At 58.6% G+C, this 57,017-nt stretch carries 55 protein-coding genes (2 of these 55 running past the window's edge); 16 read left to right on the top strand and 39 right to left on the bottom strand.

Going from position 1 to position 57,017, the window contains the following annotated elements; translation table 11 throughout:
* The 19 genes from I6L38_RS20205 to I6L38_RS20115 all read right to left on the bottom strand — a co-directional run.
* On the bottom strand, nt 1-1,488 hold the 5' portion of the coding sequence (locus tag I6L38_RS20205) for a nucleoside-diphosphate sugar epimerase/dehydratase (RefSeq protein WP_226009259.1). It extends 381 nt beyond the left edge of the window; 1,488 of the gene's 1,869 nt are visible here — the first part of the coding sequence; it begins with the start codon at nt 1,486-1,488; its stop codon lies off the left edge, out of view.
* Between the two features lie 146 nt (nt 1,489-1,634).
* Nucleotides 1,635-2,714: a class I SAM-dependent methyltransferase gene (locus tag I6L38_RS20200; RefSeq protein ID WP_043172350.1), complete on the bottom strand. Its 1,080-nt coding sequence runs from the start codon at nt 2,712-2,714 to the stop codon at nt 1,635-1,637.
* Between the two features lie 112 nt (nt 2,715-2,826).
* Complete coding sequence (locus tag I6L38_RS20195; RefSeq protein WP_052248702.1) at nt 2,827-3,606, bottom strand: cephalosporin hydroxylase family protein; 780 nt, start codon at nt 3,604-3,606, stop codon at nt 2,827-2,829.
* 19 nt (nt 3,607-3,625) lie between these two features.
* The gene (locus I6L38_RS20190) at nt 3,626-4,732 is read right to left on the bottom strand and encodes a DegT/DnrJ/EryC1/StrS aminotransferase family protein (protein ID WP_216988880.1); all 1,107 of its coding nucleotides are present in this window, start codon (nt 4,730-4,732) and stop codon (nt 3,626-3,628) included.
* Entirely contained in the window at nt 4,729-5,952 is a 1,224-nt protein-coding gene (locus I6L38_RS20185) for a methyltransferase C-terminal domain-containing protein (protein WP_043170569.1), read from the bottom strand. Before I6L38_RS20185 ends, I6L38_RS20190 begins: the two co-directional genes overlap by 4 nt.
* Complete coding sequence (locus I6L38_RS20180) at nt 5,949-6,512, bottom strand: dTDP-4-dehydrorhamnose 3,5-epimerase family protein (RefSeq protein WP_080760857.1); 564 nt, start codon at nt 6,510-6,512, stop codon at nt 5,949-5,951. The genes I6L38_RS20185 and I6L38_RS20180 overlap by 4 nt, the downstream gene beginning before the upstream one ends.
* Complete coding sequence (gene rfbG, locus I6L38_RS20175; RefSeq protein WP_174704169.1) at nt 6,509-7,612, bottom strand: CDP-glucose 4,6-dehydratase; 1,104 nt, start codon at nt 7,610-7,612, stop codon at nt 6,509-6,511. Before rfbG ends, I6L38_RS20180 begins: the two co-directional genes overlap by 4 nt.
* A complete protein-coding gene (gene rfbF / locus I6L38_RS20170; RefSeq protein WP_005306697.1) occupies nt 7,573-8,346 on the bottom strand; it encodes a glucose-1-phosphate cytidylyltransferase in 774 nt (257 codons plus the stop codon). The genes rfbG and rfbF overlap by 40 nt, the downstream gene beginning before the upstream one ends.
* Nucleotides 8,347-8,387: 41 nt before the next feature.
* Nucleotides 8,388-9,221 carry a glycosyltransferase family 2 protein gene (locus I6L38_RS20165; protein ID WP_005306700.1) on the bottom strand — a complete coding sequence of 278 codons (834 nt, stop codon included), beginning with the start codon at nt 9,219-9,221 and terminating at the stop codon, nt 8,388-8,390.
* 23 nt (nt 9,222-9,244) lie between these two features.
* Entirely contained in the window at nt 9,245-10,549 is a 1,305-nt protein-coding gene (locus I6L38_RS20160) for a nucleotide sugar dehydrogenase (RefSeq protein WP_043170568.1), read from the bottom strand.
* Nucleotides 10,550-10,582: 33 nt separating this feature from the next.
* A complete protein-coding gene (locus tag I6L38_RS20155; protein ID WP_226009258.1) occupies nt 10,583-11,629 on the bottom strand; it encodes a glycosyltransferase in 1,047 nt (348 codons plus the stop codon).
* A gap of 1,303 nt (nt 11,630-12,932) precedes the next feature.
* Nucleotides 12,933-14,033 carry a glycosyltransferase family 8 protein gene (locus I6L38_RS20150; protein WP_043170567.1) on the bottom strand — a complete coding sequence of 367 codons (1,101 nt, stop codon included), beginning with the start codon at nt 14,031-14,033 and terminating at the stop codon, nt 12,933-12,935.
* Between the two features lie 36 nt (nt 14,034-14,069).
* Nucleotides 14,070-15,014 (bottom strand): glycosyltransferase family A protein, encoded by a 945-nt coding sequence (locus I6L38_RS20145; RefSeq protein ID WP_005306711.1) that lies wholly within the window; start codon nt 15,012-15,014, stop codon nt 14,070-14,072.
* 170 nt (nt 15,015-15,184) lie between these two features.
* Nucleotides 15,185-16,372 carry an acyl-CoA reductase gene (locus I6L38_RS20140; protein ID WP_201889686.1) on the bottom strand — a complete coding sequence of 396 codons (1,188 nt, stop codon included), beginning with the start codon at nt 16,370-16,372 and terminating at the stop codon, nt 15,185-15,187.
* On the bottom strand, nt 16,369-17,427 hold the full coding sequence (locus I6L38_RS20135) for an acyl-protein synthetase (protein WP_201881095.1): 1,059 nt from the start codon (nt 17,425-17,427) through the stop codon (nt 16,369-16,371). Before I6L38_RS20135 ends, I6L38_RS20140 begins: the two co-directional genes overlap by 4 nt.
* On the bottom strand, nt 17,427-18,797 hold the full coding sequence (locus I6L38_RS20130; protein ID WP_201881097.1) for an AMP-binding protein: 1,371 nt from the start codon (nt 18,795-18,797) through the stop codon (nt 17,427-17,429). The genes I6L38_RS20135 and I6L38_RS20130 overlap by 1 nt, the downstream gene beginning before the upstream one ends.
* The gene (locus I6L38_RS20125) at nt 18,797-19,546 is read right to left on the bottom strand and encodes an SDR family NAD(P)-dependent oxidoreductase (protein ID WP_017784221.1); all 750 of its coding nucleotides are present in this window, start codon (nt 19,544-19,546) and stop codon (nt 18,797-18,799) included. The genes I6L38_RS20130 and I6L38_RS20125 overlap by 1 nt, the downstream gene beginning before the upstream one ends.
* Nucleotides 19,546-19,779, bottom strand: a complete 234-nt coding sequence (locus I6L38_RS20120) for an acyl carrier protein (RefSeq protein ID WP_216988879.1) — start codon at nt 19,777-19,779, stop codon at nt 19,546-19,548. Before I6L38_RS20120 ends, I6L38_RS20125 begins: the two co-directional genes overlap by 1 nt.
* Nucleotides 19,776-20,312: a GNAT family N-acetyltransferase gene (locus tag I6L38_RS20115; RefSeq protein WP_201881099.1), complete on the bottom strand. Its 537-nt coding sequence runs from the start codon at nt 20,310-20,312 to the stop codon at nt 19,776-19,778. The genes I6L38_RS20120 and I6L38_RS20115 overlap by 4 nt, the downstream gene beginning before the upstream one ends.
* A 164-nt stretch (nt 20,313-20,476) precedes the next feature.
* Here I6L38_RS20115 and pseF point away from each other — a divergent pair, with 164 nt between their 5' ends.
* From pseF to I6L38_RS20085, 6 genes are read left to right on the top strand one after another with little or no spacing between them, the layout of a single operon-like run.
* Entirely contained in the window at nt 20,477-21,172 is a 696-nt protein-coding gene (pseF, locus tag I6L38_RS20110; RefSeq protein WP_201881101.1) for a pseudaminic acid cytidylyltransferase, read from the top strand.
* Complete coding sequence (gene pseG / locus I6L38_RS20105) at nt 21,162-22,418, top strand: UDP-2,4-diacetamido-2,4,6-trideoxy-beta-L-altropyranose hydrolase (protein ID WP_201881109.1); 1,257 nt, start codon at nt 21,162-21,164, stop codon at nt 22,416-22,418. Before pseF ends, pseG begins: the two co-directional genes overlap by 11 nt.
* Before the next feature lie 6 nt (nt 22,419-22,424).
* Complete coding sequence (pseI, locus tag I6L38_RS20100) at nt 22,425-23,471, top strand: pseudaminic acid synthase (RefSeq protein WP_017784226.1); 1,047 nt, start codon at nt 22,425-22,427, stop codon at nt 23,469-23,471.
* Nucleotides 23,464-24,759, top strand: coding sequence for a motility associated factor glycosyltransferase family protein (locus tag I6L38_RS20095; protein ID WP_043170560.1), 1,296 nt, complete (start codon nt 23,464-23,466; stop codon nt 24,757-24,759). Before pseI ends, I6L38_RS20095 begins: the two co-directional genes overlap by 8 nt.
* Nucleotides 24,756-25,016: a hypothetical protein gene (locus tag I6L38_RS20090; RefSeq protein WP_042005608.1), complete on the top strand. Its 261-nt coding sequence runs from the start codon at nt 24,756-24,758 to the stop codon at nt 25,014-25,016. The genes I6L38_RS20095 and I6L38_RS20090 overlap by 4 nt, the downstream gene beginning before the upstream one ends.
* Nucleotides 25,016-25,762: a crotonobetainyl-CoA--carnitine CoA-transferase gene (locus I6L38_RS20085; protein WP_043170559.1), complete on the top strand. Its 747-nt coding sequence runs from the start codon at nt 25,016-25,018 to the stop codon at nt 25,760-25,762. Before I6L38_RS20090 ends, I6L38_RS20085 begins: the two co-directional genes overlap by 1 nt.
* 5 nt (nt 25,763-25,767) lie before the next feature.
* Here the strand turns inward: I6L38_RS20085 and I6L38_RS20080 are convergent, their stop codons facing one another.
* The 7 genes from I6L38_RS20080 to I6L38_RS20050 form a co-directional block, all read right to left on the bottom strand.
* Entirely contained in the window at nt 25,768-27,105 is a 1,338-nt protein-coding gene (locus I6L38_RS20080) for a DUF4910 domain-containing protein (RefSeq protein ID WP_043170558.1), read from the bottom strand.
* On the bottom strand, nt 27,102-27,506 hold the full coding sequence (locus I6L38_RS20075; RefSeq protein WP_042050048.1) for a VOC family protein: 405 nt from the start codon (nt 27,504-27,506) through the stop codon (nt 27,102-27,104). The genes I6L38_RS20080 and I6L38_RS20075 overlap by 4 nt, the downstream gene beginning before the upstream one ends.
* Entirely contained in the window at nt 27,496-28,260 is a 765-nt protein-coding gene (locus I6L38_RS20070; RefSeq protein WP_043170556.1) for an AAC(3) family N-acetyltransferase, read from the bottom strand. Before I6L38_RS20070 ends, I6L38_RS20075 begins: the two co-directional genes overlap by 11 nt.
* Nucleotides 28,257-28,481 carry an acyl carrier protein gene (locus tag I6L38_RS20065; RefSeq protein WP_005306755.1) on the bottom strand — a complete coding sequence of 75 codons (225 nt, stop codon included), beginning with the start codon at nt 28,479-28,481 and terminating at the stop codon, nt 28,257-28,259. Before I6L38_RS20065 ends, I6L38_RS20070 begins: the two co-directional genes overlap by 4 nt.
* On the bottom strand, nt 28,474-30,156 hold the full coding sequence (locus I6L38_RS20060; protein ID WP_043170555.1) for an HAD family hydrolase: 1,683 nt from the start codon (nt 30,154-30,156) through the stop codon (nt 28,474-28,476). Before I6L38_RS20060 ends, I6L38_RS20065 begins: the two co-directional genes overlap by 8 nt.
* A gap of 96 nt (nt 30,157-30,252) precedes the next feature.
* Complete coding sequence (locus I6L38_RS20055; protein WP_043170554.1) at nt 30,253-30,786, bottom strand: ATP--cob(I)alamin adenosyltransferase; 534 nt, start codon at nt 30,784-30,786, stop codon at nt 30,253-30,255.
* Between the two features lie 90 nt (nt 30,787-30,876).
* Nucleotides 30,877-32,019 (bottom strand): DUF5610 domain-containing protein, encoded by a 1,143-nt coding sequence (locus I6L38_RS20050; protein WP_019840335.1) that lies wholly within the window; start codon nt 32,017-32,019, stop codon nt 30,877-30,879.
* Nucleotides 32,020-32,189: 170 nt separating this feature from the next.
* Between I6L38_RS20050 and trmA the strand changes: the two genes are divergently transcribed.
* The 4 genes from trmA (at nt 32,190) to I6L38_RS20030 (ending at nt 35,953) form a co-directional block, all read left to right on the top strand.
* Nucleotides 32,190-33,323 (top strand): tRNA (uridine(54)-C5)-methyltransferase TrmA, encoded by a 1,134-nt coding sequence (gene trmA, locus I6L38_RS20045; protein WP_043170553.1) that lies wholly within the window; start codon nt 32,190-32,192, stop codon nt 33,321-33,323.
* A 239-nt stretch (nt 33,324-33,562) separates the two neighbouring features.
* Complete coding sequence (gene rstA, locus I6L38_RS20040; protein WP_216988878.1) at nt 33,563-34,273, top strand: two-component system response regulator RstA; 711 nt, start codon at nt 33,563-33,565, stop codon at nt 34,271-34,273.
* 117 nt (nt 34,274-34,390) lie between these two features.
* Nucleotides 34,391-35,716, top strand: a complete 1,326-nt coding sequence (rstB, locus tag I6L38_RS20035) for a two-component system sensor histidine kinase RstB (RefSeq protein ID WP_043170552.1) — start codon at nt 34,391-34,393, stop codon at nt 35,714-35,716.
* Nucleotides 35,717-35,770: 54 nt separating this feature from the next.
* Nucleotides 35,771-35,953, top strand: coding sequence for a hypothetical protein (locus I6L38_RS20030; protein ID WP_010635722.1), 183 nt, complete (start codon nt 35,771-35,773; stop codon nt 35,951-35,953).
* Nucleotides 35,954-36,029: 76 nt separating this feature from the next.
* On the opposite strand, the gene I6L38_RS20025 is transcribed toward I6L38_RS20030, so the two are convergent.
* The 3 genes from I6L38_RS20025 to rpmE form a co-directional block, all read right to left on the bottom strand.
* The gene (locus tag I6L38_RS20025; RefSeq protein WP_043170551.1) at nt 36,030-37,286 is read right to left on the bottom strand and encodes a malic enzyme-like NAD(P)-binding protein; all 1,257 of its coding nucleotides are present in this window, start codon (nt 37,284-37,286) and stop codon (nt 36,030-36,032) included.
* A gap of 180 nt (nt 37,287-37,466) precedes the next feature.
* On the bottom strand, nt 37,467-38,900 hold the full coding sequence (locus tag I6L38_RS20020; protein ID WP_043170550.1) for a DUF2867 domain-containing protein: 1,434 nt from the start codon (nt 38,898-38,900) through the stop codon (nt 37,467-37,469).
* 127 nt (nt 38,901-39,027) lie between these two features.
* Nucleotides 39,028-39,243 (bottom strand): 50S ribosomal protein L31, encoded by a 216-nt coding sequence (gene rpmE, locus I6L38_RS20015; protein ID WP_005306787.1) that lies wholly within the window; start codon nt 39,241-39,243, stop codon nt 39,028-39,030.
* 148 nt (nt 39,244-39,391) lie between these two features.
* Here rpmE and priA point away from each other — a divergent pair, with 148 nt between their 5' ends.
* A complete protein-coding gene (priA, locus tag I6L38_RS20010) occupies nt 39,392-41,599 on the top strand; it encodes a primosomal protein N' (protein WP_080760852.1) in 2,208 nt (735 codons plus the stop codon).
* A 79-nt stretch (nt 41,600-41,678) separates the two neighbouring features.
* On the opposite strand, the gene I6L38_RS20005 is transcribed toward priA, so the two are convergent.
* Nucleotides 41,679-42,806: a hypothetical protein gene (locus tag I6L38_RS20005; RefSeq protein WP_043170549.1), complete on the bottom strand. Its 1,128-nt coding sequence runs from the start codon at nt 42,804-42,806 to the stop codon at nt 41,679-41,681.
* A gap of 52 nt (nt 42,807-42,858) precedes the next feature.
* Nucleotides 42,859-43,413, bottom strand: coding sequence for a TetR/AcrR family transcriptional regulator (locus I6L38_RS20000; RefSeq protein ID WP_043170548.1), 555 nt, complete (start codon nt 43,411-43,413; stop codon nt 42,859-42,861).
* 137 nt (nt 43,414-43,550) lie between these two features.
* Here I6L38_RS20000 and I6L38_RS19995 point away from each other — a divergent pair, with 137 nt between their 5' ends.
* A complete protein-coding gene (locus tag I6L38_RS19995; protein ID WP_196249017.1) occupies nt 43,551-43,949 on the top strand; it encodes an HPP family protein in 399 nt (132 codons plus the stop codon).
* Nucleotides 43,950-43,999: 50 nt separating this feature from the next.
* On the opposite strand, the gene ompA is transcribed toward I6L38_RS19995, so the two are convergent.
* The 6 genes from ompA to ilvG form a co-directional block, all read right to left on the bottom strand.
* On the bottom strand, nt 44,000-45,139 hold the full coding sequence (gene ompA / locus I6L38_RS19990) for a porin OmpA (RefSeq protein ID WP_201881115.1): 1,140 nt from the start codon (nt 45,137-45,139) through the stop codon (nt 44,000-44,002).
* A gap of 245 nt (nt 45,140-45,384) precedes the next feature.
* On the bottom strand, nt 45,385-46,905 hold the full coding sequence (gene ilvA / locus I6L38_RS19985) for a threonine ammonia-lyase, biosynthetic (protein ID WP_201881117.1): 1,521 nt from the start codon (nt 46,903-46,905) through the stop codon (nt 45,385-45,387).
* A gap of 3 nt (nt 46,906-46,908) precedes the next feature.
* Entirely contained in the window at nt 46,909-48,750 is a 1,842-nt protein-coding gene (gene ilvD, locus I6L38_RS19980; RefSeq protein ID WP_201881119.1) for a dihydroxy-acid dehydratase, read from the bottom strand.
* A 145-nt stretch (nt 48,751-48,895) separates the two neighbouring features.
* Nucleotides 48,896-49,840: a branched-chain amino acid transaminase gene (locus tag I6L38_RS19975; protein WP_216988877.1), complete on the bottom strand. Its 945-nt coding sequence runs from the start codon at nt 49,838-49,840 to the stop codon at nt 48,896-48,898.
* 12 nt (nt 49,841-49,852) lie between these two features.
* Nucleotides 49,853-50,104: an acetolactate synthase 2 small subunit gene (ilvM, locus tag I6L38_RS19970; RefSeq protein ID WP_005306810.1), complete on the bottom strand. Its 252-nt coding sequence runs from the start codon at nt 50,102-50,104 to the stop codon at nt 49,853-49,855.
* Nucleotides 50,101-51,747: an acetolactate synthase 2 catalytic subunit gene (ilvG, locus tag I6L38_RS19965; RefSeq protein WP_043170542.1), complete on the bottom strand. Its 1,647-nt coding sequence runs from the start codon at nt 51,745-51,747 to the stop codon at nt 50,101-50,103. The genes ilvM and ilvG overlap by 4 nt, the downstream gene beginning before the upstream one ends.
* 384 nt (nt 51,748-52,131) lie before the next feature.
* Here ilvG and I6L38_RS19960 point away from each other — a divergent pair, with 384 nt between their 5' ends.
* The 3 genes from I6L38_RS19960 (at nt 52,132) to I6L38_RS19950 (ending at nt 55,623) form a co-directional block, all read left to right on the top strand.
* Nucleotides 52,132-53,646: a YifB family Mg chelatase-like AAA ATPase gene (locus I6L38_RS19960; protein ID WP_216988876.1), complete on the top strand. Its 1,515-nt coding sequence runs from the start codon at nt 52,132-52,134 to the stop codon at nt 53,644-53,646.
* A gap of 115 nt (nt 53,647-53,761) precedes the next feature.
* Nucleotides 53,762-54,676 (top strand): acyltransferase, encoded by a 915-nt coding sequence (locus tag I6L38_RS19955; RefSeq protein ID WP_017787026.1) that lies wholly within the window; start codon nt 53,762-53,764, stop codon nt 54,674-54,676.
* Nucleotides 54,670-55,623, top strand: coding sequence for an acyltransferase (locus I6L38_RS19950; RefSeq protein ID WP_043170540.1), 954 nt, complete (start codon nt 54,670-54,672; stop codon nt 55,621-55,623). Before I6L38_RS19955 ends, I6L38_RS19950 begins: the two co-directional genes overlap by 7 nt.
* Here the strand turns inward: I6L38_RS19950 and I6L38_RS19945 are convergent.
* Entirely contained in the window at nt 55,569-56,054 is a 486-nt protein-coding gene (locus I6L38_RS19945) for a DUF523 domain-containing protein (protein WP_017781285.1), read from the bottom strand. The genes I6L38_RS19950 and I6L38_RS19945 overlap by 55 nt on opposite strands.
* A 100-nt stretch (nt 56,055-56,154) precedes the next feature.
* The gene (locus tag I6L38_RS19940; protein ID WP_043170539.1) at nt 56,155-56,805 is read right to left on the bottom strand and encodes a DNA mismatch repair protein MutT; all 651 of its coding nucleotides are present in this window, start codon (nt 56,803-56,805) and stop codon (nt 56,155-56,157) included.
* Nucleotides 56,806-56,880: 75 nt separating this feature from the next.
* Between I6L38_RS19940 and I6L38_RS19935 the strand changes: the two genes are divergently transcribed.
* On the top strand, nt 56,881-57,017 hold the 5' portion of the coding sequence (locus tag I6L38_RS19935; RefSeq protein ID WP_043170538.1) for a nicotinamidase. The gene runs 499 nt beyond the window's last position; only the first 137 of its 636 coding nucleotides appear in the window; the start codon lies at nt 56,881-56,883; its stop codon lies off the right edge, out of view.

Here is a 57,017-nt window from a genome sequence, read left to right as displayed (position 1 = left end):
AAGATTTTTGTCATAGGTATTTTTTAGCCATGATTCACTATCATTGAGTGAATCATGATTATCTATCATTTCATTTTGAATAAACTCTAAAATATTCCGACCTTTGCTCAACCACCAATCGATAGCTTTATCTGAAAGCTCAAGACTCAAACATTCATCTATAACAAACTGATAAAAAAACTTTAGCGCATGCCTATAATAATAAAACTTTAGCTGAGTGACCCGAGAATATGAATCAGCTGCGAACAAAAGTGCCTGTTTATAATTCATTCCACAAGACGATAGAGCTATAAAAAATATATTCGCTGGCCTACACGATAAAACATGCAAACCAATGAATACCCTCATGTCAATTTTTTCTGAAAACGTTATGTCATAATAATTCCAGTCAGGATGTGGTTTTCCAGTGAGTATATACTCAATATTTTCGACAAAATAACCTACTGAGTTTCCAGCGTTATGTACTCCAACTGATTGACATACTCCAGCTCTTTTTTCTACAGACTGAACTTCATTAGTTGATATCAATTTATTAATGGTGGCAATTAAATTATTTTCATGACATACGTAGTATCGCTCTCTATCATTTATGTCACTACACTCAGATTCAGGCAAATGCAAAAGCGTAGGTCTTCCAGTTGCTAACTCGAATAAATGGATTGAATATTCCCTATGAGTTAGCATTAGGACACCCCTAGAGTAGTCACTAATATAATTATCTGAATCACTATATAAGAAATTATCAAATCCAGAACCTAATTCAATACATCTGAGAATAACCTCATGCCCACGATCTAGATGATAAGGTCTGAATATGATTTCATAATTAGGAAAGTTGTTAAGTAATTTTTTTAATGTTGGGAAAATAGAGTCAACCACCCACGATTTTTCTATCGCTAGGTATGAAAGGTGATAAATTATCGCATCTTGTTTTTTGCAGTATGTAACCGCATTGAAAAAAGCATCCAGCTTTGGAAGACCAAAAGGGATTTCACACACAAACGGATGCTTGTGAAATCGCATGCATTCTGGAAACTTGTTCATATAAGAGTTGCTCGGTGACTCTACATGATGTCGTATTCCAAGAATATAATCGAAGCAGAAACCACCACCATATACGTCAATGGTTTTCTTTATATCAATGTCGATCCCATGTTGGCACCCAACTTTTACAACTGAACTGGGAAATCGAGAGAAGAGATCATAATTTGATTCACCAAGAATGATAACATCTAACAGTGATAGCCTTTCAAACTCGGAGTCTTTATATATAACAAGAGTAATCTCGCAACACTCTTTCATATACCAAACATAGTTTTTTTTAAAATCCAGCTCATGAACGATAGCAACACAATCAATATTTTTGTAGGTATTTAGCTCGCGCAAAAATTGTATCGATTGATTCGCGATAGCATTGAAGAATAAATTAAAACCAACAATGTATTTACCCCCATTAAAATGATTCCAAATATCAATCTGTTCTGTCACCGAGCGAACTACTGGCTGTCCAATCATATAGTTACCGCATAAAGTTTAAACATATAGATTGCTATCCTCCTGCTATATTACACAGCGTTCTTGACGTTCTTAACATAAAAATCAGAACGTTTAGCCAAATCATCTGACAATTAAAATTATTTAACATGCAACTGACCATCAAACGTTACGAAATGAACATTCGAGTCAAAATTTGACATTATCTCATCTAAATAATTATAATTGGATATGATAACTAATTCTGGCGATAATAAAACCGCATCAGCTGGAGATATTATCCTTTGCCCAGTCCCTGGAATATACCTACCCTGTTTATTTATATTAACATCGACACCGAATTTTACTATATCCTTATTCAAACATAAATGATTCATCAAGGTCACCGCTCTACCAGATACCCCCCAGATCAATATATTTTTATATTCACTTATTATTTTTAATATTTCCGAGAAATCAAGAACCCCAGCATTTAGTTTGCTGCAGATAACTCCAGAATATTGACCATTGAAGAGGTTAAATACACTATCTATTTTTAAATGAAATTTTTTTAACAATCCTGTAATAGACAGAAGAGAATAATAACTATGATACTCATGGTATAGCATGCTGAAATCACCAGCATCCATTATGTATTCAAGTGCTGTATATTCAATATAAATGACGCCATCGTCAGCTATTGAGTCCCTTATGGAGTCAATCAGATTCGGACAATTTATAAATGAGTCGAAACAATGTCTTAAAATAACAAGATTGTATTTCGTCTCACTTTTGGAAAAGTATTCCTTGTGGATTATATTAGACAACCCGTACTGTCCATCATAAGCAGGATCAAAACCACAAACTTTTGTAACCTTTACCTTATCTATTAATAACTTTAAAAAATATCCACTCCCACATCCTATCTCTAGAACGCTAGATGATTCACCCAGAGAACATTCAGAAATCAACTTATCAGCCAGCCCAGATAAATACTCTCTATAATACGGAGAAGACATTTGGTCGTTATTGTATCGAGCATCATAAGCAATATCATCTGCACGAAATGATGGATTAAATAAATAACAACAAGAATTACAGTAGTAAAAATCCACTGCAATTCTATTGCATGTTATTGCTTCACTTTCTGAATCATATAAAACATTTTGAAGAATAGGAGAGTTATCCAAATGAAAATACAACTCAACATTAGAGCTGCAATGCGGGCATATATATTCCATAAAACACCTACGATTGAATATTTCGGCGATTAGACTTCATGTTTAGAGTCATACCATTTATTAGAAATGTCATCGTATAATTATGGTAGCCAGAGACATTTGTAACCCCACATTATTTTATTCGTTTCAAGTACCCATCGGGCGCAACCGTTATCATTAGTTTATTTTCGATGAACTCGTCCACTACAAATCTAGTATCTTTAGCTAAAAATGAGTGAACAGCTGTTTTAGGATTATTCCCAGGCCCCCAAGGACGATCACTGGATAATGATTCTGGTAGGTCTTCGACTATAGTATCAAACACAACACAATAACTACCTACGCTGACAAGGCCTGCATATGCCTCTAATTCAGCTAACACATGATCATGTGTATGGTTACTATCTAAACAGAGTAGGACTTTTTCATATCCAGCCGCTATTTCATAAACCTTTTTAATGACTTCAGCGTCGACACTAGAACCTTGTAGCATTTGTATTCTTGATGATAGAGGATGACTATCTATCTGTACTCTATTATGCTCGCGTATATCAATATCAATACCAATCACTTTCCTTTTACTATGGCGAGGATCAATCGTAGAGCCAGACTCTATTGCTTCAAACAAGTCCAACTGGGCAAGCATGGCTGCGCTAAAGATAATAGACCCGCCATGAGCAATACCAGTTTCAATTATTAAATCTGGTTTAACATCAAAAATAATTTCTTGCATGGCGACTATATCTTGTGGATATTGAATAATTGGTCGGCCAGCCCAACGAAAATGATATGAATATTTTTTTTCACAAGATAAAGACATCCATCGTGATGTTAGCTCACAAAGAGATTTAGATTCTGCCATTTGGCGAATTTCATCTACACATTGCTCTTGGAATATTTTGTCTTGTCTCATATATTATTGCTCCACAATCTCAACTCATAATTTTTTTTACTATACCAACTACTGTATCAATGCTTTGCTCACTCATATCATGATATGACGGCAAATTAATTGCGCGTGTCGAAATGCAATATGATCTGGGTGTGGAATTTTTTGATGAAAATGGTGGCGTTGAACTCAACGGCCAAAAAAATGGTCTGGCATCTACGCCTTTCGATTGAAATAAATGTTCAATATCAACTCTCGTAATATTTGTACATAAGCCAAATACCAACGTTGGCATCCAAGCTCCATTAACTCCATTATCTGGCTCTGGATTCATGCTTAGACCAGAATAAGACAACAAAGCATCCCGATAATAATTCAATATCTGTCGCTTGCGAGCAACTAACTCTTCAATCCGTTCCATCTGACCGCAACCGATCGCTGCTTGAATGTTCGACATTTTGTATTTATAACCCACAGTCTCAGGCCAGAACTGACGAGTCTGTCCACGAACCCGGCCATGATTACTCAGAGTCAGTACACGTTCGTAAAGTTCAGCATCGTTTGTGACGAACATTCCGCCCTCACCCGTTGTCAGGGTTTTTGTCCCATGAAACGAGAAAGCACCGAAACGTCCCATGGAGCCTGCGCGTTGTCCGTGGAACACAGAACCTATCGCCTCCGCGGCGTCTTCAATCACCGGAATGCCATAGCGCTCACCAATGGCTAACAATTGCCTCATGTGGCAGAGATTGCCATATAGATGTACAGCAAGAATGGCTTTGGTACGTGGAGTGATCGCCGCCTCTACTAACTCAGGATCCAGACACCAAGAATCAGGTAATATGTCTACGAAAACAGGTATCGCCCCCAGATGAACCACTGGTGTGACACTGGCAATCCAGTTACTATCCGCTAATATCACCTCATCGCCAGCACCGATACCCAACGCGGCCATCCCCATATGTAAGGCCCCGGTACAACTTGAGGTAGCGATAGCATATTTAACCCCCAAATATTCACGGAACAGTCGCTCAAAACGATCAATATACTCGTAACAGCGCTCCCCCCAGCCATTGGCAGCCGCATCTGTGGCGTAACTAATTTCCAACGAGGTGATAGAAGGCTTGGTATATAAAATTCGCTCACTCATAAAATCTCCAAACTCGGGACAGCGACGACAAAACGAGTACCTGCAGAACGCAGTGGCGCCAGCTGGCGGCAGATTTCATCCGCCAAATTCCAAGGCAAAATCAGGACACAATCTGGTGGATTAGCCATCAGCACATCCGGAGACATAATTGGAATATGACTGCCAGGTAAGAAGCGCCCTTGTTTCGATCTAGCGGCATCGCAAACATAGGGCATGAGATCAGGACGAACACCCGCATAGTTCAACAAGGTATTACCTTTAGCCGCAGCACCGTAGGCAGCCACAGTTTTTCCAGACTTTTGCTGCGCCAATAAGAAAGAAAGCAGAGCGTTTTTGATACAGTCCGCCCGAGCTTGAAATGTCTGATAAATCTCCAACTGATACAATCCAGCCACGGCTTCCTGCCGCAAACACTCAGAAACAGCCGTAGTAATGGCTCGTTGTTCATCAGCATGACAGGCGAAAATTCGTAAGCTTCCTCCATGGGTCGCTAAAGACTCGACATGGAACACGAGCAAGCCAACCGAAGCCAAAATCTGCCGCACCGTTCGCAATGACAGATACGAAAAATGCTCGTGATAAATTGTATCGAACTGCACCTGCAACAATAGTTGCAGCAAATGCGGAAACTCCAGCGTCAAGGTTCCACCAGAATTTAGCAATCGCTTCAAACCACGGCAGAAGTCATTGATATTGGGAACATGGGCTAGAACATTGTTGCCGATCAGCAGATCTGCACCTTGACCATGTTTGCACATCTTTTCGGCTAATTCGGCAGAGAAGAACTCCCGGATGATCGGGATACCAAGCGATTCTGCGACGGCAGCAGTGCCAGCGGTAGGCTCAACCCCGAGACAAGGTATACCTGCCACTACAAAGTTCTTAAGCAAATAACCATCGTTGGCCGCAATCTCAACAACATGACTCTTGGGCGTCAGAGATAACTCATCGAGCATACGCGTGCAATACAGAGCGGCATGAGCCAACCAGCTGCTTGAAGTACTTGAAAAATATGCATAATCGGCATGAAAAATTTGATCTGCCGAGGCAAAATCCTCAGTTTGTACCAACCAACACTGGTCACACACTCGCAAACGTAATGGGAACGTCACCTCGGGCCGAGAGAGATCATCAGAAGACAAATATGCATTAGAGGGCGGAGCAAAGCCCAGATCGAGAAAACTATGAACCAACGGTGCATCGCAGTGTCGGCATCTCATTGAATTACTATTCCCTGAAAATTGTCGTTTAATGCAGGATGCTGGTGATCACGTACGGATATTTCCGTTATCGGCAGCGGCCATGAAATCTGAAGTCGTGGATCCAGTGGACAGAGTCCACCTTCCGCGGCAGGAACATGAACCGCCGAATGACAATAGAGAATTTCAACTTCGTCACTCAGTGTCTGAAAGCCGTGAGCAAACCCTTCTGGAATCAACAAAGAACGGTGGTTATCATCAGAGAGCTCCTCAGCGTACCACTGTAGAAAGGTCGGAGAATCCGCTCGAATGTCGACGATCACATCCCAGATACGTCCCTGAATACAAGTCACCAGCTTTTTCTCGGCATACGGCGGATGTTGATAATGCAGTCCTCGAATCGTGCCACAGCGCGACGTGTATGTCAGATTGACCTGAGCAATACATGATTTCCACCCCAACATTGCCAGCTCTTCGGCACAGAACAGTCGGCTCAAAGTACCGCGTGAGTCACCACGCACTTCACGCTGTAACAATCTGGCGCCAGGCAAAGGTTCGGACAATAGGGTAAAACGGCTCATAGCTGAGCCTCATAGGCTCTAATTTGTTGCTCACACAACTCTCGAGCGTCCGCTCCCTGATACCAATCACGATACCAACACATAGTCTGCTCAATAGCTTGCGACAATGACCAGCGAGGCAAAATATTCAGCGCATGACGCGCTTTGGCAGTTTCCAGTGCTAACCAACCAGTCTCATGAGGTCCAGGATCTCCCACCAAGCGCCAAGCCTCTTGGCATAGACCAAAACTGAGCGCAGCCAAATTAACCACCTGCGCCACACTTGCCGCATCCCGGCTGTCTGGACCAAAGTTATAAGCCCCGGCCAACCGTGGCTCGTGATATAGACGTTGTGCCAAGACCATATAGGCCGCAACAGGTTCTAAGACATGCTGCCATGGACGAACCGCCTCGGGTCTTCGGATAGCTAACGTCTGACCGACTTGCCAGGCCCGCACTGCATCTGGTATCAAGCGATCTGCGGACCAATCGCCCCCACCGATGACATTACCAGCCCGAGCAGTTGCAACCGCAACGCCTCGTGCAGCCAGGAACGCATCACGATAGCTGGTGATTACCAGCTCGCTAGCCGCTTTACTCGCACTGTAAGGATCATGCCCCCCCAGACGGTCACTCTCACGATAAGGCCAGTTGGATTCCAAGTTGGAATAGACTTTATCCGTGGTCACCATGACAACACTCTTGACCGAATCTGACGACCGAAGCGCGTCTAACAGATACACGGAGCCCATCAGATTGATTTCGAATGTTCGAGCAGGTTCGGCATATCCTTCGCGTACCAAAGATTGCGCAGCCAAATGGAATACTACTTCGGGCTGTGACTCCAAAATCAGAGGCCCGAAATGTCCCGGGGCACAGACATCACAGATATGGTGCCGACAAATCTTCGCTACCTCGGCAGCTTCAAATAAATTTGGTGTTGAATGGGGCGCGAGGCTAATTCCCGTCACTTCAGCCCCAAGACGATGTAACCATATAGTCAGCCAACTACCTTTGAATCCGGTATGACCGGTAACGAGCACCCGCTTCCCCTTCCAGAAGGATGCATCAACACCCCGTGTCATACCCAAACCTTCCAAGCGGCCTTGTGACTGGCCCATAACTCCTCCAGTTGATTCTTTTCCCGTAACGTATCCATTGGTTGCCAAAAACCTTGATGCTCAAATGCCATCAACTGCCCCATATTGGCCAACGTCACCAGTGGCTGTCCTTCCCAACTGCACTGGTCACCATCCAATAACTGAAATATCTCTGGAGAAAGCACAAAAAAACCACCGTTAATCAACCCCCCATCACCACGCGGTTTTTCAGAAAAACCTGTCACCACGTCACCCGCTCGTGTCAGAGCACCATAACGTCCAGGAGGGGAAACGGCTGTCACGGTCGCCATCTTGCCGTGACGTTGGTGAAAATCGATTAGTTGACCGATATCAACATCACTAAGCCCATCACCATAGGTAAAACAAAAAGCCGATTCGTCTTTTACGTATTCAGCCACACGTCGTAACCTTCCACCGGTAAGAGTCTCTTCACCTGTATCGACTAGAGTAACGCGCCAGGGCTCTACGTGGTTATGGTGCACCTCCATGCGATTATTCTGCATATCAAAGGTGACATCAGACATATGTAAGAAGTAATTGGCAAAATATTCTTTTATAACATAGCCTTTGTAGCCAAGGCATATAATGAAATCATTAACACCATAATGTGAATATATTTTCATAATATGCCAAAGGAGAGGCTTTCCACCAATATCAATCATGGGTTTTGGGCGAAGATGTGACTCCTCACTGATTCGAGTTCCTAACCCACCGGCAAGAATGATTGCTTTCATAAAATGCCACCTATAATGAGATGATTTAAATTAAAACTTGGTTAGATTAAATCATTTGGCATTAAAGCTTGTACACCAAGATTTTTCTGGAGTGCATGTATTATTTCATTCTCAACATAAGATTTCATCCGTTCATCTCCATGGTAAAGCGTGGCGAAATCATCAAGATAATAGCAAATATAATCATATTTGCTTAGATACTCATCATTTCCAGATATTCTTTTTGATTGAGTTTCAGTCCTATGCTCAAAATAACGCCGATAGTAGAATTCATTCTCCATGAAATGGACATTACCAAACCATAGAAGGTGACTAATAATAACATTATCAGCTCCAGTTTTTTTTCTAAATTCGAAATTAACAAGGTTATTACGTCTAAAGACAGAATGAAAAAAAGTACAATTATTGATATACCTTACCGACTCTAGATATCGACCAATTCTTTTGGGGCTGAAACGATAGATAGCCTCACTCATTACATCAACTTCGTCATCATCACGAACAGCACATGGTACACCACAAACCATGCTTAACTCATCATGATCCATCAGCATAAGGACTGCACGCTCAATATACCCATCTGATATATAATCATGCCCACCAAGCCACATAAAAAATTCTGTATTCGCCTCTCTAAAAAGAAACTCAAAGTTAGCTATTGCACCAATGTTTTTTTCCTGCCTATATAATTTAAAACGAGCATCACCAGCAACTAGTTGCTGACATAACTCAAATGTGCCATCATCTGAACAATTATCAGATATCAAAAAGCAAACATCTTTCCATGACTGTCGCTTAAGAGATTGTATAGTTTCCTCAATATACTCATACTCATTGAAAATTGGTAGACCAACACTTACGCTCCCTTTAAACATAAAGCCCCACTTATCTTTTATATTTATGCTCGTATAACCAAATCACCATCTTCAATAAAACGACCTCTGGTGTCAACGATTAATTGAGAGCACATTTTTATCATATCATAATTAAAATCATCATGGTCAGTGGCAACCAAAACACAATCATAGCCTGATATGGATTCAGCCGATAAACTTATACTACTCATAGCCATTTGATACTCACTAACATTCTCAATTTTCGGCACATAAGGATCACTATATGATATTAAAGCCCCCAGACGAGATAGCTTATCCATTAGGTGGATTGACGGACTCTCTCTTATATCATCTACATTTTTTTTGTAAGAAACGCCCAATACTAAAATTTTACTACCCTTAATGGACTTAAATTTTTCATTCAATGCAAATACAATTTTACTAATAACCCAATCGGGCATTGCGGCATTCACTTCCCCAGCTAATTCAATAAATCTTGTATGTATCCCATACTCCTTTGACTTCCATGAAAGATAAAATGGATCTACAGGTATACAGTGCCCTCCCAAACCAGGGCCAGGGTAGTATGCAGCATAGCCAAACGGCTTGGTTGCCGCAGCTTTAACCACCTCAAATATATCAATACCCATTTTATCTGAAACTATTTTCATCTCATTAACCAAACCGATATTGACCGCTCGGTGAATATTTTCTAATAGTTTTGTCATCTCTGCTACACGGGTACTTGATACAGGGACTACTGTTTCTATTATCGACTGATAGAGGGCAACACCAACGTCTAAGCAATGTATTGTTATTCCCCCACACACCTTAGGAATCGTAGAGGTAGTATAAAATGGATTAGCAGGGTCTTCCCGTTCTGGAGAGAACACTAAAAAAATATCCTCCCCTATTGTTAGCCCCTTCGACTCTATTCTTGGCTGTAGCTCTTCCTCCGTAGTACCTGGGTATGTTGTTGACTCCAAAGATATTAACTGGCCGCTGTGCAGATAAGGTTTTACTCCATCAATCGCATTAATGACAAAAGATATATCAGGTTCTCTATGTTTATTTAATGGCGTAGGAACACAAATTATAACGACATCAGCAATACGAGTATCGCTGATGTCGTTAGATATGCTTAGGCCATCAGAAACGGCGGCTACTACCTCTGAGCTTTTTATATGAGAAATATAGCTAAACCCATTTTTAAGCATGTCAGTTTTCTCATGATCAACATCAAATCCGATCACTTTAAAACCTTTATTACAGAAACAAAGCGCCAGTGGCAAACCTACATACCCAAGACCAATAATAGCAACGATAGCATCTCGATCGTAAATTTTTTTCAACAGTGAATATTTCATTTCCAACCACCCAAAAATAATTGGTCAAGATCTCTATTGGTTATTAACAATCCGATCAACTTGATTCTTCATGAAAACCCCCCAGTCGAAGTTGTTTTTTGCAAAATCTCGTAATATATGTTCTGCATCTGATATATAAAAGGATTTACATTGATTAAATATATTAACCAAATCGACGTCAGCATCATCATCACTTACACGATAAACACCTGGGAGATTTGAGAAATCAATGCTATCTTGATAACTTAGAATAAATGGTAGTCCAGCAGCCATAAACTCCCTGACCTTTAGCGGCTCTGTTTTAATATTTCTTCCTTGTCGCCGGTGCAACCCTAAGCATGCAACACCACAATGAGCTTTGTTATAAAGCTCAATTAAATCATCACCATCTACAGAACCGCAAAATTCAACCATGTCCATAACATCATATTTCTCAGCAATTCTGATTAATTCATTTTTTTCTGGTCCTTCACCAACAACATAATAACGACATCGCACATCTGGCACTTTAATTTTAAAATCTTTGAGTGACTTAATTATTCTGTCATAGCCATGCCAGAAAGCTAGAAAGGCTACGCCAATAAGATTAAACTCTTTATCAATTTTTTTTCTTACTGGGCTTTTGTTAAAATCAAGAAATTGGACGCCATTTCCTGTTTTTATTATTTTTCTCCCAAGAAAAACATCTCCATCTTCACATGAAGGAGAAAATACACCCGCAACATAAGGTGTTATCATCTTTTGATTTTCAACATCAACTACTAATTGTTCATCTGTCAGCTCACCATTGTATGGGTATGTTGGGATCTCAAAATAAACAGTAGCTTTTTCGGCTGCAACTTTTGAAAGCAATGCCAATGAGTGATCATTAAGAACACAGTATCGTATATACCATCTGTCAGCGTTTATTTTTCCTTTTCTTATTAAATACACAACCTTCTCGAAAAAAATTTCATCCCCATATGGGGTATGACGATAAAGCGTTTCTCGCCCTGTTTCTCTCCCATCAACAAAATTAGTCAAGATAATATCCGAGCCATCCATACACAATAGAGAAATGCTTACGTTATTCTTTGACATATGAATGCTCTGCGCGTAAATTTTTTTTCTTACACCAATTAGACCTTTTGTCTTTAGATTAACGCAAGCAATTACGCATATATTTAACATAACACCTCTAAAGTTTTCAAACAAAAAATAAAGCTTTATCTAGAATAGATAATCGCTACATCCCTGAATCCTTGGTTGACTGTCTTATAAAATATAATGGAATCCGACATTTATCATGAGAAAACGATAAGCGAAGTGGGATCACAACAACAAGCTTACTGTGCTCTTAAAAACGTCCCATAAACTTGCTTATATATATGATGAACAACGTGGTAAATATTGAGCATGCTTTACTGAGATGGTGTAGATAATAGCTTGATTTTTCTTCTTTTTACAGTAGCATATGGCAGATCTTGGCGTTATTATAACCATCAAATATTCACCTGTTTTATCATGAGTTACAATGATTTGAGAAACCGTTGTCTGCTACTCTCGTCTCCTCCTCATGCTGGTGAATTTTTAATTTTCCTTCATCATGGGCCTTGATAACTATTGGTATTAATAATGAGATGAGCTGTCGGACCTCACCTGGATATGCGTTAATTAATATCGCCGGCCTTGCTGCTTGTGCTGTTACTTCTAGAGCCTGGTATACGCCATCATCGAAGCAATTAATTAATGAAGTTTTTCATTACATGCAACTGAGATTCTAATAGTCCCAGCTGCTCAATAGCAGAGTCTCTATAAGTAGTGCCTTCGGTGACCATGAACGACATGTGGCAGCTATTCATAAAGATTATTGTAGCAATGTAGAGTAGATAATAATATCACCTATCCAAGCCTAACAAATCAGGTATTATCCCATAGTCTTGCAGACTCATTTTTAATATCTATTTCAGATTCCTCAAAGTAACCTCCGGCTATGATGACCAATAATTAAAACCAGATAACTCCAACCATCTCACCGCTCTAGCAGATCTTACCCACTGTTGATATGCCTCTTGCACTGACAGAAGCGGAGCGTAAGAAAAGTAATACACTAATAGAAAGGTGCTGCCTTCATTACTCTCACTCTGATCCACCAAGGCCCACATGAGATGAGTACTGGTAAGTAAAAATAACAACTAATTATAAACGTTCTTCATGCAAAAACTAGTTTATAGCTGAGGGAATCTCTCCCCTAAACTTAGATAACGGATTGAACGATATGTCACTGAAACTCCTTCGAGAATTAATAACTCTTAATAAAACAAAGGTGATGACGACTGTCATATTAGCTCAATCTGACACTCAACGATAAATATTAATTTATTGACCGCCATTGGACAAGCCCTCATATATACATAATTCCAAACTTCGATTTAATTTCTTCTATTATTTCTTCACGATGCGGAAGTGATGCTACTATCACTACATCAATTGAACTTATATCGACAAGACACTCTCTTATTTCTACCCCCATAAAATCGCCAACTACAACCTTGTCGACAAGGCATTCAATAGAATATGATGTCATATTTGTTAATATTTCATGACACAACCTACGCCCTCTTTGCCCAGCTCCCCAAACACCTATACGTGCTCCATCAGGGAATGAAAGCCTTAACCTAGACAATATTTCAATGTCATGATCATCAAGGTATGACTGCAACGGTTCATTAGCATAATCAGTCTCTCTGCGACTCACCAAATAACTACCTTTAAAGGGATGATTAGAATATATATGCCAAGGTTTCTCCTGACCGCAGAAGTGTACCAAAATGGGTAGAGAATTATTCTGCGCAAGATGATTGGGCTGGGCATTCCATTTGTTATCGATATAAACCGTCTTGTTTTCTAAAACAATATTTAATGCATCCTGATCATTATGCTCAAAGCCATTATTCTCAATCAGTAAGCGCAATGCTTGTTCACTGATATTTTTGTCTCTCCATTTATCGAGATTCATTAGCATAAAGCCTGCGTTGAAATACTTTCCTGAGGATATTCCTCGCATCAGTTGTTTTTTCTTATCACATCCCAATATGTGATCAGATACAACGGCAACGATTGCATCCCCCATATCTATCGACCAAAGCGGGCTGATATCTCCCAGAGCAATCATGTCGGAATCGATAAATAAAACTTTATCAATGCTTTTCAAAATATGTGGGATCGCAAATCTATAATAGGTGACTTCATTCAACCTATTATTATAGAGGTTACTGATGGGAATATCTTTATAATCTGGTAGATTATCATAAAACTTAATAACTAAGTTTTCTGACTCTAGCTTTGATAGCTTAAATTTATTTGTCTCACTCAGCCTGGCTAGAACATGACATTGTAGTTGAAGGTCATGACTGAGGTGTTTCCCTAAACTATGTATTAGGGCCGCTAGGTGAACAGCAAAAGAATCATCAATACAGAAAGCAGAATGAATTATTTTTCTCATATCATTACCTAACTCAGCTATTGAAACAATGTCAAATTAGCCAAAAACTTTATTAAACACCCGTTCCGGTTCATTCCTATGCTGCCATGCAAATTCATGACGCTCATCAAAGAACCACTGAGACTGAACAGAGTCCGTGATGAGCGAATCAAACAACGCCCAGTTTCTGGCGCGTAAAAAATACAGTGCAGTGGAAAACAAAAGATGGCTTTTCCCCTTTTTCACCAACAGCTCATCCATTCCTACCTCAAGTGCCAAGTCACACGCGGACAACATATCTTGCAAGGCAAGCTTACGACGTTCATCTGAAGCACGAATAGTTCCACAAATGCTGTCGCTATGGACTCTATAACGCCCATACACCTGTGAAATACGGTCTATTCTTCCTCCCAAATAAAATGAATTGAGAATATGCCAGGAGTAATCGTTCACTACATGGCAATCAAGATTCACTGCATCCAACATTCTTTCATGCCGACGGAAAGCACAGGAACTGGTATTGAAAAAGAGTCCGTACTGGACTAGGTGTTCCGGACCCGCTCGCTCAGGGATATATTTCGCGTTGTAATAATTCCTGCTGAATAGCGAGGTGGTACGATTTGAGTCGCTATCAAATACTTCAGCCTCATGATAAACGAAACCACAATCGGGATGCCTATCCAGATGATTGGTCAGCGCCTGCAGCTTGCCGGGAAGAGCCAAATCATCTCCATCGACATAAACCATGTACATTCCCCGAGCTTGTTCCAGCAAAGCACGTATGGTCAGGCACACCCCTATGTTTTTTTTGTTTTGCAAGATACGCAATCTCGGCCACTGCCTTGCCAGCCGCTGCATGATGGACCAGGAGTCATCACTCGAGCCGTCATCGATGGCGATCACCTCGAACTCGAAATCCGTCTGCTGCTCGAGCAGGCTGAGCAGGCAGGGTTCGATGAAGCGCGCCAGATTGTAGACGGGCACCAATACGCTGACTTTCATAGGGAAATCCAAGGGAAAATGAATAGAAAAGAAGCGGATGGAAGAAAATGGGCAAGGCTACCGCACGGTCCCTGTCAACCCTTCTCCCTCTCTGTCAGGTTTTACTGCAAGAGGTATGCCTGACCAAGCTAATCCATTGAAGCTGCTGGATTTATGTGAGCCACACCCGATTATTCACGTCGGCTGAGGCCACGACTGCACTGTTGCAGCATGTCGATGCCATCCCAGTGCCATTCGAATGCGAGCGCTTGTCCCGGCGCCACCACCCGGTCAATCCGGCAGGTGGAGGCAGTCGGCAGCGCCGCCTCGACCCCGGCCCTGTCACCGCCGACCCAGACGCAGGTCTGCATGTCCCAGGGCTGCGCCAGCAGCTCATTCAGGGTATCGGCCACAAATTCGGCAACTGTACCTCCTCCGACGTGTGCGAGCCGCAGCGTGCTGGTCGGAGTCAATAAGGTGACGCCGGGCAAGCTGGTCACCTGCATTGCCCCCTGCTCGGCGGCATTTTGTTGACTGTGGATGAGCCTCTCCATCGCCAGGGCGGGATCGGCGGCAAAGGGAGCAAACAGGGCTTCCAGCAAGCGGCGGCGCAGCCCCTCGTCGGGCTCACCCAGCCAGCAGAGAGTGGTTGGCGAGGCGCAGGCCTGCTGGTTGAAACGGGTGCAGTCCTGCTGCAGGGCAGCCAGCGTCAGTTGCCACTCTTGCGGATCCAGCCCGGCCAGCCAGCGACTGTCGAGCACCGCCATCGAGCGGCGATCCGGAAACACCACCTCCTGCGCCGTCGGTGCCAGGGGAATGGCCCGTACCTGGCGGATGGTCTCGTCGCCACCCCAGATGATGCGCAGCCGGCAGCGCGCCGACAGCCAGGCGGTGATGCCCTCGTCATGGTCATAGCGAATGAAGCGGGTACGGGCGGCGATCGCTTGCCATTCACCGAGGCTGAACAGTTCGTTGAGGATCGCCAGCATGGCCTCCTGCTGCGGATCGCGGCGTGACGACAGCCGCACCACGCAGGGGTTGCCCATCAACAGACCCATCAACCAGGAGTAGAAAGCCACCATCGGCACGTTGGAGGGCACCAGGTGAAAGGTGACCCCCAGCGGCCCTCGTCCCTGCAAGCGCTGTTGTTCTCTGGCCAGCTGACGGGGGCGCAGCCAGAAACCGAACGCAGCCAGATCGGGGTGACGACGACCCTCTTGTTGCAGGCGGGCCGACAGCGCCGCCACGAAATCGCAGATGACGGGGGCAAAGCAGGGCAAGGGCTGCGGGCAGAAGGTTGGCCAGCCCGTCGTCGGGGTCACGAAGCTGACCGCCGGCCCCTCCTGCCAGAGCTCGGTGGTCGCCCCAGACAAGGTCATTGGAAGGTGTCGCTGCATCCCCTCACCTCGGCGCCGTGCTGGCGTCCCGCTACGTGAAAATAACGGCCATGGCGGCCACAAGGGCAGTCATCCTCTCCCAGCAGCACGCCGAGATCCTCGGTCAGCAGGCTGTGGCCGGGATAACTGCCGGGAATGGCGGAGAGCACCTGCAGCAGGCCGGGTCGGCCGATCCCGAGCGGCTGATGGGTGAGCGGATCGCGCACCTGTACATCGGCAAACACGGGAGCATGCAGGTGTCCCTGCTCGCACTCGACGAAGATGGAGCCTACCTGTTCCACCATGCCGTAGAAGTTGTGCACCCGGCCCAGCCCCAGCTGGTCACGACAGCGGGCCTTGAAGGTGGAATTGTCCACCGCCAGATGCTGCAGCTTCTTCCAGCCGCCGCTGTGAAACAAAATGCCCTGCGTCAGCGGCAGTTGCAGGCCGCGCTCGCGCAGCGGCTCCAGCAGGCATTGCCAGACCATGAAGGTGAAGCCGAACAGCAGCACCGGCTGGCCGGCATATTTGTCACAGAAGGCCTCGATGACAGGCCAGTTGGGCCGCATCTGCTCGTCGAGGGCATAGGTATGGTCACGGCCGAGGAAGGAGAGCCCCAGCGCGCCCGCGCCGCGCGCCGAAAAGCCGCTGCGGTTCTGGATGAGGGCGGGCTGCTCCACCAGCAGCATGGGCAGGCGCTGCTTGCCGACAAACTCCTGCAGGATCTTCACCAGCACCTTGCTCTGCAGGGCGGCGGTTTCCCTGTCCAGCACGATCCGTGATGGCGAGCCCGTGGTGCCCGACGAGGTGAGCACCTTGAACACCTCGCTCTGCGGCATGCTCTGCCATTGGGCCAGTTTGAACAGCCGGGCCGCCAGGTAGGGCAGCGCAGCGTAGTCGGTCGCCGCGGCCGTCCAGCCGAAGGCTTGCAGCACATTGTCATAGGCCGTGCAGTGGGCCTGATGGTGCGCAGTCAAGGCGTTGAGCCGCGCCAGCAGCAGCGCCTGTTTGGCGGCCTGGGGCAGGGCGAAGACCGGCGCGCTCAGCAACTGCTCCATCACGCCTCCCCCGCCAGTCTGGCCAAGGCGGCGTAGTCAATCTTGTGATTGGCGGTGCGCGGCAGTTGTGTCACCTGCACCACCTGCACCGCCCGCGGCGGGGCCTGCAGCCACTGCGCCAGCTCGCGCTGCAAGCCGTCGGTCGTCAAGTCATCGCGGGGCTCGACGGCCACCAGCAGGCAGTCGTCACGCCCACCGCAGGCCCCCGTCCAGCCCCAGCGATGAAGCTGGCTCTCGACCTCCGCCAGGCTGACCCGCTTGCCGAACAGCTTGAGAAAACGGCTGAGCCGGCCGCAGATGTAGTAGCGGCCCGCCTCGTCACAGCGGGCCAGATCGCCGGTGGCCAGCTCCTGCAGCTGGGCGCCCAGCGCCAGATCCTCGGCCGTACTGGCGTAACCCAGCATGACGTTGTCGCCGCGATAGACCAGCTCCCCCTCACCGGGCTTGCCCCCCTCCAGCGCGCGCAAGGCGAACTGGCCGCCGGGAATGGCGCGACCGATGGCATCGGGATGGGCGGCCACCTCGGGCGCCGCCAGCCAGGCCATGCGGGCGGTGGCCTCGGTCTGGCCATACATGACGAAGAAGCGCCGCTCCAGCCGCAGGGCCTGCTCGGCAAATTGCTGCGCCAGCGCAGGTTCGAGACGCCCGCCCGCCTGGGTCAGGGTCTGCAACGAAGGGTAGCGGGCCCAGTCAAAGCGCAGCCGGGCCAGCATCTGATAGGTAAAGGGCACCCCGGCAAAGCTGCTCACCTCGTGCAGATCGACTTGCTGCCAGAAGTCACGCTCCAACACGCTCCCTTCGTGCTGCACCAGGGAGGCGCCCACCAGCAGATGGCTGTTGAGCACCGACAGGCCGTAGGAGTAGTACAGCGGCAGGCTGGTGATGGCCCGCTCGGCCGCCGTCAGCGCCAGATAGTCGGCGATGGAGGCGGCGTTGGCCGCCAGATTGCGCCCCGACAGCCGCACCCACTTGGCGCTGCCGGTACTGCCCGAGGTTGGCAGCATTACCGCCAACGCCGGGTGCAGGATGGGCATCGTCGCGGCGAGCCGCTCCAGCTGGCCGACGTCATTGACCCGCCAGCTCACGCCAAACTGCCGGCAGCTGGCATCGTGCTGACCCGCAGGGAGGGCGGGGTCTGCCAGCATCACGACATGCCCCAGCTTGAGCGCCGCCAGATAGTGCAGCAGGTGGGCGGTGCGGGTGAAAAAGGGCAGATAGACCAGGCTGCGCTCGTCCGGATAGCCGGCCGCCAGCCGCGCCACCCGCCGTGCCAGCTCGCCGTAGGAGAGCCAGCCCTCTTGCGGGTCGCACCAGGCCGGCGCCGGGTTGTCTTCCCGCAGGTGGGCGAGCAGTACGTACGCGTGATCCATCAGACCGTCATGCCTCCATCCACACCGATGACCTGACCGGTCACATAGCTTGCCAGGTCGGAAGCGAGAAACAGCGCCACCTTGGCCACCTCGTCCGGCGTGCCGATGCGCCCCATGGCGATGCTGGCGAGCCGCTCGGCAAACTTGTCGTCCGGGATGGCGTGGGCCATCTCGGTATCGATGAAGCCGGGGGCGATGGCATTGACCCGGATCCGGCTGGCGGCCAGCTCCTTGGCCAGCGACTGGGTGATGCCGATCACCGCCGCCTTGCTGCCGGCATAGCTGCAAAGGCCGGCGGCACCGACCCGCCCCATCAGGGAGGCCAGGTTGATGATGCTGCCGCCACCGCTGCGCTGCATCAGGCGGGCGGCATACTGGCTGCAATAGACCACGCTGAAGGTGTTGTGGCTGAAGGTCTGCTCCAGCTGGGCCTGATTGACCATGCCGAGCAGCCCCTCTTCCAGCATGCCGGCATTGTTGACCAGCACGTCCAGCTGGCGCGTCTGGGCAAACAGCTGCTGAAAGGCCTGCTTGACCGCCTGCGGCTGCGCCACGTCGACACAAAGCGAGTGACAAGGCACGCCGAACTCGGCGCCGAGCTCATCGGCCAGCCGGATCATGGCCGCCTCGTCACGTCCCGCCAGCCACAGCTCGGCCCCCTGCGCGGCAAACAGCCGGGCAATGGCGAGCCCGATGCCGCGCCCGGCACCGGTGATCAACACCCGCTTGCCTTGCAGCAGCCCCTGCATCAGAGGGCGACCCCGTATTTGGCGAGGATCTTCCGCGCCTTGGCGACCGAGCTCATGTCGATGATGTCATCGGTATCGAGCAGCACGCCGTAGCAATCCTCCAGCTGGGCGATCAGGCCCATGTGGGCGACGGAGTCCCACTGGGGAATGCTGTTGTAGGCCAGCTGGTCGCTGACAGTGCCGACGTCGATGCCGAGGGCATCGGCAAAAACCTGTTCCAACGCTGTAGTCATCTGAAAAATCTCCGTAGCCGTTCTCGGGCGGCATAATAGTCGGCTGGCTGCAGTTCGAGGGCGATGAAGTCACCCTGTTGCCCCTGTTGGCGATAGCCGAGCTGTGCATTGAGGCGCAGGGCGGCGTCGTTGCCGGTGCGCACCAGGGTGCGTATGCAGCCGAGCCCGAAGGTATCGAAGCCCTGATCGAGCTGTGACAGGGCGGCGGCGACGGCCAGCATGGGGTGGCGCACGCTGGAGCGGCCCAGATAGAGGCCGGCATCCGCCACCGGCTGCCCCTGCAGCGATTGCCGCGTCTCCCCTTTCAGGTTGACGTAGCCAGCCCGCAGGCCACGGCACCAGAGCACCCAGTGCTGCTGGTCAGACCGTTCCAGGCTGCTGACGAACCACTGCCGTTGCTGGCGGGGGGAGATGAGCGCCTGCTCCACCATCTGCAACCGCACCTCGTCCTGGTTGCGCCAGCGTCGCAGGGTGGGCAGATCCCAGGGCTGGAGCGGGCGCAATTCGACACCATAACTCATGTTCAATACCAACGACGTTCCATCACTTGCCCATGTTATCGACCATCGCCGGGCAATTCCGTAGCAAAGCTCAATAATATAAGATGAAAACTCGGTATAATCTCAAAAATAATCAACGAGTTGTCATCAATTATCCGGCCCGGCGACCACGTCGGGCTCCTCAGGGAGAGAGCATCATGGCCATCGCCATCATCCCGGCACGGGGCGGCAGCAAGCGCATTCCCCGCAAGAACATCCGCCCCTTCTGCGGCTTGCCTATGATTGCCTACGCCATCGGGGCGGCCAGAGACTCGGGCTGTTTCAGTCGGGTGGTGGTCTCCACCGATGACCCGGAGATCGCCGAGGTGGCCCGTCGCCTCGGGGCTGACGTGCCCTTCCTGCGGGGCGCCGCGCTGGCCGATGACCATACCGGCACCACTCCTGTGGTGATCGACACCATCCAGCGACTCGACCAGCTTGGCATCCAGGCAGAGCACTACTGCTGCATCTATGCCACAGTGCCGCTGATCCAGGCCGCCGACTTGCGCACCGCCCACGCTCGCCTGCTCGCCAGCCAGGCCCCCTTTGTCTACACGGTGGCCGAATTCGGTTTCCCGATCCAGCGGGCGGTACGCATGGACGCGCAAGGCAGAGTTACGCCGTTCTGGCCGGAGCAGATGGCGAAACGCTCCCAGGATCTGGAGCCCGCCTATCAGGATGCCGGCCAGTTCTACTGGGGCAGTCGCGCGGCCTGGCTGGGAGGGATCAGCCCGGTGGGGGGAGAAGGGATTGGCCACATACTGCCAAGGCACAGGGTGGTCGACATCGACACACCGGAAGATTGGCACTTGGCCGAACTGCTCTATCAAGTGCTGGCCCAAGATGACGTTTAAGGTTGCCTTCCGGCTCGACGCCGGCGCCGAGATCGGGCTGGGCCACCTGATGCGCTGCCTGGCCATCGCCGATCGGCTGCACGCCGCCGGGGCCGAGTGCCACTTCCTCTGCCACGATCTGCCGGCGCACCTGCTGTCGTTGCTGCGGCCCCATCACCATCATCCCCTGAGCGCGCTGGATGACGCCGGCCCGCTGCCCGGCTTGCAGCCCGATTGGCTGGTGTTCGATCACTACCGGATTGACCAGCGGCTCGAAACCCAGCTGGCCGCCCACTGCGGCCGCATACTGGTAATCGATGATCTGGCCGACCGACCGCACCACTGCCAGCTGCTGCTGGATCAGGGCCCCTTGCGCCGCGCCGCCGATTACCAGCCGCTCACCCCCGCCGATTGCCGGCTGCTGCTCGGCACCGACTATGCCCTGCTGCGCCCCGCCTATCGCCAGCTGGCGCGGCAACACGCCAGTCAGTGGCAACGGGGGCTTGTCTGCTTTGGCGGCGCCGATCCCGCCGGCGCCTGCCTCATAACCCTCAACAGCCTGGCTAGGCTGCCTTGGGCCCGCACCATCCGCTGGACCCTGGTGGCGGGCGGCGCCAATCCCTTCTGGCCCGAGCTGGAACAGAGAGTGGCCAAACTGGCCGACCTCGACCTGGTGCTGCTGCGCCAGAGCGACCAGATGGCCGACCTGATGAGCCGGCACGACTTCGCCATCGGCGCCGCCGGCGGCATGACCTGGGAGCGGGCCTGTCTCGGCCTGCCGACCCTGGCGGTGCCCATCGTCGACAACCAGCAGTTCAACGACCAGGTGATCGCCCGCTTTCAGCTGGCCGAGCGGCTGACCCTGAGCGAGCTGGCCGAGCCTGAGCGGCTGCTGCAGGCTCTGCAACGGCTTGAACAACAGTCAGACGACTACCGCCGCCGCGGCCAGCAGCAGGTGGATGGGCTGGGGCTGGATCGGCTCACCGCCCGGTTGCTGCCACAACCGGATTATCAGCTGTTACCAGATGGCCAGCAGTGGCAACTACGCCATGATGGCAAACTGCTGCTTACCCTGACCCTGAACGGCCAGCGGCTGACATGGCAGGCCACCCGGCCACTTCAGCCCACGGCGTGGCAAGAGCTGGCACATCGCTTGCACACAATTTTCTCCCAATTTCCCCTCTATCTTGCCGAGCCACCGCAGATAGCGCCCCCTGCCCCCTGGCAGCCGGCGCCGCAAGGCTGGCAACTTGGCACAGGAGTCTGAACACAGATGCAGATCGCCCATCAATCCATCGGCCCGGCGCAGGCTCCCTACGTGATCGCCGAGCTGTCGGCCAACCACAACGGCAACCTGGATCGCGCACTGGCCATCATGACCGCCGCCAGGGAAGCCGGGGCCAGTGCGGTCAAGCTGCAGACCTACCGGCCCGACACCATCACCCTCAACAGTGACAGGCCCGAGTTCCAGATCCACGGCGGCCTCTGGGATGGTCACAACCTGTACGACCTCTATGAGTGGGCGCACACCCCCTGGGAGTGGCATCAGGCCCTGTTTGCCAAGGGGCGCGAGCTGGGACTGACGGTCTTCAGCAGTCCGTTCGACTTCAGCGCGGTGGATCTGCTGGAATCCCTCGACTGCCCGGCCTACAAGATCGCCTCCTTCGAGCTGGTGGATCTGCCCCTCATCCGCTACGCCGCCCAGACCGGCAAGCCGCTCATCATGTCCACCGGCATGGCGAACGAGGCCGAGATCGCCGCCGCGGTCGAGATGGCGCTCAAGCACGGCAACGGCCAGCTGGCGCTGCTGCACTGCGTCAGCGGCTATCCGGCGCCGGCAGCTGAGTACAACCTGCGTACCATCCCTATGCTGCGCCAGCGCTTCGGGGTCGAGGTGGGGCTCTCCGATCACACCCTGGGATCGGCCACGGCCATCGCCGCCACTGCGCTCGGGGCGACCCTGATCGAGAAACACTTCACCCTGGCCCGCGCCGACGGCGGGCCGGATTGCGCCTTCTCCATGGAGCCGGCCGAACTCACCGAGCTGGTGGCCTCGGTCAATACCGCCCATGCCGCCCTCGGGGTGGCCGATTACCAGCTCACCGCCAGTGAACAGGGCAACCGCGCGTTTCGCCGCTCCCTCTATCTGGTCAAGGAGATGGCCGCCGGCGAGGTGCTCACCGCAGAGCACATCAAGTCGGTGCGCCCCGCCCTCGGCCTGCCTCCCGCCGATTACGATCGACTCATCGGCAAGCGGGTCAACCGCAGCCTGAGCGCCAATCAACCGCTGAGCTGGGAGTGGATAGACAAAGATGAGTGATGATCTGTTCAACCAGCACGGCAGGCTCATCAGCCAGCGCTGGCCCGCCCTCTGGCCCCGCCTGCTGGCACAGGACGTGGAAAGCCTGCCGGCCGAGCTGACCGAGGGGCTCGGCTCCACCCTCAGCCTCCATGGCATCCAGCTCACCAGCCGGCACGATCGAGTGAAGGAGGCCGAGCTGCAGGCCGCCAGCCTGCCCAAGCAAGCTGTGCTCCACCTCTACGGTACCGGGCTCGGCGATCTGCCGCGCGCCCTGCTGGGGCGCAGCAGCCTCAAGCGGCTGGAAGTGAAGATCATGAATGGCGCCCTGTTTGCCCTGGTGCTGCGGCTGCTGGATCAGCAGGACTGGCTGGCGGACCCCAGGGTCGAGCTGATGATGGCCGGCGACGAAGGGGAGGTGCGGCTGCCCTTCTTCGCCCTGCCGCCCGAGCTGCTGCTGGTGGAAGATGCCGCCGCCCGCATCCGCGACCGGCTGGTGAGTGAAATAGACTTGCCGTTCGCTCGGGCCAGGTTCGACGCCGAACACCCCGACGTCACCCGGCGGCTGGCCGAAAATCGCGAACTGGTGGCCGGCGACGGCGATGTGGCCTCCCTTTTTGGTCTGGCTCAGGGCAAGCAGGCCCTGATCGTGGCGAGCGGCCCGACCCTACAGCACAACCTGGCCACCCTGCAGGCCCAGTTGCAGAGCCGTCGGCAGGACTACCTGCTGATCAGCGTCGATACCGCGCTGGCGTTCTTGCTTGGCCACGGCATCCGGCCCGACATCGTCATCACCATAGATGACGCCATCCACGGCAACCGGCTACCCGCCGCCCAGTCGGCCCAGACCACCCTGGTCTATTACCCCACGGTACCCACGGCGGCCCTGCTGGCCTGGCAGGGGCCGCGCAAGACCGCCTACTCCCGCAGCCCCATGTACCAGCAGTTACGACAGACGCTCCCCAAGGGCGTGCTGCACTCGGGCGGCAGCGTCATTCATCCCGCCGTGGATCTCGCCGTGCAGATGGGTTGCCGCCAGGTCATCCTGCTGGGCACCGACTTCGCTTTTCCCGGCGAGCTCACCCACTCGGGCTGGGCCGACGGTGCCCTCGGTCCGAGCGCCGCGCTGGCGCTCAGCTGGACCCTCGACGGCCATGGCCGGCGGGTCAAGACCAATCCGAACTTTTCCGCCTACCGCACCGAGCTCGAGCGCTACATAGCGCGCCACCCCGAGGTGCAGTTCTGGAACTGCAGCAGGGAGGGGGCGGAGATCGCCGGCTGCCGCTATCACCCGGAGTACGTGCAATGAAAAACGGCCAGATCACCCGCCTCACCGCCCTGGCGCACCAGTTTCGACTGGGGCAATCGGTCGCCGCGAGTCAGGCATTGCCGGAGCTGCTGCAAGAGGTGCTCACCGAACAGGGCAACCTGCCGCCCGGACTGGTAGCCGCCCTGCTGCAGTGCCAGGAGCGCCAGGACTGGCTGGGACTGGCCGACTACCTCGAATATGAAGTGGTGCACTGCCTGTCGACCCCGGCCGGCGACACCCCCACAGGAGACCATTGATGATCAAGGCCATGTCCAACGCCTCCGATGAGGAGCTGTCACGCCGCCAGACCTTCAGCGAGTTGCTGCACGCCAGCCCGCTGCCCGCGGCCGAGCTGCAGAACAACCTGGGCCTCTACCTCAAGCGCCAGTCGCTCTCCCGCATCCTGTTCATGCACGAGCTGTATCAGAAGATCGTGCCGGTCCACGGCGTCATCATGGATTTCGGCACCCGCTGGGGTCAGAACCTGGCGCTCTTCTCCTCGTTTCGCGGCATGTATGAGCCTTACAACTACAACCGCAAACTGGTGGGGTTCGATACCTTCAGCGGCTTCCCTTCCCACGCCCCGCAAGATGGCAGCGACGCCGCCATCCAGCCCGGCGCCTACGGGGTAACGCCGGGCTACGAGCAGCATCTGGCCCAACTGCTCACAGCCCATGAGGCGGAAAGTCCTCTGGACCATATCGTCAAACATGAGCTGGTGAAGGGGGATGTGACCGAGACGCTGCCGGCCTATCTGGCTCGTCAGCCGGAGACCATGGTTGCGCTGGCCTATTTTGACTTTGATCTCTACGAGCCGACCCGCCGCTGCCTCGAGCTCATCAAGCCGCACCTGACCAAGGGATCTGTGCTGGCATTCGATGAGCTCAACTGGCCCGCCTTTCCGGGGGAGACTCTGGCCCTCAAGGAGGTGCTGGGGCTGGATCGCTACGCCATCCGCCGCACCCCGCACAACCCGGGCCCGGCCTATCTGGTGATCGAGTAGTCCGGTTACGGGCTGAGGCGACGCAGCAGCCCGGCATCCAGCAGCATCCGCGCCAGCGGCTCCACCCGCCAGAATGGCGCCCCTATGGTCTCGGCAATCTCGAACAGGGTCAGCTTGCCGTCGCTGTAGGCCAGCAGATTCATCATCTCCCGCACCCGCCAGCCCGAATAGCGGGTCGACAAATCCGGGTAGAGCCCCCGCTTGCCGAGCTGAGGCTCGCCCAGCACGGTGACCTCGCAGCGCTCGTCCAGCTCCAGACACTCGATGGCCCGGCGCAGCGCCATGAAGCCACCGGCCAGACCGGCCGGCGTCACCAGCGAGAGGTCATCGAGCGAGGTGTGGTACTCGGCATAACAGCCGTATCGACTGCGCATCACCGAGGTGACCGGCAGATCGATGCCGGGCGCGCACAGCTGCCGCTCGTTGGAGCCACGCTCCAGAAAGCTGTAAGCCTTGTAGCCCGGCGCCAGATGACCGAGCACATGGCGACCGATGCGATCCGCCAGCGTGTTGCCCTGGCGGGAAGGCAGGAAGGAGTAGCCGCGGTCATCGCCAAGACAGGTCAGGTTGAACCCGGCCAGAGTGTGCTGCTTGAGCTGGTCCAGATGGCGAGAGAGATAGACGATGGCCCCCAGGGTTTCGGGCACCAGCATCAGCCGGTAGCTGTAGCGACGTGTGGGCAGTGACGCCAGCCAGGCCATCAGGAAGACGCCGACGCAGGGGCCGGAGAGCTCGTTGTTGGCCATGGAGGGGTGGCAGGTGTAGCTCGACAGCAGGATCTCCTGCTCGCTCTCCCCCGGCAGCACCCAGTCGCCATAGGTGAGCGAACCCGGGGCCAGGGTGGCATCGATCACCACCTGATATTCTCCCTCCGGCAGCGCCTCTCGCAGCCGATGGGGCAGACAGAAGCCCCAGCGGCGCTTGTAGTAGGAGGTCACATAGGGAATGGCATCCGGCTGCTCGGGCATAGAGTGAAGATGGGGTTGCAGCTCGGCCAGCGAGAGGGTGCAGCGCACCGGCTCCGAGTAGCCGACCAGATGCAGATTGTGATCCTGGAAATCCACCACCCTGCGTCCATCCGGCCCCACTATGTAGGCCTCCCGCACGTTCCACTCGTCAGGCACGGTCCAGTCGAAGCACTCGGTGCCGCTGGCTACTTCATGGATCTGCAGCTCGGGCAGGCAGTGCTCGCGCCACAGGTCCAGCGACTGCCGAACCCCGTCCCCGGTCAGGCTGCGGTTGAGCGGAAACAACAGGGTGAGCAGCCGATGCAGCTGTTCACCGACTTGTGCCTGGTCGTCCCAGTCGGTGGGCAGATAGCCGCTCTTGGGTGAAAAACTCATGGGGTGGGTGCCTCGATCAATTCGACAATGTGGCCAAGGGGGCTCAGGAAAAACTGGACGTGGGCGCCGCCAAACGCGATGGCCGGCTGGCTGGGCCCGAGGGGCAGGTGGCGCTGTGTGCGCAGCCGTTCGGCACTCTCCTGCAGGTTGCTCACCCGATAGGCAAGGTGGTTGATAACGTTGCGCCGGGTCTTGAGCACCTGAGCGACCGGGCTCTCCTCGCCGGCCGGGGCGACCAGCTCGTAGCAGAGACCATGATCGTCGTGCGCGAACTGCACCCAGACCCGTTGCAGCGGATCTTCCACCGCCGCCGAGAAGCGGCTCAGCCCCAGCACGTCGCAGCAATAGGCCACCCCGCTCGCCAGGTCCGGCACCACCAGTCCGATGTGATCAAACTGCATGGGACTCTCCTCCCGCCCGGATCAGGGCGTATGGGGCCGCCGCCAGCAACTCGCCGGCAGCCAGGATGAAGTCGCGGCACGATACCGCCCAGACCGGCACCCGCTGGCACAGCGTCTGGCGCCAGACGCCCCGCTCCTGCAGCAGGGCCACCAGCCGGGAGAGGTCGATTTCGCTGGCCAGCGACAGGTCGCGCACATAGTAATCCGCCTGCCACTCCCGCACCTGGCCGTCGACGCGCACCTGGCCCGCAAACATCTTGTGATAGCGGTAGGAGACGGCCAGCCGCTGCTCCACGTAGTGGGTGAAGGTGATGCGGTCGGGGTGGCAACCCAGCCCCAGCAGCCAGCCATCCTGCTCCGCCAGCCAGCCAAACGGGCTCTCCTGACCGAAACAGTCGTGGCACTCCCGGGCCACCAGCGCAGGCCCCTGCGGGCCGCTGATCGCCATGCTGAAGACGGGATCGAGCGTGCGCACCACCCCTTCGCGCTGGCGGAACAGCTCCGTCATCAAGCCCACCTTGCTCGGGGTCTGCGCAGGGTCGAAGCACTCGTCCGCCATCGGGCTGTAACTGAAGGTCGGCACCAGCAGGTGCCCGCCCAGCCACTGCTCGAGGCATGTCCAGAAGGCCGCGATACCCGCGGCGTTGCCCATGCCGGCAAACTGGGCCACCACCATGGCATCCGAGTGCACCATCAGGGCGCCACCTCTGGGGATCCCCAGCTCGGTCATCGCCTGCTCGAGAGCCTGTTTCACACGGCAACCCCTTTGCTCTGCAAGGCTTGCTGGATGTCGGCCAGGCTCTTCAACTCGGCCAGCTCCTGCGGCTCGAACCGCACGGCATAGTGCTGCTCGACCAGCAACAGCAGGTTGAAGTGACCAAGAGAGTCCCACTCGGGAAAGCTGCCGAGGGCAGACTGTGCATTGATGCTGGCCTGGGGGAACTGCTGGTGTGCCAGCGCGATAAGGTCATTCATTGGCATAGAACTCCAAAAACGGGAGAGAAAGAGAGCAGAGATCAAGCGTGAGGAACAGCTCGTCCGCCAGCGGCAGCAAGCCCGCTGGAGTGGTTATCGGCCGGGTTGGCAGGCTCGCCAGAAAATCCCGCGCCGGCTGGTTGCGGGTGGTGGCAACCAGGCTGATGACCAGCTCGCTCACCCCTTGCGTCCGCAGATGGTTTGCCAGCTGCGCCAGCAGCCAGTATTCGAAGCCGCGCCCCAGCACCCGGCAGCTGATGGCCAGGGTATCCAGCAGCGCCCTGCCCTCATCGAGCGGGCGCACCACCAGCAGGGCCGTCATGCCGTGATCGGCGAACCGGTCTCGCAGGCTGGCCAGCCAGACCTCGCCCCCCTCGGCGGCCAGCCGGGCCAGTTCCGCCGCCTGATAGCGGCGGCCGGAGAGGTTGAACTGATTGGTCTTCTGGCTGAGCTGTTCGGCTCGCAACTGGTTGCCCGGGGAGAGCGGCTGCCAGTCGGCCTGCAACGCCAATTGCCGCAGGAAGGCGTGCTCGTCGCCCAGTTGCCGGCGCACCGCCTCGGCCTCGGCCTGGGCCTGATAGGAGTGATGCCGCAGGCCGTCATCCCGGCTCTGGTGGCGACTGCACAGGGCCGGCAGCGTCAGCAGGGCATCCGGCCAGCTCCAGAGATCGACCGGCGGGGTAACCACCAGCACCTCGGGGCAGTTGGCCCGCACCTCGGCCCGCTCCAGCTCGCTGTCATCCCAGAAGACCAGGCTGTCCAGCCCGACATTGAGGCGGGCGGCCAGCCGCCGCAGCCCCTGGGATTTGGGCTCCCAGCCGATCTCGGCGGCGGCTATCTGCGCCCGTGTCAGCACCATGCCCGGATGCTCGTCAAACAGCCGCCACACATCGTCCGCCAGATTCTTGGAGCAGAGCGCCAGCACTATGCCCTGCCCGTGCCAATGACTGGCCGCCTGCTGGAAGGCCTGGTAGAGCCGGCCCATCCCGTCCTGTCCCAGCAGGACGCCGCCGACACCGTCTTCCCCTACCACACCGCCCCACAGGGTATTATCGCAGTCGAGCACCAGCACCTTGTGAGCGGGTTGCTGCAACCGCTGCAGCAAGGGGAGCATCCACTGCGCCAGGCTGGCCAGACCGGCCATGGAGAAGGGGCAGGACATCAGATAGAGGTTGCGCCGATCGAAGCAGTGCTGGCGGCCATGCTGTTGCAGCCAGAGCGGCAGGTGCAGGTCGTCCAGGCCGGGTTGCTGCAGGCGCAGGCGGGCCATCTGCAGCTCGAACACACTGGCCAGCACGGCGAGCACGGCAGGGGCCGGGCCATAGACACAGAGCGGGGCATGGCTGCAGGCCCCCACCAGCAGATGATCCTGCGGGCGGCGCTGCAGATGCTGCAACAGAGGCTGACAGAGCGCGTCGACGAAGGCGGCGACCGCCAGCTGCTGATCGTCCTGCGCCAGACGGCCCCACTCCTGCAGGGTTCGGGCGGGCACCAGGTCTTCCCACAGCCAGATGATGATGTGGGTCCCGGCCGCGGCATCGGCGCCCTGATTCATCAGGGTCTGCAACCACTGGCCATGGGGGGCCACCTGCACTTCGCCATATTCAGCCAGGGGGCGCCAGGCGAGGTTGCCCGGCATCAAGAACGAACTGCCACTGAGATGAAGCATGGTCATGACCTTCCCCCTGCACTACCGGGACCATCCCGGCGACCGACAAATGGGATGATCGTGTTTGATCTTCATGAAAAACAAAAGCTTTTTTGGCCGTATTCAGTAGTTGATGCTGACGTAGGGCACCTCGTCCACCTGCCACAGCTGCTTGAGGTAGACGGTCAGCACGAAGAAGAAGTTGGCCAGCAGGTTGGCGAACCGATAGAGGATGGGGTCGAAGCGCACCCCGCTCTCCTCCAGCCGCACCAGCAGCCGCACCACCTTCTTGCTGCCGCAGCGGCACAGATGCAGGGTCGGGATCGGCTGCGGCCCTTGCGGCAGCACGAAACCGGTGACCCGGCCACGACTCGCCTCGTTGTAGTGATCGTAACGCCCCTTAAGCCACGCCAGATCCTCCTCGAAGATGCCGAGCCGGCCGCGCACCGAGCCGTTGAGGTTGTAGATAAGCCGCTGCAGCGCCGCGAGATCCGCCTGCATGGGCGCAAGCTCGACATCCGGTGCCAGCTGTGACAACACGGCGCCCACCTGGCAGCAGAGCTCGTCGGTGGCGATCTCGTAGTCACACTGGAACTGGGTTTCGAAGATGAAGGGGTAGCAAAGCTCGCGCTTGTCTCTGGGCTTTTTCGGGTTCATGGGGCGGCCGGATCGGGAAAAAGGCCAGTTTGCCAGCCCCCGCAGGAGCTGGCAAACGGCCGGTCATGGTCCTTCTCAATCCAAAACGGTTCAAACGCTCTTGCTGCTGGCATCCGTCGCCGGCTGGAACTGGCCGATCATCCGCAGCGCATCCAGCATCCGCTGGTTGAAGCTGGTGAAGCTGCCCACCTGGGCCGGATCGCTCTGGCCACGGGCCGCCAGCACCGCCGGCGTCAGCGCCTGCTGCTGAGACGCCGGCAACAGGGCATCCGCCTGCTGCTGCACCTGATCCAGCTTGGGCAGGTAGTCGGCCAGCGGCTTGAGCATCTCCTGCAGGGAGTGCGCCCCCTGATAGGTCTGGCTCAGCTTGAGGCTCTGCTTCAGCTTGAGCGAATAGGAGGCCAGCTGGCTGTCATCCAGCTTCAGCTCGCCCGCCTTCTTCAACAGGTCGTCGAAATTGCCGGAGAAGAAGCTGCCGGCCAGATCGTCGATCCCCTTGACCAGCTTGCCGATGGAGTCCATCTCCTCGCTGCTCAGGTTGCCCTCCAGCGAGAAGCTGAAGCTCTGGCTCGACTTGAGGCTGAACTGGCTGCCGCTGTCATCCTTCTGGGACTTGGTCTGCCAGCTGTCGTTGAAGCGCAGCACCACCTTGTCGCCATCCTTGGTCTGGATCTCCAGCGAGCCCTGCTGGCGGCTGGCCATCTCGGCCTGCCCCATGTCAGTGGTGGAGACCTTGCCGAAGAACTCCTTCTCGAACTGATCGAGCCCCTCCTGGATCAGCTTGTAGCTCTGATCCATGCCGGTCTTGATGTCTTCGTTGTCCGCCCAGTCGCCGAGCTGTTTCCTGGCGTCACCAAAGCCCTTGTCCACCCCCTTGCGAGCCTGCTCCATCATGCCGGTCAGGCTGTCGTCCGACTTGCCGTCGGCCCGGGCAGCCCCCAGCCGGCCGGTAACGAACTGCAGCACGTTGTCGGCCACCGACTGGAAGTCGAACAGGGTATCCGGGGTCACCGCCTCCGGCTGATCCTGCGCCTTGGGCGCCTTGTAGCCCTGGCCATTGATCTCCAGCGCGAACTGCAGCGCCTGCTGCACCAGCACCTGCGCCCATTTCGGCGCCTTGTGCAACGAGACTTCATCCTCGTTGTTGGTCTGCTTTGATTCCGCCTGCTGGGGCGATTTGGGAGCAACACCCACTCCCTTGGGTTGGGCCGCGCCCACTCCGTCGATCTGCATAATGTGTCCTCCCACCATGCCTGTAGATCAGCTATCGGCCTGACTGCACACTTCTTGACCACAAAATACTGGACAATCTGCGGCGGCCTTTTAAAATCGGGCCCCTTTGGGTGGCTGCAGGCTTCCCCCGATTTCGACCCGGCCAGACCGGTGTGCATGTGAGGTAAATCATGACCCAATCCCAGCAGGTTTCCGCCGACCCGGCGCCCCTTCGAACCCCGGCCGACTACCAGGCCCAGCTCGACGAGAAGCGCGAGCGCCTCTGCGGGTTGTTTGCCGACTTCACCCTGCCTGCGCTGGAAGTGCACGCCTCTCCCGCCGAACACTACCGGATGCGCGCCGAGTTTCGCATCTGGCACGACGGTGACGACCTGTACCACTGCATGTATGCGCCGGCCACCAAGGAGATCATCCGGGTCGACCAGTTCCCCACCGCCAGCCGCCTCATCAACCAGCTGATGCCGGTGCTGCTGGAGGGGCTGCGCCCGCACCCCGTGCTGCGCCGCAAGCTGTTCCAGATCGACTACCTCTCCACCCAGTCCGGCCAGATCTGCGTCAGCCTGCTCTACCATCGCAAGCTGGAGAGCGAGTGGCAGCAGGCCGCCGAAGCGCTGCAGGCCGACCTGCGAGCCAAGGGATTCGAGCTGCAGCTGATTGGCCGCGCCCACAAGCAGAAGATCTGCCTGGGGGAGGAGTTCGTCATCGAACGGTTGAATGTGCAGGGCCGCGAGCTGGTCTACAAGCAGGTGGAAAACAGCTTCACCCAGCCCAACGCCGCCATCAACGAACAGATGCTGGGCTGGGCGCTGGACGTGACCAAGGGGAGTGAGGGCGACCTGCTGGAGCTCTACTGCGGTAACGGCAACTTCTCCATCGCCCTGGCGCAGAACTTTAGCAAGGTGCTGGCCACCGAGATCGCCAAGCCGAGCGTGGACTCCGCCCAGTTCAACATCGCCGCCAACGGCGTCGACAACCTGATCATCCTGCGCATGTCGGCCGAGGAGTTCACCATGGCGATGCGCGGTGAGCGGGAGTTCAACCGCCTCAAGGGGGTCGACCTCTCCGCCTACCAGTGCAACACCATCTTCGTCGACCCGCCCCGGGCCGGCCTCGACGACGCCACCGTCAAGCTGGTGCAGGATTACGACAACATCCTCTACATCTCCTGCAACCCCGAGACCCTGCAGGCCAACATGCAGGTGCTCGGCGAAACCCACGAGATCGCCCGCTTCGCCCTGTTCGATCAGTTCCCCTGGACTCACCATATGGAAGCCGGCGTCTATCTCAAGCGCAAAGTGAGCTGATGTCATAGGGGAGGCCGCTTCGCCCTGTCCGAGCCACTTCCCCCTGGGTTCACTACATGGAAGCCGGGGTCTATCTCAAGCGCAAGGCGGGTTGATGCCGCCGGGGCACGTCGCCCCGCTCGACCAGCAAGACAGGGCCCGCGGGCCCTGTTTGATTATTTAACCCTGTGCATGGGGCGGCCGGAGCCGCTATGCTGGCGGCACGCGCATCCGCGCCACAGTCTGGGTGTCATGCCACCATGCAACGCATTCTTTTTGTTGAAGATGATCCCGAGATAGGCCAGCTCATCAGCAGCTGGCTGGCCCGCCATGACATGGAAGTGCTGCAGGAACCGAGGGGCGATCTGGCGCTCGCCAGGGTCGAGGCCGAGCAGCCGGACCTGGTGCTGCTCGACATCATGCTGCCGGGTCAGGATGGTCTCTCCCTGTGCCGGGATCTGCGTCCGCGCTTTGCCGGCCCCATCGTCATGCTCACTTCGCTCGACAGCGACATGAACCAGATCCTGAGCCTGGAGCTGGGCGCCAACGACTACATCCTCAAGACCACGCCGCCCCCCGTGCTGCTGGCCCGACTGCGGGTCCAGTTCCGCCAGCAGGGACAGCAGGCTCCGCAGCCCGTGGTCGCCAGCACACCGCCCCAGCGCCTGCAGTTCGGCCGGCTGCAGATCGACGGGCCGGGCCGGGACGTGCGCCTCGACGGCGACAGCATTCCGCTCTCCACCGCCGATTTCGATCTCCTGTGGGAGCTGGCCTGCCACGCCGGCCAGATCCTGGGGCGGGAGGCGCTGTTTCGCAGCCTGCGCGGTCGCGACTACGACGGCCAGGATCGCAGCATGGACGTGGCCATCTCCCGCCTGCGCCGCAAGCTGGGGGACGACACCAGCAACCCGACCCGCATCAAGACAGTGCGCCAGAAAGGCTATCTGCTGGTGCCCCAGGCCTGGGAATAAGCCCCGCCGAATGACCTTGATGCTCTCTGCTCCCTTATCCCCTTGCGGGAGAAGGGTTGGGGATGAGGGGGCAACAAGGCAATGCCCAGACGCAATCCAGGCAAGAGGAGAGCCCCGATGCGACGCCTGTTTATCCAGTTCTATCTGCTGCTGATCGGCTGTTTCACCCTGGCCATCCTGCTGGTCGGCATGGTCTATCAGGTCACCGCCGAGCGGGCGGGAGATCGCTATCTGGAGCGGATGATGCAGGGCTCTCTCGGCCTGCTCACCGGCGAGCTGGCCCGCTTGCCGGCCGAACACTGGCCTGCCCGCATGGCGGAGCAGAGCCGCCAGCTCACCCTGCCGCTGCAGATCGGCGCCCTCGCCAACCAGCCGCTGGCCAGCGAGGACCAGGCCTTCCTGGAGGCGGGCAACATCGTCATCGTCGAGGAGGATGACACCTTCCTGCAGCGCATTCCGGGCACCGATCAGGTGCTGATCGTCGGCCCCGTCCCCTATCTCTCCTACCTGCACGAGCTGCACTGGGTCGACGTGGGGCTGCTGCTGGCCATCGGCCTCTCGCTGGGGCTGCCGATCCTGCTCTGGCTGCGCCCGCACTGGCGCGGCCTGCAGCAGCTCGAACAGACCGCCCGCCGGGTCGGTGATGGGGATCTCTCCTGCCGCACCCGTTTGCCGCCCGGCAGCAGCCTGGGTCGGGTCGGCCGCACCTTCGACCAGATGACCGAGCAGCTGCAGGCCATGCTGGCCAGCCGCAAGCAGCTGACCGACGCCATCGCCCACGAGCTGCGCACCCCGCTGGTGCGGCTGCGCTACCGGCTCGCCATGCTGGATCCCGCCCCCTCGGCCGAGGAGCAGCAGGGACTGGAGCGGGATCTCGGCGCGCTGGATTCCCTCATCGAGGAGATGCTCACCTACGCCAGGCTCGATCGCCCCGAGCTGCCGCTGCAGTGCAGCGAGCTGGAGCTTGGCAGCTGGGCCGGCAGCCGCCTCGCCGACTGGCAGGCGCTGCGCCCAGACAAGCGGCTCGACTTCGTGCGCCCGGCCATGGCCCTGCCCTGGCGCGGCGACATCCGCCTGCTCGATCGGGCGCTGGAGAACCTTATCGGCAACGCCCTGCGCCACGCCGCCGGCCGGGTCACCCTCAGCATGGCGCGCCAGCAGGATCACTATCTGCTGGAGGTGGCCGACGATGGCGCCGGCATCGATCCCGCATTGGCGCCGCAGATCTTCGAGCCCTTCGTGCGGCTGGATCAGAGCCGCGATCGACGCACCGGCGGTGCCGGGCTGGGGCTGGCCATCGTACGCAGCATCGCCCGCCACCACGGCGGCGAGGTGCAGCTGTTGCCAAGCAGCAGCGGTGCCCGTTTCTGCCTGATGCTGCCTGTACATTTGGATACAAACCGTCACCAGTCACTCACTGAACCGCAGGTCGAACAGCCCTAGGATGAAGTCATGGAGAAACGCTCCATGTCATCAACCCGAATGAGGAACTGGAATATGAACAAGCTGATCCCCCTGAGCCTGGCTGCTGTCTTCGCCCTGACCTCCGGCTTCACCATGGCTGCCACCCCGACCAAGGCTGCCGCTCCCCAGGCTACCCAGACCAAGGTCGTGAAAAAACACCACAAGGCTGCCCACGCCAAGGCGCCGGCCGTCAAGGTCGCTCCCAAGACCAAGTGATCGACCAGCAAGCTTCCCGTAATGAAAAGGGGCCCCGAGATGGGGCCCCTTCTGTTTTCTGCGCGCTTGCCTTGGCTCAGCCCAGCATGTAGTCCGCCGGCAGGGCGATGCGGGCAACGCCGGATTCCACCGCCGCCAGCGCCACGGCGCGGGCGACGCGCGGCAGCAGACGGGCATCCATCGGCTTGGGAATGACGTAATCCTTGCCGAAGGCGAGCTCGCTGACGCCGGCAGCGGTCAGCACCTCGGCCGGTACCGGCTCCTTGGCCAGACCACGGATCGCCTCGACCGCCGCAATCTTCATGGCATCGTTGATGCGGCTGGCACGGGCGTCGAGGGCACCGCGGAAGATGAAGGGGAAGCAGAGCACATTGTTGATCTGGTTCGGGTAGTCGGAGCGACCGGTACCCATGATGAGGTCACAACGTACCCCGTGGGCCAGCGCCGGCTTGATCTCGGGGTCCGGGTTGGAGCAGGCGAAGATCACCGGATTGGCGGCCATCAGCGCTACCGCCTCGGCAGGCAGCACATCCGGGCCGGAGACGCCGACGAACACGTCGGCCCCGTCCATCACCTCCATCAGGGTGCGCAGAGGGGTGTCGTTGGCGAAGCGCTGCTTGTACTGGTTCAGATCGGTACGGCCGCTGTGGATCACACCCTGACGGTCCAGCATGAAGATGTTGTGGGGCTTGGCGCCACACTTGATCAGCAGGTCCATGCAGGCGGTGGCGGCGGCGCCGGCCCCCATGCAGACGATGCGGCTGTCGCCAATCTGCTTGCCCTGCACCTCCAGCGCATTGAGCAGGCCGGCGGCGGTGACGATGGCGGTGCCGTGCTGGTCATCGTGGAACACCGGGATGTCGCAGCGCTCGATCAGCGCCTGTTCGATTTCGAAGCACTCGGGGGCCTTGATGTCTTCCAGGTTGATGCCACCGAAGGTGTCGGCGATGGCGGCGACCGTGTCGATGAACTGGGCGCTGGTGTCGTGCTTCACCTCGATGTCGATGGCATCGATGCCGGCAAAGCGCTTGAACAGCAGGGCCTTGCCCTCCATCACCGGCTTGGAGGCCAGCGGGCCCAGATTACCCAGCCCCAGAATGGCGGTGCCGTTGGAGATGACGGCCACCAGGTTGCCCTTGCCGGTATAACGGTAGGCATCGGCCGGGTTGGCGGCGATCTCGCGCACCGGCTCGGCGACGCCCGGGCTGTAGGCCAGTGCCAGATCGCGGGCGGTCTCGGCGGGCTTGGTGAGGGCGATGGCGATTTTGCCCGGCACGGGCTGGGCGTGGTAGTCGAGTGCCTGTTGGCGGAGATCGTGCTGCTGATCGGACATGGGGGACCCCGATACGGTAGTGAATGAGTGGTGCATTGGCTCGCCCACGGGCGAGGGCTGGGGATCATAAAGAAAACCACCGGGCTTTCACAGAGGAAAGTATCGCCAACTCGCCAATGACAAGCCAGTAATTAGCATGTCACACCACTTACCAATACCTATTTAGTTATAGATATGGTTTCAATCCATGACAGGGATTCCCGCCATGGCCTCCGCCTTCCGGGCGATCGCCTCCGTCATGCCCTGGAAGATGAAGAGGTGGAACGGCAGCATGGCGAGCCAGTAGGCCAACCCCCAGGCCCCCTGTGGATGCCAGTGTGCCGTCACCTTGAGCCGGGTCAGCCCAGACTCCTCCGGCAGTATGTTGAACTCCAGCCGACCGACACCGGGGGCCCGCATGTTGAACAGCAGATCCAGCCTGCGCCCCTCGTCCACCCCGAGGATCTGCCAGGAGTCCAGCATGTCCCCCTTCACGAAGCGATCCGGATTGGTACGGCCGCGGGTCAGCGCCGGCCCGCCGATCAGGTGATCCATCCATTCACGCACCACCCACAGCTGGTTCATGTAGAAGTAGCGCTGCTCGCCCCCCAGCTGCTGCAGCACCTGCCACACCACCTCGGGCGAGGCGAGACTGAGGGCATCGCCGCTGGCGGTGCGGTCATAGAAGCCGTACTCGGGATGGCGCCAGCGCAGACCGAGCGGGGTCTCCTCCCCCTGCTGTTCGGCACCGAGCCGCTGCTCCAGAGCCAGACTCTCCGCCAGCGCCTCGTCGAAGCTGAGCAGGGTTTGCGGCAGCAGGGCCCGCAACGGGCCGTCATCGGCCGGAATGTCGTGCTTGAGGCCGCCCACCAGCGCCTTGGCCACAGGTTGCGGCACCGAGGTGACGAATTGCAGCCACCAGGCGGAGAGGCGCGGGCTCAGGAAGGGGATGGGAATGATGGGGCAGCGCTTGCCGATATGGGCGGCAAACTTCTGCAACTGCTGCTGGTAACTGAGCAGCTCGGGGCCGGCGGCGTTGAAGATCTGGCCGTCCACCCCGTCGGCCTCCACCAGCCCGCCCAGATAGTGCAGCAGGTTGGACAGTGCAATCGGCGGCGTGCGCGAGCGCACCCACTTGGGGGTCACCATCAGCGGCAGGTTGAACACCAGATCCCGCATCACCTCAAACGCCGCCGAGCCGGGGCCAATGATGATGCCGGCGCGCAGTTCCACCGTCGGCACGCCGGTGCCCCGAAACAGCTCGCCACAGTGGCGGCGGGAGTTGAGATGGCGGCTGTTGCACTGCGCCGGCTGGATGGCGCCGAGATAGATGATGCGGCGCACCCCGGCGGCGCGGGCGGCGGCGGCGAAGTTCTTCACCCCCTGCTGCTCCAGCCGGTGAAAGTCGGCCCCCGCCCCCATGGCATGCACCAGATAGAAGACGGTATCGATGCCCGCCAGCGCAGGCAACAGGGTGATGGGCTTGAGGCTGTCGGCGAGGCGAAACTCCACACCGGGCGGCAGCCGGCAGGGGCGCCGCGCCCCGGCAATCACCCGATAACCCAGCTCCTGCAGATGGGGCACCAGGTAAGAACCTATGTAGCCCGCCGCCCCCATCACCAGACAATTCCTCATTCACTCGCTCCTGCTCTGCATCCCTCGTCAACCACACCACCATAGGGCAAAGCGGGCCCTGACAGAACGCCGACCAATAAAAAAGGCGCCCATTGGGCGCCTTTTTCAGAATTCTTCAGAAGTAAAATTACTTCTTGGTGGTCATCGCACCGAAACGCTTGTTGAACTTGTCTACGCGGCCGCCGCTAGAAACTTCTTTCTGCTTGCCGGTGTAGAACGGGTGGCACTCGGAGCACACGTCCAGGTTCAGATCTTTACCAACGGTAGAGAAAGTGTTGATGACGTTACCGCAAGAGCACTTGGCGGTGATGGCTACGTAGTCAGGGTGGATACCAGCTTTCATGGACAACCTCAAAGTAATAGGCCGTGTCGCCATCCGATCTTCTGTCGGACACCACACGATTGTTGAACACAGTTTCAAAGGCTGCGAATAATATAGGAAATGCCTGAGATCAGGCAAGTGGCTTCGCAGAAAAAATAGGCAATCTCTGGTGAATTCTTCCCAAACGCTGGATCTGGTTCGTGTGGCTGTGCCGGTACCGTTACGCCGTCATTTCGACTATCTCTCCCCCCTGCCCTTACCTGCCCCCGGCTGCCGGGTCGAGATCCCGTTCGGCCCGCAAACCCTGGTCGGACTGGTGGTGGATCACCCGACCGAGAGCCAGGTGCCGCGCAACAAGCTCAAACCCATCAAGCGGGTGTTGGATGCGGCGCCGGTGCTGGGGCCGGACATTCTGGCACTGATGAACTGGAGTGCCAGCTATTACCAGCATCCGCTGGGGGAGGTACTGCCCCACGCCCTGCCGGTGCTGGTGCGCAAGGGGGAGCCCGCCGCCTATCGGGAGCTGGAGTTCTGGTTCGCCACCGAGGCCGGCATGGCGGTCGATCTCAACGAGCTCAAGCGGGCGGCCAAGCAGCAGCAGGCCCTCGCCTTGCTGCGCAAGGGGCCGCAGACCCCCTCCGCCCTCAAGCAGGAGGAGATCCAGAGTGCAGCACTCAGCGCACTGGAGAAGAAGGGGCTGCTGGAGAAGCGCTCGCTGGAGCCGAGCAATGAGAGTGACTGGGCCGCCCGCTTCGAGCCGGGCGAGGGGCTGCGCCTCAACGGCGAGCAGGCGCTGGCGGTATCTGCCGTCACCAGCCAGAGCGACAGGTTCGGCGCCTTTTTGCTGGACGGCATCACCGGCTCCGGCAAAACCGAGGTCTACCTGAGCATCCTCGAGCCCCTGCTCAAGGCGGGCAAGCAGGCGCTGGTGATGGTGCCGGAGATAGGCCTCACCCCGCAGACCATCAACCGCTTTCGCCGCCGCTTCAACGTACCCGTGGTGGCGATGAACTCCGCCATGAACGATCGGGAGCGGCTAGATGCCTGGCTGGCCTGCCGCGACGGCGGTGCCGCCATCCTGATCGGCACCCGCTCCGCGGTGTTCACCCCGTTTCACGACCTCGGCATCATCATCATCGACGAGGAGCACGACGGCTCCTTCAAGCAGCAGGACGGCTTTCGCTACCACGCGCGGGATCTGGCGGTGATGCGGGCCCATCGCGCCGGCATTCCCATCCTGCTCGGCTCGGCCACCCCGTCGCTGGAGACGCTGCACAACGCCCGCAGCGGCAAGTATCACCACCTCAGCCTGACCCGGCGCGCAGGCAACGCCCAGACTGCCCGCCAGGTGATCCTGGACATCAAGAACGTGCGGCTGCAGGCCGGCCTCTCACCCCAGCTGGAGCAGCTGATGGCGGAGCATCTGGCGGCCGGCAATCAGGTGATGCTGTTTCTCAACCGCCGCGGCTATGCCCCGGCCCTCATCTGCCACCAGTGCGGCTGGAGCGCCGCCTGCGAGCGCTGCGACGCCTGGTACACCTGGCATCAGGCCGGGCGACGGCTGCACTGCCACCACTGCGACAGCGTGCGCCCGCTACCCCACCACTGCCCGGAGTGTGGCAGCGTTGATCTGATCGGATCCGGGGTCGGCACAGAACAGCTGGAGCAGCTGCTCGGCACCGTTTTCCCGCAATATCCGGTGGTGCGCATCGATCGGGACAACACCCGTCGCAAGGGGGAGCTGGAGACCCACCTCGGTGACATCAAGGCGGGCAAGTACAAGATCCTGATCGGCACCCAGATGCTGGCCAAGGGCCACCACTTCCCGGACGTGACATTGGTAGGACTGCTGGATGTGGATGGTGCCCTGTTCAGTGCCGATTTTCGCGCCGCCGAGAAACTGGCCCAGCTCTACATCCAGGTGGCGGGCCGTGCCGGTCGCGCCAGCAAGCCTGGGCTGGTGGTGTTGCAGAGCCACCATCCCGAGCACGCCCTGCTGCAGGATCTGACCCAGAACGGCTATGGCCATTTCGCCGACACGGCGCTGAAGGAGCGCCGCCTGCTGGGGCTGCCACCGTTCAGCTATCAGGGACTGTTTCGGGCCGAGGCCAACGGCCGCGACGAGGTGCAGCTGTTCCTCGCCCGCCTTGCCGACACCCTGCGCAGCGCTCGCTACCCACATGTGCAGGTGCTTGGGCCCATCAGCGGCTTCATGGAACGCAAGGCGGGCAAGTTTCGCATGCAGTTGCTGGTGCAGGGACCGAGCCGGGCACCGCTGGCCCAGCTGCTGGATTGGGCGTTGAAGGAGCTGGAGGGGTGGCCCGAGACCAAGCGGGTACGCTGGAGCCTCGACATAGACCCCACCGAGCTGAACTGAGTCGGATTCTGGTCGCTGACGGTGAAGCGGTCGCCAACGTGCAGCGTCAGCAACCGGGTTTGTCATGCGGGCGCAGGGCTCAGACCCGCAGGTCGACCTGCTGCACCCAGCCTCCCTTGCCCTGCTCGGTCACATAGAGGCCGGACTGGCGCAGCACCCCCTGATTGCCGCTTTCCCCCAGATGGTTGAAGGGGGTGTCGAGGGGGTGCAGCAGGATGGCACCTATCCCCAGCTCCACCAAGGCGATGGGTGACTGGTCCGGCTGCCAGAACTGCAGCGCCGAGAACTGGCTGTCCCGCTCGTCCAGCACCCCATTGCCATCCTCATCCAGGGTCGCCAGCTCGCCAAACCCATTGCCGGAGCGGGCCCCAAACAGCTCGCCGCCGTCATCTATGGTGCCGTTGCCGTTGCGATCCAGCGCCACGAAGCCGCTCCCCTCGCTCAGGCCGGGCAGGCTGTCCGCCTTGCCATCCTGATCGAGGTCGAACTTGACCCGGGCGTCGGTCAGGCCGGCGATTTTTCCATCCAGACTGAGCACCAGCGGATCCTTTAAGGCATTGAGGGTGGTGCGGCGCTGGCTGATGTCGAGCTGGCGCCAGTCCAGCACAAAACCCAGATCCAGCTGCAGGGTCTGGCCATCCTGGGTCTGCACATTCGCCGCCGCCACCACGTTGAGCTGCTCTTTCTGCAGCAGGCTGTCGGTCACCTCCACCAGCTGATCCGGCTCGGCGGCAGGCTGGGCCCCCTCACCCGTCGGGGCACTCACCCCCTCCGCGCCCTGCTCGGCTGGCTTGATGGGCTCCGGCAGCTCTATCTTGTGGCCCAGCATGGCCTCGATCATCAGCTTGATGAGCCGCTGGCGATTGTCGAGCCCGTCGTTGGGCATGCCATCCTGTTCGCTCTTGCCGGTCTCGGCGGGCTTGGCCGAGGCAGGTTCAGGGGCGCTCTGAGCCGGGCCGGCGGCGCTGCGGCTGGCCATCTGCAGCGTCAGCAGGCTGCTGCGGGTGAAGGTGAGCTGGCTGCCGCCGCCGGCAGCAGCGGGGGCAACGTCCGCCGGCGCCGTGGCAGGGGACTGTACCTGGCTGGCGGCCGGCACGGGGCCGAGCCGGCGCACCTTGCGGGCCTGGGCCTGTTGCTGCTGGTATTGCACCTCCCCCTGGAGGTCGTAGTGATCGATGCGCATATCTTCGCCCTCGGCGCCATACATCTGGTCAGTTATCGACCAGCTGCCGGGGCGGGCTTAACACCGATTGGCTATATCAGCCGGCAGACGCCTCGCCGTCGGCGCATAACAGCGCCAATGCCAGCGACCTTGCCTGCACCAGTGCCAGCGGTTGCTGATAGCTGTGTGCCATCACCACGGCCCCCTCCAGCAACAGGCAGATGCCGGTGGCTTGCGCCTCGTGGCAATCGAGCCTGGTGCTGACCCAGTCCAGCAGCGCCTGCTTGTGCGCCACCACCAGCTTGCGAACCGGGTGACGGGGATCGGCAAACTCGGCGCTGGCGTTGATGAAGTTGCAGCCATAGAAGTCGCTGCGGCCAAACCACTCCCCGAAGCCGTCGAACAGGGCGTGCAGGCGGCTCTCCCGCCCTTCCTGTCCCTGCAGGCGCTGTTCCAGCAGGGCGAAGAACTCCCGCTCGCGGGACTGCAGCACCTCCTCGATCAGGGCATCCTTGGTGGGAAAATGGCGGTAGAGGGTGCGCTTGGTGCTGCCGGCCTCCGCCCAGATGCGGTCGATACCGGTGGCGTGAAAGCCATGGCGATTGAACAGACGGTAGGCCGTCTCCACCAGCTGCTGCCGTTTTTCGCTCATCGCGTTTTTCCCCTTGAAGTACACCGATCTGTCTACCTAATGTGCCTAATCACGGCTGACAAACCAAGAAGGAAACCGTGATGACGAGATGGTATGGCCCCTTGTGGGCAGGAGTGGGAGCGGCACTGGCGATAGGCGTGCTGGGCTGGTTGAACATCAGCTGGCATACCACCCTGATCATGGCGCCCTTCGGGGCCAGCTGCGTGTTGCTGTTTTCCCTGCCGACGAGCCCGCTGGCACGGCCGTGGAACGTGCTCGGCGGCCATCTGCTGACGGCCACCGTCGGCTTGCTGATGCAGGAGCTGCCCCTGCCGCTGGAGCTGCAACTGGCCCTGGGCGTGGGGCTGGCCATCGCGCTGATGCAGGGGCTGGATCTGATCCACCCGCCCGCCGGCGCCAACCCCCTGCTGGTGTTGATGACGGGGCAACAGTGGCCCTTTCTGTGGCACACGGTCCTGCCCGGCGCCCTGCTGCTGATCCTGCTGGGCTACGGCTTCCAGCGGGTCAAATGGCAGCGACGGCTTGGTACCGGCTAAACAGACGAGGGAGGCCTGGTCCTCCCTCGTCGTTCATGCTGACACCCTGGTCATTGCGCCTGCTGGGAAACCCCTTCCAGTCGCACTTCCACCCGCCGATCCGGTGCCAGGCAGGCGATAAGCGCCGGTCTGGAGCCGCTGCTGCAGTTGTTGCCGGTGACCGGAGAGGACTTGCCACGCCCCTCGACCCGCACCTTGTCGGCAAACAGCCCCTTCGCAATCAGATAGTCTGCCACGCTGCGGGCGCGTTGCTCGGAGAGCGCCTGGTTGTAGGCGTCGGAGCCGATGCGATCGGTGTGGCCGATCACGGTTGCCACCCCGTCTTTCGGATTGGCCGCCACTATTTGGCTGAACAGGGCGTCGAGCGCCTGGCTGGCAGCCGGCTTCAGGGTCGCCTTGTTGAATTCGAACAACACGTCCGAACTCAGGCTGAAGGTTTTGGGCACCACCACCACCGCGGGAGCAGGCGCCGCTGCCGGGGCCGGTGCGGGCGCCGCCACTTCGCCGCCCTGCTGACCGAAGCGATAGAGCATGGCGAAGGCCAGCAGGCCGTTGTCCATCTCGATGCCTGACTCCTCGGGGGAGGTCTTGCCAAGCGGCGTTGTGTATTGATATTCGAGACGAGCGGCCCAATCACGATCGATCGCGTATTCAATGCCCAACGCTCCCACAAATGCGGCACCATGATATTTGTGCCCCTTGCTATCGAATGAGAGATCGTTGGCCGGATTGGCGGAGTCTCTATACCACCCGGAATAAGCGCTCTCAGTCCAGGCGTAAGCCCCCCCCAGCCTGCCATACACATCCAGCACCGGGGTTGCCGGCAGGCTCATTTTCATCGTGGCCTGCACCATCTGCGCCTTGGCTTCGCCATTCAGCCCGGCAGACTGGGTACCCTGTGATACCGTCTTGTCCAGTTTGTACTTGCCCAGCCAGTCATAGCCCAGCTCGAAACCCAGATTGGGATTGAGCTGGTAACCGACAAATGCCCCCACGCCAAGATCACTGTGCTTCTTGTCTGGTTCAACAAGGTCGACAACGGCTTTGACCTGCTCGTTGTAGTCCACACCGTAAAAATTGGACCAGCCGGCCTTGCCGCCGACGTACCAGGTGTTGTCCTGAGCGGCAGCCTGCACGGCCCCGCTGACGAGCAGGCCGCTGACCAGCACGGCAAGTATCGATTTGTTCATGGTAAAAGCCTCTGCAATGAGTCGTGATGGGCGCTCTTGCGCCTCTCTTCCCTGATGGGGCAAACCCGGCCCCGCCCATCAGGTTATCCCATCTGTTGTCAGCCTCAAATGACTTGGGACTCAAGAGTGTGAAGCGCCCGGCATTCCCGACCGCAAAACGCCCCATGCAGGGGTATCCGCGGGCGCGCCGGCAGCGCCATGAAAAAGGGAGGCCGATGGCCTCCCTCTTGCTGCTTGCAACGCACCTAGCTGGCCAGAAACAGCCGGTAGGCGGGGTCGTCACTCACCTCTTTCCAGCCGTAGCCAATCTCGTGCAGGTAGTCATGAAAAGCCGCCACGTCCTCGTCCGGCAGCTCGAAGGCACAGAGCACCCGGCCGTAGTCGGCACCGTGGTTGCGGTAGTGGAACAGGCTGATGTTCCAGCGACAGCCGAGGGTCTCGAGGAAACGCATCAGGGCGCCAGGCTGCTCCGGAAACTTGAAACTGTAGAGACGTTCACCGAGGGGCCGGGCCGGGCGGCCGCCAATCATGTAACGCACGTGGTTCTTGGCCAGCTCGCTCTCGGTCATGTTGACCACCGGATAACCGTTGCCCTCCAGCTGGTGCTGGATCTGGCCCAGCTCCTCGTCACCGCCGCTGAGGCGCACCGAGACGAACAGCGACGCCTGCTCGGCATCGGCGTAACGGTAGTTGAACTCGGTCACCATGCGGGGCCCAAGCTGACGACAGAAGTCTAGGAAGGCCCCCTTGCGCTCGGGGATGGTCACCGCCAGCATGCCCTCGCGCTTCTCGCCGATCTCGCAGCGCTCGGAGACGTAGCGCAGGCTGTGGAAGTTGACATTGGCGCCGGAGAGAATGGCCGCCATCCGGCCCCCCTTCACCTGCTCCCGCTCGCTGTAGGCCTTGAGGCCCGCCAGCGACAGGGCCCCCGACGGCTCGGCGATGGCGCGGCAATCGTCGAAGATGTCTTTCAGCGCGGCGCAGATCTGGTCGTTGGAGACGGTCACCACCTCGTCCAGATACTGGTTGCAGAGGCGGAAAGTCTCCTCGCCGATGCGCTTGACCGCCACCCCGTCGGCAAACAGCGAAACTCGTTCCAGATTGACCGGCTCGCCAGCTTCCAGCGCGGCCTTGAGGCAGGCGGAGCCCTCCGCCTCCACCCCGATCACCTTCACATCCGGCAGCAGCTGCTTGATGTAGACCGCCACCCCGGCGGCCAGACCGCCGCCCCCCACCGGCACAAAGACGTGGGTGAGATGGGTATCCTGCTCCAGCAGCTCCTTGCCGATGGTGCCCTGCCCGGCGATCACCTCGACGTCGTCAAACGGCGGGATCAGGGTGTAGCCCTCCAACTCGGCGAGGCGGCGGCTCTCGCCGTAAGCCTCGTCGAAGCTGTTGCCAAACAGCAGCACATTGCCGCCCTGGCGGCGCACCGCGTCGATCTTGATGTCCGGCGTGGTCTTGGGCATCACGATGATCGCCTTGATGCCAAGCCTGGCGGCCGACAGGGCGACCCCCTGGGCGTGATTGCCGGCGGAGGCGGCGATGACGCCGCGCTCCTTCTGCTCCTGGGTCAGGGTGGCAATCTTGTGGTAGGCGCCGCGCAGTTTGAAGGAGTGGACCGGTTGCAGGTCCTCCCGCTTCAGGCTGACGTGATTGCCGAGCCGCTCGGAGAGTTTTTTCAGGGTTTGCAAGGGGGTGACCCGCGCCGCCTCGTAGACGGGGGAGAGCAGCACCTTGCGTAGATAATCCGCCGCAGAGACCATGGTTTATTCCCCCAGCATCGAACGATCGCGCACCGCACCCTTGTCGGCACTGGTGGCGAACATGGCGTAGGCGCGCAGGGCAAAGGAAACCTGACGCTGACGATCGAGCGGCTTCCAGCCCCGGGCCTCGACGGCGACGCGGCGGGCGGCCAGCACGCTGTCGGCCACCTCCAGCACCATGCTGCGAGCCGGGATGTCGATGTTGATGATGTCGCCATCCTCCACCAGACCGATAGTGCCGCCAGAGGCCGCCTCCGGCGAAACATGGCCGATGGAGAGACCCGAGGTGCCGCCGGAGAAGCGGCCGTCGGTGATCAGCGCACACGCCTTGCCGAGTCCCATGGATTTCAGATAGGTGGTGGGGTAGAGCATCTCCTGCATGCCGGGGCCCCCTTTCGGGCCCTCGTAGCGGATCACCACCACTTCACCCGCTTTCACTGTGCCGTCCAGAATGCCGGCAACCGCCGTGTCCTGGCTCTCAAATACCCGGGCCGGGCCACGGAAGGTGAGGTTCTCCTCGTCCACCCCGGCGGTCTTGACGATGGCGCCGTTAAGCGCCAGGTTGCCGGCCAGCACGGCCAGGCCCCCCTCCAGGCTGTAGGCGTTGTCCAGCGAGCGGATGCAACCCTCGGCGCGGTCCAGATCCAGCTCCGGCCAGCGGCAATCCTGGCTGAACGCCTTGGTGGTGCGGATACCGGCCGGGCCGGCGCGGTAGAAGTCCACCACCTCCTGACTCGGCTGGCGGCTGACGTCATACTCGGCCAGCAGCTCGACCAGCGAGGTGCCCAGCACGTTGCGGGCGTCGCCGTGCACCAGACCCGCTTTCTCCAGCTGGCCCAGGATGGCAATGACGCCACCGGCGCGGTGCACGTCTTCCATGTGATATTTCTGGGTAGAGGGCGCCACCTTGCACAGCTGGGGCACCTTGCGCGACATGCGGTCGATGTCGGCCATGGTGAAGTCGACACCCGCCTCCTGGGCCGCCGCCAGCAGGTGCAATACCGTGTTGGTGGAGCCGCCCATGGCGATGTCGAGCGCCATGGCGTTCTCGAACGCCGCCTTGGTGGCGATGTTGCGCGGCAGTGCCGAGGCATCGTCCTGCTCGTACCAGCGCTTGGCCAGAGTGACGATGCGCTGGCCTGCCAGCTTGAACAGCTGCTCGCGATCGGCGTGGGTCGCCAGCAGGGAACCGTTGCCCGGCTGGGAGAGGCCCAGCGCCTCGGTCAGACAGTTCATGGAGTTGGCGGTGAACATGCCGGAGCAGGAGCCGCAGGTGGGGCAGGCACTGCGCTCCACCTGTTCGCTCTGGGCGTCGGAGACCTTGGGGTCGGCGCCCTGGATCATGGCGTCCACCAGATCCAGCTTGATGATCTGGTCGGAGAGCTTGGTCTTGCCCGCCTCCATCGGGCCGCCGGAGACGAAGATCACCGGGATGTTGATGCGCAGGGCGGCCATCAGCATCCCCGGGGTGATCTTGTCGCAGTTGGAGATGCAGACCATGGCGTCGGCACAGTGGGCGTTGACCATGTACTCCACCGAGTCGGCAATCAGCTCGCGCGACGGCAGGGAGTAGAGCATGCCGCCGTGGCCCATGGCGATGCCGTCATCCACGGCGATGGTGTTGAACTCCTTGGCAACCCCGCCGGCGGCTTCGATCTCCCGCGCCACCAGCTGACCCAGATCCTTGAGGTGAACGTGGCCCGGCACGAACTGGGTGAAGGAGTTGACCACGGCGATGATGGGCTTGCCGAAATCCTGATCGGTCATGCCGGTGGCACGCCAGAGGGCGCGGGCCCCGGCCATGTTACGTCCGTGGGTGGTGGTGGCGGATCTCAACTTCGGCATGTCTCTACTCCCTGAATGCCCAGCGGGCTCATTATCTTTGGAAATGAAAAAGTGACTCTCGGATCGGGAATCGATCCTGGTGAGGGCACAGCGCAGAGCCCTGACCGGAAGCGACTCGGGGAGGCATGACACCTCCCCTCTCTTATCAGTCGTTGACGGGCGTCAGCCAGCCCCACTTGTCTTCGGTCTGGCCGTTGAACAGGCCGAAGAAGGCGTTCTGCAGCTGCTCGGTCACCGAACCGCGGCAACCGGCACCCACCTGCATGCGATCGACGGAGCGCACCGGGGTCACCTCGGCTGCTGTCCCGGTCATGAAGATCTCGTCTGCGACATACAGAGCCTCACGGGGCAACGCCTGCTCACGCACCTCGTATCCCAGGTCACGCGCGAGGGTCATGATGGTGTCGCGGGTGATGCCGGGCAGAATGGCCGCGGTAGCGGGCGGGGTAAACAGCACGCCGTTCTTCACCAGGAACAGGTTCTCCCCCGCCCCTTCGCTCAGGTAACCGTTCACGTCCAGCGCCAGCCCCTCGGCGAAGCCGTTGCGCTTGGCCTCGCGACTGATGAGCTGGGAGGAGAGATAGTTGCCGCCCGCCTTGGCACCGGTGGGAATGGTGTTGGGAGCGAGCCGGTTCCAGGAGGTGACGCACACATCCACCCCGTTCTTCAGCCCCTCTTCGCCGAGATAGGCGCCCCAGGGAATGGCCGCCACGATCACGTCAGCCTTGGCATCCTTGGGAGGATGCAGGCCAAGGCCCACGTTACCGATGAAAGCCAGCGGGCGCAGGTAGCCGCTTTTCAGGCCGTTCTCGCGCACCACGGTGCGGCAGGCCTCATTGATCTCGGCCTCGTTGTAGGGAACCTCCATCCAGTAGATCTTGGCGGAGTCGAACAGGCGGCGGGTGTGCTCCTGCAAACGGAAGATGCAGGTCCCCTTTGGGGTGTCGTAGGCGCGAACCCCCTCAAACACCGAGGAGCCGTAGTGCAGGGCGTGGCTCATCACGTGCACCTGGGCATCCTGCCAGGGCACCAGTTTGCCGTTGAACCAGATGTATTGGGGGTGAGTGGCGGATTGGGAAGGCTGTGACATTGGCTTGGCTCCTTAAGCTCTGATCCGGGGTTGCTGTTCCAGGGCATCGACCCGGGAGACGTCCACCAGCTTGACCAGCTGGCTCCACAACTGCTGGATGGGACGCACCGACTCGACAGTAACCGTGATCCGCAGTTGTTGGCAATCCTGCTCCATGTTGAGAGCGCAGAGGTTGAAACCGCGGTGACGCACCACCCGCAGCACCCGCTCCATCACTTCGGGTCTGGGCTGGGCATGGATTTGCAAGGTATTGAACTGACTCATGGGCGTTGCTCCATCATCTGGTGGTTGGCGACTCCTGGCGGTACCAGGGGCCAGACATTTTCTTCCTCTGAAATGGCCACATGCAGCAGATAGGCGCTCTCACTCGCCAGCAGGCGGTCGAGGGCCGGGGCTATCTCCTCCTTGCATGTGATGGTCTCGCCCGGAATGCCGAAGGCGGCGGCCAGGGCGACGAAATCGGGATTGTCGGAGAGGATGGTCTCGCTGTAGCGGCCGTCGAAGAACAGCTCCTGCCACTGGCGCACCATGCCGAGGCGCTGGTTGTCCAGCAGCACCATCTTCACCTTGAGCTGGGCCCGGCGGATGGTGCCAAGCTCCTGCACGTTCATCATGAAAGAGCCGTCACCGCTCACCAGCACCACTTCATCTTCCGGGCGCGACATCTTGGCGCCGATGGCGGCGGGCAGACCGAAGCCCATGGTGCCGAGACCGGCGCTGGAGAGGTGGTTGCGCGGGCTGGTGAAGCGCATGTGCTGGGCCACCCACATCTGGTGCTGACCGACGTCGCAGGCCACCACGCTGCTCTCCGGCAACCTGGCAGAGAGCTGCTTGAGCAGCGCCGGAGCATAGATGGGCTGGCCGGGATGGTCGTAGCGGAAGGCGTACTCGCGGGCCATGTTCGCGCAGTGCTCACGCCAGGGCTCGATGGCCAACGTCATGGCGAGGTGCGGCAGCACCTGTTTCAGATCCTGGGTGATGCCCACTTCGGCGGCGCGGCGCTTGCCGAACTCGGCGGCGTCCACATCCAGGTGGATCACCTTGGCCTCGGGGGCGAACTCCTCCAGCTTGCCGGTCACCCGATCATCGAAACGAGCGCCCACCACCACCAGCAGGTCGCACTGCTGCACCGCATAGTTGGCGGCCTTGGTGCCGTGCATGCCGAGCATGCCCAGATAAACAGGGCTGTCGGGGTCGAGCGCGCCTATTCCCTTGAGGGTGGTGACCGCAGGCATGCCGGTGGCGACGGCAAAGTCGCGCAGCTGCTGCTCGGCATTAGCCATGCCCACCCCGCCGCCGACGTAGAGCACCGGGCGCTCGGCGGCGGCCAGCAGGGTGCGAGCGGCCGTCAACTCGGCCGGATTGAGATGCTCGGGCTCCGCCACCGCAAACAGCGGACTCTGGGCCGGCACCTCGGCCAATTGCACGTCCTTGGGCAGATCGATCAGCACCGGACCTGGGCGCCCTTCACTGGCGATGGCGAACGCCTCGGCGATCACCTGAGGCAAATCCGCCACGTCCGTCACCATAAAGGAGTGCTTGGTGCAGGAGAGAGACATGCCGAGCACGTCCACTTCCTGGAACGCATCGGTTCCCACGGCGGCGCAGGGCACCTGGCCGCTGATGGCCACCAGCGGTACCGAGTCGAGCAGCGCCTCCGCCAGACCTGTCACCAGGTTGGTGGCGCCGGGGCCCGAGGTGGCGATGCAGACCCCCACCTGACCGGAGGCGCGGGCATACCCCACCGCCGCCATGGCGGCCCCCTGCTCGTGGCGGCAGAGCTGGTGTGCCAGACCGCCGTCATACAGGGCATCGTAGACCGGCATGATGGCCCCGCCCGGGTAACCAAACACCTGGGTCACACCCTGTTTCTTGAGAGCCTGTACCAAAAACTGCGCGCCGTTCATCTGGAAAATCCTGTCCTTTGGTCGAAAAAAAACCCCCGGGCCGTGAGGCTCGGGGGTCGCTTGTTTCGTTCTGTCCGGTGGTGGGTCTATCCCTTGTTCCGTGCAGCTAAACGAGCCCCGAGCGGTGAGATAATAATCACCACTAGGACCACAATAATGCTGACGAAACGGGAGGCCATGTTCATAGTTACAACCGGAAATCCTGTGAAATTGGGGCGGTTTTTACCGCGAATGGCTATTAGAACTAGCACGGTGGATTTTATTGGGCAAGCGTTTTTTGCCTGACAAGACTCTGATTTTCACTGAGTCCAATCGCGTAAGTTGGAACAAAAAACTAATAAAAAACGGTTAACCAGCATATACATCAAACCAAGGACGGGATTTATGTCATTAGCTGTGGTTTATAGCCGTGCCAGCCTGGGAATAGCGGCCCCGCAAGTCACGGTGGAAGTGCACCTCTCCAACGGTCTGCCCGCCTTCAATATGGTGGGCCTGCCGGAAACCTCGGTGAAGGAGTCGCGGGACCGGGTGCGCAGTGCCCTGCTCAACGGCAATTTCGAGTTCCCGAGCAAGCACATCACGGTCAATCTGGCTCCCGCCGATCTGCCCAAGGAGGGGGGCCGTTTCGATCTGGCCATCGCCATCGGTATTCTCGCCGCTTCCAAGCAGATACCGGCAAAATATCTGCTTGATCACGAATTTTTAGGCGAGCTGGCCCTGACCGGCGAGATCCGCCCCGTGCTCGGCGTGCTGCCCGCCGTGCTCGCCTGCCGCGATGCCGGGCGCACCCTGCTGGTACCGCGGGAGAACGGCCCCGAGGCCTCGCTGATCCAGGACGCCGAGGTACGCACCGCCCATCAGTTGCTGGCCGTCACCGCCTGGCTGGCGGGTCAATACGAGCTGCCGCTGCCGGATCCCCAGAGCGCGGAGAGCCTGCCCGACGTGCCGGACCTGCAGGACGTGATCGGCCAGTCCCAGGCCAAGCGGGCGCTGGAGATCGCCGCCGCCGGCAGCCACAACCTGCTGTTCATCGGCCCGCCCGGCACCGGCAAGAGCATGCTGGCGAGCCGCCTGCCCGGCATTCTGCCGCCGCTGAGCGAGCAGGAGGCGCAGCAGACCGCCGCCATCCACTCCATCGGCGGTCTCACCCCGCGCGCCGGTCACTGGCACCACAGGCCCTATCGTACGCCCCACCACAGCGCCTCGGCAGTGGCGCTGGTGGGCGGCGGCGGCCACCCGCGGCCCGGCGAAATATCCCTGGCCCACAACGGGGTGCTGTTTCTGGATGAACTGCCGGAGTTCGAGCGCAAGGTGCTCGACTCCCTGCGCGAGCCGCTGGAAACGGGCCACATCACCATCAGCCGGGCCGCCCGCCAGGTCGATTTCCCCGCTCGTTTCCAGCTGGTCGGCGCCATGAACCCCAGCCCCTGCGGCCACTATGGCGATGGCCAGACCCGCTCCAGCCCGGATCAGATCCTGCGCTACCTCGGCAAGCTCTCCGGCCCCTTCCTCGACCGCTTCGACCTGACGGTGGAGGTGCCGCTGCTGCCCAAGGGGAGCCTGACCGGCAAGGCCGAGCGGGGGGAGTCGAGCGGTCAGATCCGCGAACGGGTGCTGGGCGCGCGGGAGCGCATGCTGAGTCGCAATGGCAAGCTCAACAACCTGCTTGATAGCCGTGAAATCGAAGAAATTTGCCGCTTATCGCCGCAGGATGCCGAGTTTCTGGAGAACGCCATCCAGAAACTGGGGCTCAGCATCCGGGCCTGGCACCGCATCCTGCGGGTATCGCGCACCATCGCCGATCTGGCGGGGCACGCCACCATCGCAAGAGAGCACCTGATCGAGGCGCTCGGCTATCGGGCCATGGATCGGCTGCTGTCACGGCTGCGCAGCGGCTGATGGGTCGCAAGCGCACCTGACGGCCCTGCATGGTCTCGCGGGCCATCGGCTGATATTATGGCCACAGATCTGACCACTTGATGGCCCTTTATCGACAGCAAGACGGACCCGACCCATGCCCAACAAGCTGATTGAGCGACTGCGCGGCAGCCTCTCGACCCTGCTCTATTTTCTCAACACCCTGTTCTGGTTTATCCCGATCCTCTCGCTGGGCCTGCTCAAGCTGGTGCTGCCCCTCAAGGGCTGGCGCACCTTCTGCAACGCACTGCTGGATGGCAGCGCCGGCTGCTGGATCGGTTTCAACAACCTGATCCAGAAAACCATCATCAGAACCCCTTTCGATGTGGTCGGAGTGGACAAAGGGCACCGGAATGAGTGGTATATGGTGATTGCCAACCATCAATCCTGGGTCGACATACTGGTACTGCAGCGGGTTTTTAATCAAAAAATCCCCTTCCTGAAGTTTTTCCTCAAGAAAGAACTGATTTGGGTACCTTTTCTCGGTCTGGCCTGGTGGGCGCTGGACTTCCCTTTCATGCAGCGATATTCCCGCAAACTGCTGGAAAAGAAGCCCCATCTGAAGGGAAAAGACATAGAGACCACGCGCAAGGCCTGTGCCAAGTACCGCCACATGCCGGTGAGCGTGATGAACTTCGTGGAGGGCACTCGCTTCACCGCCCGCAAGCATGACAAACAGGCAGCACCCTATCGCCACCTGCTGCACCCGAGGGCTGGCGGCATTGCCTTCACCCTGGCAGCCATGGGCGATCAGCTGCACAAGCTGGTGGATGTGACCATCGCCTATCCGGGCGGCATCCCCAGCTACTGGGACTTCATGTGCGGTCGGGTCAAGGAGATCAAGGTTCGGGTCCGCTTTCTGCCGATCGAACGCAATCTGGTGGGGGATTACTTCAATGACCCCGAGTTCCAACAAGAGTTTCAGCAGTGGTTGAACGGGATCTGGCACGAGAAGGACCAGACCCTGAACCAGCTGCTGGCAGACAAGACGCCCCAAACTACGCCATGCTAAGCCTGCTCCCGGGTCCGCTGGTGCTGCTCATCAGCGCCAGCCTGACCATACTGTTTACCGCCCTGTGCGCCAGCCTGATCCTGCTGGTGTCGCTGGTCAAACTGCTGCCCGTTCCGCCCCTGGCCCGTGCCTGCAGCCGGCTCAACAACCGCTTCATGCGGCTGTGGCTGGCCTGCAACGCCCTGGTGATCCGCCTCACCACCCGCATCGACTGGCAGGTGGAGGACGACACCCGGCTGCGCAAGGATGGCTGGTATCTCATCATCAGCAACCACATGAGCTGGACCGACATCGTCGTGCTGGGCCACCTGTTTCGCGACCGGCTGCCGGTCCCCAAGTTCTTCATGAAGCACGAGCTCATCTACATACCACTGCTGGGGCTGGCCTGCTGGGGACTGGACATGCCCTTTATGCGTCGCTACTCACGGGAGTTCTTGCTGCGCAACCCGCATCTGCGGGGCAAGGATATCGAGACCACCCGCAACGCTTGCGAGCAGTTTCGCCACATCCCCACCACCGTCATCAACTTCGTGGAGGGGACCCGCTTCACCGAGGCGAAGCGCGATGCCTCCCGCTCCCGATACCAGCATCTGATGCCGCCCAAGGCGGCAGGGCTGGCCTTCACCCTGGCGGCCATGGGGGATCAGTTCGACAGCCTGATCAACGTCACCATCAGCTATCCGGACAACGTCGAGACCCCCTTCAAGGACTTCCTGATGGGGCGGATGAAGCGCATCCGGGTGCGGATCGAGGAGCTGCCGGTGGACGAGCAGCTGGTGGGGGATTACTTCAATGACAAGCAGTTCAAGCGCGGCTTCCAGGAGTGGCTGAACCAGCGCTGGCAGGAGAAGGACGCCGTGCTGGCGCAGTGGCAGGCGGCCGATGCGGCGGCTCAGACCGATCCGCAGGCCGCCGAGGCGAGCGCCGAGGCCAGCTCGGGCAGCTGATCCTCGCTGAACACGGCGATGCCGTGGCGACGCAGCAGGGCAGTGGTCATGCCCTCGCCCGCCACGGACTGCCCCTCGAAGCGGCCGTTGTAGATGCGGCCGCTGCCGCAGGAGGGGCTCCCTTCTTTCAGCAGGGCGAAGCGAATCCCCTGCTGCTGACAAGTCGCCAGCGCCAGTGCGGCGCCACGGGCAAACTCCGCCGTCACATCCAGTCCGCTTGCGGTCACCACTCGCTCCCCCTGCCGCTCGGCAGGGGGGCGCGGCGTCGGCAGACCGCCCGCCACCTCGGGACAGAAGGCCAATGCCCGCCCCTCGGCCCCCAGCGTTTGCAGCCAGTCGCTGACGATGCCCTTGCTCTGGCCGTCGTAACGAACCGGCTGACCCAGCAAGCAGGCGCTCACCAGTACCTTGTGCACGCTGGTCTCACTCATGCTTTGCTCCCCCGCTGGCTAAAACCAGGGCCCTCGTAGCGCAACGAACATGGTCCCAGCAGACAGGCGCTTACCAATACCTTGTGCACACCTGCACCACTCATGCTTCCGCTCCGTGCATCACCTGATCGAACATCACGCAGTAGGGGCTCTCCAGCCGGTAGAGGATGGCGGGACGCTGCTTGCCGGTGCGCTTGCGGCCGGTGTCCACCAGGATATCGGCGCGATGGATGCGCTTGCGAAAGGCGGCCGTGTTCATCGGGGTCTGCAGGATGATTTCGAAGGCCCGCTGCACCTCGGAGAGGGTGAACTCGGCCCCCAGCAGTTGTAGCGGCAGGGTGCTGTAACGGCTCTTGATGCGCAGTCGCTCCAGCCCTCTGGCGATCAGCTGGGTGTGGTCGAAGGCGAGGCTGAGCCCCGGCAGGGCAGAGAGCGGGTGCCAGCAGCCGTGGAGAACCTCCACCTCGGGATCCACCAGACAGAGGTAGACCAGGGTGGTGGACCAGCCACGGGGATCCCGCTCCAGGTTGCCCAGGGTGCAGACCTGCTCGCTGTAGCAGTGGCCCAGCCCCCATTCGGTCAACAGACGATGGCGAGCCGCGTCCAGATCCCGATCCCGGGTCTCGTCGATGCGCAGGGCCGGCAGTTGCCAGCAGTGGGCAAAGGGCGGGCGATCGCGGGTCTCCAGCAGCAGCTCGAGCCGCTCCTCGTTCAACCGCAGCACCACCATATCCAGACTCATTCTCAACATGCCGATCGCCCTGCTCGCCTTCGATTAATGTTTGGTAGATAATATCACACGAATAGTATGTGCAGGAGCCACTCAATGGGAACCGTCGCCAGCCTGGATATTGATGCGCAGAAGGGGTTTACCCCCCTCTGCCCGAACGAACTGCCCGTCGCGGGCGGGGATGATATTGTGGCTGCGCTCAACGCTCAGGCCACCCTCGCCAGCCTGCGGGT

The sequence above is a fragment of the Aeromonas sp. FDAARGOS 1408 genome (genome assembly GCF_019048665.1).
Classification (GTDB): Bacteria; Pseudomonadota; Gammaproteobacteria; order Enterobacterales; family Aeromonadaceae; genus Aeromonas; species Aeromonas dhakensis.
The sequence above is the reverse complement of the archived record's forward strand: the minus strand, read 5'-3'. Positions and strand labels throughout refer to the sequence as shown.

Excerpts from the sequence above, each read along its gene's own strand:
- pseG (WP_201881109.1), top strand. The coding sequence starts at position 21,162 with ATGACGTTTAAGGTTGCCTTCCGGCTCGACGCCGGCGCCGAGATCGGG.
- I6L38_RS20165 (WP_005306700.1), bottom strand. The coding sequence starts at position 9,221 with ATGTTTAAAGGGAGCGTAAGTGTTGGTCTACCAATTTTCAATGAGTAT.
- rstB (WP_043170552.1), top strand. The coding sequence starts at position 34,391 with ATGCGACGCCTGTTTATCCAGTTCTATCTGCTGCTGATCGGCTGTTTC.
- I6L38_RS20075 (WP_042050048.1), bottom strand. The coding sequence starts at position 27,506 with ATGCAGTTTGATCACATCGGACTGGTGGTGCCGGACCTGGCGAGCGGG.
- I6L38_RS19940 (WP_043170539.1), bottom strand. The coding sequence starts at position 56,805 with ATGTTGAGAATGAGTCTGGATATGGTGGTGCTGCGGTTGAACGAGGAG.
- ilvA (WP_201881117.1), bottom strand. The coding sequence starts at position 46,905 with ATGGTCTCTGCGGCGGATTATCTACGCAAGGTGCTGCTCTCCCCCGTC.
- pseI (WP_017784226.1), top strand. The coding sequence starts at position 22,425 with ATGCAGATCGCCCATCAATCCATCGGCCCGGCGCAGGCTCCCTACGTG.
- I6L38_RS19975 (WP_216988877.1), bottom strand. The coding sequence starts at position 49,840 with ATGTCACAGCCTTCCCAATCCGCCACTCACCCCCAATACATCTGGTTC.
- I6L38_RS19945 (WP_017781285.1), bottom strand. The coding sequence starts at position 56,054 with ATGAGTGAGACCAGCGTGCACAAGGTACTGGTGAGCGCCTGCTTGCTG.
- I6L38_RS20090 (WP_042005608.1), top strand. The coding sequence starts at position 24,756 with ATGAAAAACGGCCAGATCACCCGCCTCACCGCCCTGGCGCACCAGTTT.
- I6L38_RS20005 (WP_043170549.1), bottom strand. The coding sequence starts at position 42,806 with ATGTATGGCGCCGAGGGCGAAGATATGCGCATCGATCACTACGACCTC.
- I6L38_RS20055 (WP_043170554.1), bottom strand. The coding sequence starts at position 30,786 with ATGAACCCGAAAAAGCCCAGAGACAAGCGCGAGCTTTGCTACCCCTTC.
- I6L38_RS20145 (WP_005306711.1), bottom strand. The coding sequence starts at position 15,014 with ATGAAAGTCAGCGTATTGGTGCCCGTCTACAATCTGGCGCGCTTCATC.
- ilvM (WP_005306810.1), bottom strand. The coding sequence starts at position 50,104 with ATGAGTCAGTTCAATACCTTGCAAATCCATGCCCAGCCCAGACCCGAA.
- I6L38_RS20085 (WP_043170559.1), top strand. The coding sequence starts at position 25,016 with ATGATCAAGGCCATGTCCAACGCCTCCGATGAGGAGCTGTCACGCCGC.
- I6L38_RS20025 (WP_043170551.1), bottom strand. The coding sequence starts at position 37,286 with ATGTCCGATCAGCAGCACGATCTCCGCCAACAGGCACTCGACTACCAC.
- I6L38_RS20140 (WP_201889686.1), bottom strand. The coding sequence starts at position 16,372 with ATGACCTTGTCTGGGGCGACCACCGAGCTCTGGCAGGAGGGGCCGGCG.
- trmA (WP_043170553.1), top strand. The coding sequence starts at position 32,190 with ATGACCCAATCCCAGCAGGTTTCCGCCGACCCGGCGCCCCTTCGAACC.
- I6L38_RS20200 (WP_043172350.1), bottom strand. The coding sequence starts at position 2,714 with ATGGAATATATATGCCCGCATTGCAGCTCTAATGTTGAGTTGTATTTT.
- I6L38_RS20065 (WP_005306755.1), bottom strand. The coding sequence starts at position 28,481 with ATGAATGACCTTATCGCGCTGGCACACCAGCAGTTCCCCCAGGCCAGC.
- I6L38_RS20185 (WP_043170569.1), bottom strand. The coding sequence starts at position 5,952 with ATGAGATGCCGACACTGCGATGCACCGTTGGTTCATAGTTTTCTCGAT.
- ilvD (WP_201881119.1), bottom strand. The coding sequence starts at position 48,750 with ATGCCGAAGTTGAGATCCGCCACCACCACCCACGGACGTAACATGGCC.
- I6L38_RS20080 (WP_043170558.1), bottom strand. The coding sequence starts at position 27,105 with ATGAGTTTTTCACCCAAGAGCGGCTATCTGCCCACCGACTGGGACGAC.
- I6L38_RS19950 (WP_043170540.1), top strand. The coding sequence starts at position 54,670 with ATGCTAAGCCTGCTCCCGGGTCCGCTGGTGCTGCTCATCAGCGCCAGC.
- pseF (WP_201881101.1), top strand. The coding sequence starts at position 20,477 with ATGGCCATCGCCATCATCCCGGCACGGGGCGGCAGCAAGCGCATTCCC.
- rstA (WP_216988878.1), top strand. The coding sequence starts at position 33,563 with ATGCAACGCATTCTTTTTGTTGAAGATGATCCCGAGATAGGCCAGCTC.
- I6L38_RS20135 (WP_201881095.1), bottom strand. The coding sequence starts at position 17,427 with ATGGAGCAGTTGCTGAGCGCGCCGGTCTTCGCCCTGCCCCAGGCCGCC.
- I6L38_RS20125 (WP_017784221.1), bottom strand. The coding sequence starts at position 19,546 with ATGCAGGGGCTGCTGCAAGGCAAGCGGGTGTTGATCACCGGTGCCGGG.
- rpmE (WP_005306787.1), bottom strand. The coding sequence starts at position 39,243 with ATGAAAGCTGGTATCCACCCTGACTACGTAGCCATCACCGCCAAGTGC.
- I6L38_RS20020 (WP_043170550.1), bottom strand. The coding sequence starts at position 38,900 with ATGAGGAATTGTCTGGTGATGGGGGCGGCGGGCTACATAGGTTCTTAC.
- I6L38_RS20000 (WP_043170548.1), bottom strand. The coding sequence starts at position 43,413 with ATGAGCGAAAAACGGCAGCAGCTGGTGGAGACGGCCTACCGTCTGTTC.
- I6L38_RS20195 (WP_052248702.1), bottom strand. The coding sequence starts at position 3,606 with ATGAGACAAGACAAAATATTCCAAGAGCAATGTGTAGATGAAATTCGC.
- rfbF (WP_005306697.1), bottom strand. The coding sequence starts at position 8,346 with ATGAAAGCAATCATTCTTGCCGGTGGGTTAGGAACTCGAATCAGTGAG.
- I6L38_RS20095 (WP_043170560.1), top strand. The coding sequence starts at position 23,464 with ATGAGTGATGATCTGTTCAACCAGCACGGCAGGCTCATCAGCCAGCGC.
- I6L38_RS19960 (WP_216988876.1), top strand. The coding sequence starts at position 52,132 with ATGTCATTAGCTGTGGTTTATAGCCGTGCCAGCCTGGGAATAGCGGCC.
- ompA (WP_201881115.1), bottom strand. The coding sequence starts at position 45,139 with ATGAACAAATCGATACTTGCCGTGCTGGTCAGCGGCCTGCTCGTCAGC.
- I6L38_RS20160 (WP_043170568.1), bottom strand. The coding sequence starts at position 10,549 with ATGAAATATTCACTGTTGAAAAAAATTTACGATCGAGATGCTATCGTT.
- I6L38_RS20155 (WP_226009258.1), bottom strand. The coding sequence starts at position 11,629 with ATGTCAAAGAATAACGTAAGCATTTCTCTATTGTGTATGGATGGCTCG.
- I6L38_RS20120 (WP_216988879.1), bottom strand. The coding sequence starts at position 19,779 with ATGACTACAGCGTTGGAACAGGTTTTTGCCGATGCCCTCGGCATCGAC.
- I6L38_RS19955 (WP_017787026.1), top strand. The coding sequence starts at position 53,762 with ATGCCCAACAAGCTGATTGAGCGACTGCGCGGCAGCCTCTCGACCCTG.
- I6L38_RS20050 (WP_019840335.1), bottom strand. The coding sequence starts at position 32,019 with ATGCAGATCGACGGAGTGGGCGCGGCCCAACCCAAGGGAGTGGGTGTT.
- I6L38_RS20190 (WP_216988880.1), bottom strand. The coding sequence starts at position 4,732 with ATGAGTGAGCGAATTTTATATACCAAGCCTTCTATCACCTCGTTGGAA.
- I6L38_RS20180 (WP_080760857.1), bottom strand. The coding sequence starts at position 6,512 with ATGAGCCGTTTTACCCTATTGTCCGAACCTTTGCCTGGCGCCAGATTG.
- I6L38_RS20150 (WP_043170567.1), bottom strand. The coding sequence starts at position 14,033 with ATGAGAAAAATAATTCATTCTGCTTTCTGTATTGATGATTCTTTTGCT.
- I6L38_RS20130 (WP_201881097.1), bottom strand. The coding sequence starts at position 18,797 with ATGGATCACGCGTACGTACTGCTCGCCCACCTGCGGGAAGACAACCCG.
- ilvG (WP_043170542.1), bottom strand. The coding sequence starts at position 51,747 with ATGAACGGCGCGCAGTTTTTGGTACAGGCTCTCAAGAAACAGGGTGTG.
- rfbG (WP_174704169.1), bottom strand. The coding sequence starts at position 7,612 with ATGGGCCAGTCACAAGGCCGCTTGGAAGGTTTGGGTATGACACGGGGT.
- I6L38_RS20060 (WP_043170555.1), bottom strand. The coding sequence starts at position 30,156 with ATGACCATGCTTCATCTCAGTGGCAGTTCGTTCTTGATGCCGGGCAAC.
- I6L38_RS20030 (WP_010635722.1), top strand. The coding sequence starts at position 35,771 with ATGAACAAGCTGATCCCCCTGAGCCTGGCTGCTGTCTTCGCCCTGACC.